Here is a 53,772-nt window from a genome sequence, read left to right as displayed (position 1 = left end):
GACCCGGATGGTGGCGCCGCGCACCGCCCCCAGCGCGACGCCGAGCACGGCGCCCGCCGCGATCCAGCCGTAGTCCGACACCCGGAGGCCGGGCCGCTGGGCGACCGTCCACCCGCCGAGCCCGGTGAGCACCACCGGCGCGCCGAAGAGGTCCCGCGCGTTGAGCGGTTCGCCGCGCAGCCGCCGGATCACCACCACCACGACCACGACGGCGACCAGCCCCGCGTACACCCAGCCGTTCATCCACTCCCCCGGTTTTTATGGCTCGACCGTGCTAAATCAGCAATTTAGCTCGCCCGTGCTATAACGGCAACATGCCGAAGATCGTCGACCCCGCCGAACGCCGCCAGGCCGTCGCCGACGCCGTGCTGCGCGTCGCGGCCCGGGAGGGCCTGGAGCACGCCTCGCTGCGCAACGTCGCCGAGGAGGCCGGACTGGCCGTCGGCTCGGTGCGGCACTACTTCGCCGGCGGCTCGGAGCTGATGATCTTCGCGATGCGCGAGCTGGCCCGGCGGATCGAGGCCCGCGTCCGGGTCCACGCCGCCGCCCTGCTCGACCCGGCCCCCGGCGCCGACCGGCGCGAGCTGGTCGCCGGGCTGCTCGCCGAGACCCTCCCGCTGGACGCCGAGCGCCGGGAGGAGTCCGCGCTCTGGCTGTCCTTCGTCACCGCCGCCCGCACCCGGCCCGAGCTGCGGCCCCGCGCCGCCGAGCTGCAGGCCGGCCTCGACGACCTGGTCCGGCGCGTCCTCGTCGAGTCCGAGCGCTCCGGCCGCCTGGCCCCCGGGCTCGACCTCGCCGTCGAGACCCGCCGGCTCTCCGCCCTGCTGGACGGACTCACCCTCCAGGCCGTCCAGCACCCCGACCTGGTCGGGCCGGACGAGCTGCGCGCGGTGCTGCGCCGCCACCTCGACGCCCTGGCCGCGCCGGCCTGCTGACACCGCGCCGACACGCCCGGCACAATGGCGCGATGACCCTCACCACCGCCGCGGCGGACCAGGTCCTCGCCGACCACTTCGCGCCCTGGGTGCAGGCCCTGGGCCTGTCGACCGTCGAGGCCGGCGAGCGCCACGCCGTCCTGCGGCTGCCCTGGTCCGACCGGCTCGCCCGCGAGGGCGGCGCCCTGTCCGGCCAGGCGCTGATGGCCGCCGCCGACACGGCCTGCGTGATCGCCGTCGCATCGGCCCGCGGCGGCTTCGGCCCGATGACCACCGTCCAGCAGTCCACCAGCTTCCAGCGCGCGGTCCTCGACCGGGACGTCCTGGTGCACGCCCGGATCACCAAGCTCGGCCGCCGGATCGCCTTCCTCGACGTCGCCCTCGCCCCCGAGGGCGACGAGGACCCCGCCGCCCACGCCACCGCCGTCTACGCCCTGGGGTGAGCCGGCCGGCCCCCGGCCTCCTCGTCCCGCCCCGGCCGACCGGCGCGGCCGCAGCCCCCGCCCGGTGCGGTGCCGGGGGCGGGGGCCGCGTGGGTACGGCGGGTTCAGCCCTGGGCCGCCCCCGCGGGCGCCTCCTCCGCACAGACCGCCGAGACGAACTCGGCGACCCGCGCCTGCGGCAGGCCGCGCGCGATGTCCGCCTCGCTGATCATGCCGACCAGCTTGTGCTCCGGGTGGTTGATCACCGGCAGCCGGCGCACCTGGTACTGCTCCATCACCCGCAGCACCTGCTCGCAGTCCTCGTCCGCCTCCACCGTCATCGGCCGCCCCTGCGCCAGGTCGCCCGCCGTCACCGACGCCGGGTCACGGCCCTCGGCGACGCAGCGCAGCACGATGTCGCGGTCGGTCACGATGCCCACCAGCTTGTCGCCCGGCCCGCAGATGGGCAGCGCGCCCACATGCCGTTCCCGCATGATCCGGGCTGCGGCCGCGAGCGTCTCGTGCTCGCGGACGCACTCCGCGCCCGGGTGCATGATGTCGCTGGCTCTGGTCATGGTCCGCCTCCTGACCTGGCTTCCCTTCCCCTCGTCCATCCTGGTCCGGGCGGGTGGCCGACGCCACCGGGGCCCGGTCCGCTCACTCCTCCCCGGCCGTCGCTTCCCGGCCGTCGCGCCCGGGCCGGCCGTCCGGCGGCTCCGGACGGTCCACCGGCAAGTGCTCCAACACCTCTTCCAGGGGCGGCAGTTCGTGCTTGGTATGGTCCGGTTCCAGCTCCTCCTCCGGGACCTCGCCGCTCTCCACCGCCTCCTCCGCGGCCTTCGCCCCGGCCGCGGCCGCCGCGGCCGTCAGCAGGTTCCGCTGCTGGACCTCCGTCGCGCTGTCCAGGAAGCGCAGCAGCTCCACCGGGAAGGGCAGCACCAGCGTCGAGTTCTTCTCCGCGGCCACCTCCACCACGGTCTGCAGCAGCCGCAGTTGGAGCGCGGCCGGGGTCGCGCTCATCACCGCCGCGGCCTCCGACAGCCGCTCCGAGGCCTGGTACTCGCCGTCCGCCGTGATGATCCGGGCCCGCCGCTCCCGCTCGGCCTCCGCCTGCCGGGCGATCGAGCGCTTCATCGACTCCGGCAGCGCGACGTCCTTGATCTCCACCCGGTCGATCTCGATGCCCCAGCCCAGCGCCGGGCTGTCGATCATCAACTCCAGCCCCTGGTTGATCGGTTCCCGGTTGGCCAGCAGGTCGTCCAGCTCGCTCTTGCCGATGATCGAGCGCAGCGAGGTCTGCGCGACCTGGGAGATCGCGAAGTTGTAGTCCTGGACGTTGACGGTGGCCTTCACCGGGTCCAGCACCCGGAAGTAGACCACCGCGTCCACCCGCACGGTCACGTTGTCCCGGGTGATGCCCTCCTGCGCCGGGATCGGCATCGTCACGATCTGCACGTTCACCTTGCGCAGCCGGTCCGCGATCGGCAGCAGCGCCACCAGCCCGGGATCGCGCACCTCGTCGCGCACCTTCCCGAAGCGGAACACCACGCCCTTCTGGAACTGCTGGACGACCCTGATGCTCATGCCCGCCCAGATCGCCCCCAGGCCGACGAGCCCTCCGACGGCACCCAGCACCGCATCGACGATCATCGCGGCCTCCTCGCGGCCTGCGCGCACACCGGCGCGTCCGGCCGCCGCCGACCCGGACCGGCCGGGGACCGCCGGAGCAACTGGTTCCACGCTACGCCTGCCCGGCCCGCCCCGGAACGTCCCCCGGCCCCCCGGGGCCCCGGCTGGTTAGGATCGGGGCCATGCCGACCGTGGCCGTGCCCTCCCCCTCCGACGAGCCCGCCGACGAACCTGCGGACGCACCCGCGGACGCAGCCGCGGACGGGCCCGCCGACGACCCCGACGACCCCCGCCACCCCGCCGCGGCCGCCGCCCGGGCCGGCGGAACCGCCGCGCTGGACCGCGTCGTCACCGGCTGCCGCGCCTGCCCCCGCCTGGTCGAGTGGCGCGAGGAGACCGCCCGGACCAAGCGCCGCGCCTACCTGGACTGGGACTACTGGGCCCGCCCCATCCCCGGCTTCGGCCCGCCGGACGCCCCGCTCGTCCTGGTCGGCCTCGCCCCCGCCGCCCACGGCGCCAACCGCACCGGCCGGATCTTCACCGGCGACCCCTCCGGCGACCTGCTCTACGCCTCCCTGTACGAGCTCGGGCTCGCCAACCGCCCCGAGTCCGTCCGCCACGGCGACGGCCTGGAGCTGTTCGGCGTGCGGATCACCGACCCGGTCCGCTGCGCCCCGCCCGACAACCGGCCCAGCACCGCCGAGCGCGACACCTGCCGGCCCTGGATCACCCGGGAACTGGAGCTGATGCGCCCCACGGTGCGCACCGTCGTCGCCCTCGGCGGCTTCGCCTGGCAGGCGATGCTGCCGGTGATCGCGGACGCCGGCTGGCAGGTCCCCCGTCCCCGCCCCGCCTTCGGCCACGCCGCCCTGGCCGCCTTCCCGGCCCGCGACGGCGGCCCGGAGCTGCGGATGTACGGCTGCTACCACGTGAGCCCGCGCAACACGAACACCGGCCGGCTGACCACCGCGATGCTCCGGGAGCTGCTGCGCGAGGCGGCCCGCTCGGCGGGGCTCGACCCCCGCTGAGGCCCCGGTCAGTCGAACCGGGCGAGCTTCCGTCCGGCCGCCCGCCGCCAGACGTCCGGCAGCCGTCGCCGGGCGGCCTCCGCGACGGCCAGCCGGCCGCCGTACAGGACGCCGTAGCCGAACGGCTCGCCGCCGTCGGCCGCGTGGGCGGCGAGGGTGCCCGCGGCGACCACGGCGTCCTGGTGTTCGCCCAGCGCCTCCTGGACGGCCTTCATCCGCCGGACGTAGCGCTCGGCCCGGGCGCCGACCGCCGGGACGGCGGTCTCACCGGCGTAGCGGGCGCGCTTGGCCGCCTTGCGGGCCTGGTGGAGGGCGTGGTCCCGCTGCTCGGGGCCGGCGGCGAGGGCGGTGCGGACGCGTTCGGCGGTGCGGCGCTGCTCGCGGGCGGCGATCCGGGAGAGCTCCGGGCCGGCGTCGCGGGCGGCGCGCGGGCGCAGCGGCGGGTCGGCGAGCAGGACGGCAAGGGCCTCGCCGAGCGCCCGGCGGCGGGGGCTGTCGACGGCGGCGACCACCTCGGACCGGACCTCCCGGTACTCGGCCCGGCCCCACCGCTCCAGCGCGGCGGCGACCCGCCCCGGCTCGCAGGCGGCGGGCAGCCGGCGGGCCTCGGCGGCCAGCCGCTCGGCCAGCACCTCGTGGTCGCGGGCCCTGCCGAGCGCGCCGGCGAGCCAGCGCAGCTCGACCACCAGGTCCTCGGTGGCGCCGGGCACGAACAGCCGCCGGAAGGACCGCAGGGCGCTGCGCAGCCGCCGGCAGGCGACCCGCATCCGGTGCACGGCGTCCGGCTCGTCCGCCCGGACGGCGTCGTCCAGGCCGGCCAGCAGCACGGCCTGCGCCTCGATGCGGGCCATCAGCACCTGCCCGACCGTGGTCCCGGCTTTCGCCATCGGCGCTCGCTCCCCTCGTCGGGTCAGCGGGAACGCCTTCCAGGCTAGTCCGCGCACCGCCGCTGCCGCCCCCGCAGCGCTCGTCGGAAGCGGCCGGGCCGGCGGGCTCGCGGGCGACCTCGCAGGCTACTGAACGCGCGTCAGCCGGGCCAGGGACCTACGGGCCCTCGTGCCGGATGCGGGCGCCATGGCATACTCCGGAGCGTGACGACCTCCTCCAGTGCGACCAGGGCCCTGCGGGCCGCGGTGTTCACCGCGCTCGCCGTGCCGATGGCCGCGTTGGGCCAGGTGGTCATCACCGGCCGCCCGCTGCCGCTGTCGCTGGTGGCCACGGCCGGTGCCGTCGTCTTCCTGGTCGCGGCCGTGCTGGCCGGCGGGGAGCGGCGGCTGCTGCACATCTCCGGCGTGATGGTGCCGGTCGAGCTGCTGCTCAACACCACCTTCAACCTGGGCCAGGCCGGCTGTTCGCCGGTGCTGACCGGTCAGGTGCCCGCCCGCGGCGTGAACCTGCTGGTCTGTGGCGGCGGTTCGGTGGACGGCTCGCTGCTGAGCGGCCCGTTGGGCCACGCCGGGCAGTTGGCCCCCGCCGCGACCCAGCTGCTGCTCCTGCTGGTGCACCTGGTGATCGCCCTGGCCGCGTCGGCCTGGCTGCGGATGGGCGACGCCGCCCTGTCCTCCCTGGCCCGGGCGCTGCGCGCGCTGCGCGAGTCGCTGGCCGGCCCGCTGCGCGCCCTGGTCGTCCTGCTGCTCCCGGCTCCGGTGCGCCCGGTGCTGCGGGTGCCGCTGCCGGTGTCGGACCGTCCGCGGCCGCGCCGCGAGGACGTGGTGCTGAGCCCGGCGCCCCGGCGCGGCCCGCCCGCCCTCGCGCCTGCCTGCTGATCGCCCCTCCCGCTCGATCCTCCCGCGTGCCCGGCCGGACGGCCCGGTGCGCCCGCAGGCAGTGCGCACGACTCCCGCGTTCCCCGAACCCGCCGCACCAGGTGCGGCTTCCCGCGCGCACCCGCGCGCCGCGTACAGGAGTTGACTTCCCCATGGCTCAGGCCCCCAGCAAGCAGCAGGCCAAGCGCATCAGTGCCCGTGAGCGGATCCAGGAGGCGCAGCGCCGCGAGCAGCAGGCCGCCAAGCGCCGGCAGCGGATCGTGGTGACGGTCTCGGCCGTCGTCGTCCTGGCCCTCGCGGGCGGCGTCGCCCTCGCGGTCAACTCGGCCTCGGGCAAGGACGACAAGGCCTCCTCCGCCGCCGCCTCGGCGCCGCTGGTCGTGCCGGCCAACGCCTCCGGCCCGGACGGCACGGTGGTCACCTACGGCAAGGCCGACGCGCCGCACACCATGGCGATCTACGAGGACTTCCGCTGCCCGGTCTGCAAGCACTTCGAGGCGGCGAACGGCGAGACCGTCAGGAAGCTCACCGAGGACGGCCGGATCAAGGTGGAATTCCACCTGGCGGCGTTCCTGGACAAGAACCTCGGCGGCAAGGGTTCGCGCACCGCGCTGGCCGCCGTCGGCGCCGCGCTGAACGAGGGCGTGGACAAGTTCAAGGCGTTCCACGACGTGCTGTACGCCAACCAGCCGGACGAGCGCGAGGACGGCTTCGGCGACGTCGACCACCTCCTGGACCTGGCCGGCCAGGTGCCCGGTCTGAAGACGGACGCCTTCGTGAAGGCGGTGACCGACCGGACCTACGCCCCGTGGGCGGCCAAGGTCTCCGACGCGTTCAACGACAGCGGGGTGACCGGCACTCCGACCGTCAAGGTGGACGGCAAGCAGATCACCCTGTTCGCCGGCAACGCCGTGGTCCCGCCGGAGCAGTTCACCGCGCAGGTGAAGCAGGCGGCCGGCCTCCAGTAAGCCGCGTCCCGCACCCGTACCGGCACCACCCGGCCCGGCCGATCCCCGGCCGGGCCGGCTCCTCCAAGCCAGCCACCGGAGTGTGCTGCCATGACCGCCGCTACCCCCGTGCACCTGTCCCGCTCCGCCCCCGACGACGACGCCCCCGGCGACGGCACCGGCCGGGCCCCGGTCGGCGCGAGCCGCGCCCTCGCCCTCCTGCTGTTCCTCGGCGGGCTGGTCGGGCTGGCCGCCTCGGCCGTCCTGACCTTCGACAAGCTCCGCATCCTGGAGAACCCCTCCTACGTCCCCAGCTGCAACATCAACCCGGTGATCAGCTGCGGCTCGGTGATGCGCACCGAGCAGGCCGAGGTCTTCGGCTTCCCGAACCCGCTGCTCGGGCTGGCCGCCTTCGGCGCGCTGACGGCGATCGGCGCGGGGCTGCTCGCCGGGGCCGCCTACCGGCGCTGGTTCTGGCTGGGGCTGAACGCGGGCACCGCGCTGGGCGTGGTGTTCGCGCACTGGCTGGTCTACCAGGCGCTGTACGACATCGGCGCGCTCTGCCCGTACTGCATGGTGGTGTGGGCGACGGTGGTCTCGCTGTTCTGGTACACCACGCTGCACAACCTGCGCTCGGGCGTCGTCCCGGTGGGCCCGCGGCTGCGGGTGGTCGTCCGGGAGGTGGCGCGGTACCACTGGGCGCTGCCGGTGCTGTGGGCCGCGGTGATCGCGCTGATGGTCCTCAACCGGTTCTGGTACTACTGGAGCACCCTCCTCTGACCTCCCGTCATCCGACGTACCCGGGCGAGTGCAGCAGTGCGGCGGCGCCGGTCCGCCGGGCCTCCAGGGCCCCGGTGAGCCGGCGCGCCGCACCCGGCTGCAGCAGGACGGCCGCCTGGGCCGGGGTGAAGTACCCGTGGTCGGCGACCTCCTCGGCCTGCGCCCGGACCACCGCCCCGGCCGCGACCGTCCCGCCGTCGAACATGAACTGCACGGCGGGGTGGGCGTGTTCGCCCTGGTCGGGGATCGCGTCGCGCCACTCCACCACCAGCAGCCGCAGCGGCCCGGCCGACAGGCCGGTCTCCTCGTACAGTTCGCGGGCCGCGCACTCGGCGGGCCCCTCCCCCGGGTCCATCCCGCCGCCGGGGAACTGCCACTGGTCGCGGTAACTGGCCTTCAGCAGCAGGATCCTGCCCGCCTCGTCGGTCAGCAGCACGCTGCACCCGACGTAGGCGCGCACCATGCCGGCGAGCCACTCCTCCTCCGAGAGTGCCCAGGTGTCCGTCATCGCGCCTCCTCCGCCGACCGCCGCCTCGGGGACAATCTGCCGCGGTCGCGGCCCGCGAAACGGCGGTTCGCGCCGAATCCACCCGAAGGAGTGCCGGGGGCCTATCCGAAGACGGCCCGCCGGAAGGCGTTGCGCAGCTCGGTCAGCCGCTGGACGCCCCGGTCGTAGTGCACCTTGTTGGTGAGCAGCAGCGCCCAGCGGCCGAGCCGCCGGGAGACCCAGAAGCCGGTGCCGGTGAAGCCGTAGTGGACGAAGGTGCCCTCGGCCGGGTCGGTGCCGGGGGCGCACAGCCAGGACAGGCCGCGGGCGGGGGCGAGGCCGCCGGTCTGCTCGCGCAGCGACTCCCCGATCCACGCGCCGCCCCAGGGCAGTGCGGGCGGCGGGGCGAGCAGCGCGGTGAGGAAGCGGGCGAGGTCGCGGGCGGTGGAGAAGGCCCCGGCGTTGCCGGAGACGCCGCCGAGCAGCCGGGCGGACGGGTCGTGGACGACGCCGCGCAGGTGGCCGCCGACGCCCTCGTCGTACTCGGTGGGCGCGGCCCGGCCGGCGGACGCGGCGTCGAGCGGGCCGTACCGGGTGTCGGCCATGCCGAGCGGCCGCCAGGCCCAGCGCGCGGCGAGCTCGTCCAGCGGGGCGCCGCCGAGGTCCTCGACCAGGTGGGTGAGCAGCACGGCGGCCCGGTCGGTGTACTCGACGGCCGTGCCCGGCGGGCGGTGCAGCGGGGCGGCGAGGACCCCGGCCCGGATCGCCGCGGGGTCGCGCCCGTAGAGCTCCTCGAAGCGGGTGTACGGGAGCATCCCGGCGGTGTGGGCGAGGAGTTGACGGGCCGTCACCTCGCCGGCGGGGAGGCCTGCGGCCGGCCGCCACCAGCGGCCGAGCGGCTCGTCCAGGGGCAGTCGGCCGGTCTGCCGCAGCACCCCGGCGCAGGGCCAGAGCGCGACGACCTTGGTGAGGCTGGCGAGGTCGTACAGGGTGTCCGGCCCGGGCCGCAGCCGCGCGTACGGCCCCTGCCCGAGCACGCCGTGGCTGCCGCCGCCGAGCGTGCCGTCGGCCTCGCCGACGGCCCAGACGGCGCCCGCCCCGAGGGTGCGCGCGCCGTCCCCGACGAGCCGGTCCAACTCCCCGCCGGGCGCGGCCAGGGTGGGGAGCCGGTCGGCTCCGGGTGCGCCGGGTCCGGCTTGCCGGTGACTCATCCGTCTCCCCCTTCGGGCCGACGGGAGCCTTCCCCGCGCGAGCGCGGGTCAGACCGCCGGAGCCAGTTCCTTGCCGAGGCAGATGCTCTGCGGGTGGTCCTTGTAGATGCCGAACTTCCGGATCGGGGCGTAGCCCTCGGACCGGTACAGCGCGACGGCCTCGGGCTGCTCGGTGCCGGTCTCCAGGACGACGCGGGTGCGCCCGGCCTCGGCCGCGGTCCGCTCCAGGCGGCCCAGCACCGCCCGGGCCAGGCCGCGGCCCCGGGCCTCGGGGACCACGAACATCCGCTTCAGCTCGACGTCACCGTCGCGCAGGTCGTCCGGGCCGGCCTGCTTGGCCCGCCAGCCGCCGCAGGCGACCGGCCGGCCGTCCAGGTAGGCGATCATGAACAGGCCGGCCGGCGCCTCGAAGTCCTCCGGGTGCATGACGGTCTCGTCCGGGTCGCCGTAGCGGCGCACGTACTCCTGCTGGACCTCCGCCGAGAGCGCCTGGGCGTCGGGGTGGGCGTAGCCGGTGATGCGGAACTCGACGGTGCCGGTTTCCTGGGCGGTGCTGGTGCTCATGTCGGAAGAGCCTACGGTCCCCGTTCAGCGGGCCTCGAACCGGGCGACCAGGTCGTCCTTGCCGAACATCCGGGCGGTGTCCACGGCGCTCGGGGCGCCGGCCCGCGGGTCGGCGCCGCCGGCCAGCAGCACGTCGAGCACGTCCGTGGCGCCCTTGAAGACGGCGCCGGCCAGCGGGGTCTGGCCGTGGTCGTTGACGAGGTTCGGGTCGGCGCCGTGCCGGAGCAGCTCCGCGACGGTGGCGGCGTGGCCGTGGTAGGCGGCGAGCATGATCAGGGTGTCGCCGCGGCCGTTGGTGAGGTCGGCCGGGGCGCCGGCGTCCAGGTAGCCGGACAGGGTGTCGGTCTCCCCGGCCCGGGCGGCGTCGAAGAGCTTCCCGGCGAGCGCGACCACCTCGGCGTCGGGGGCGTCGGCGGGCTGCTGGCTGGCGGCGTCGGTCATGGTGGGCGGCCTTTCCGGTCGGTCGTCGGGCGGTCTCGGGGCTGCGCCAGGGCACGGTAGCGGCCGGTGCCGGAACGGGCCAGCCGGCCTCCGGAATCCGGATGACGGCCCGCGCCCGCGACGACACGCGGCCGCGCGCGCCGCGCAGCCATTCGAGGGAACTTCCCGGACCCCCCGGAAACTTCCCGCCCGCCGAGCGGGAATGCCTCGGCCCACCGAATCCCGCGACGCCAGGCCCCACCCCGGCCGGCGCGCCGACGCCACCCGGCCGACGGAACGGTCTCGAACGGCAGAACCACCCATTTGCGCCGTTCCATCATCTATTACTTTTTGTCACGATTAATGCGCTTACCGTAACACCCCTGCTTGTCCCCACCTTCCTGAGGAGCGGAACATGATCCTCTCGATTTCCGGCATCGTCCTGTTCGGCACCATCGCCTTCCTCTTCTTCCGCCGGGACGGACTGAAGGTCTCCCACGCCATCGTCTGCGCCCTGCTGGGCTTCTACATCGCCGGCTCCTCGATCGCACCGAGCATCACCGCGGGCGGCGCCAGCCTCGCCAGCCTGCTCAGCGGCATCAGGTTCTAGGTCCTGACTCCCACCCCCACCCCTCCCCGTACCGGCCCGGGCGCGGATCCCACCGCCCCCGGGCCCCGTCGTACCCCACCTCCGCCCCCTCCCGTCCCACCGCCCGGGGAGTCAAGGAATGCCGCTCCACCGCCACCTCAGCAAGGGCCGCGCGATCGCCCGGACCGCCGGGGACCACGCCTCCGACATGTTCGCCCCGCTCTCCGTCATCGGCCGCGGCCTGCGCCACCACGTCGACTGGGCCAGGTCCCGCTGGCAGGACACCCCGAAGGAGCGCCGCGGCCCGACGCTGTTCCTCACCGCCGCCCTGCTGATCGGCGTCTACCTGCTGCCGCACGGGCTGCTCTTCGCTCTGATCGCCCTGATGGCCAGCGCCGCCTGGGCCGGCCGGGCCCCCCGGGCGGCGCCCGCGCAGCCCGCCCCGGACGTCGCCGACGTCAAGCTCGGCGCCCTCTACGCGGCGCTCACCCCGTACCTGTGCGGGCCCGAGGACGCCAACCCGCTGTACCACTTCGAGGGCGGCTACAAGAACGCCTTCAGCGACTGGGAGTTCGACGGCGAGGGCCGGCTGTCCCGGCTGGAACTGACCTACCCCGCCTACTTCACCGACACCGAGCCGGCCGCCCGGGCCCGGATCGAGCAGGTGGTGCAGGGCAAGGCCGGCCGGGCCCGCGAGTACCGCTTCGACTGGGACGAGGAGTCCAACCGGCTGCGGATCGCCGCGCTCGCCCCGCTGCCCACCGACATCGTCGCCCAGCGCTTCGTGGCGGCCCCCGGCGAGGTCGTGCTGGGCTTCACCGACGAGGGCGGCACCGCCCGGACCATCCCGGTCACCCGGGGCGGCACGACCGTCCAGCAGCCGCCGGTGGTCTGGCGCACCGGCCCGCGCTCCGCCGAGCCGCACCTGCTGGTGCTCGGCGTCACCGGCTACGGCACCTCCAGCCTGCTGCGCTCGATCGCGCTCCAGGCCCTGCCGTACGGCGACCTGGTGGTGGTCGACGGCGCGGGCACCGGGGAGCACGCCTGCCTGGTCAACCGGCCCGGCGTGCACACCGTGGAGACCAGCCTGCACGGCGCGCTGGCCGCGCTGGAGTGGGCCGTCGGCGAGACCGAGCGCCGGCTCGCCGCGCTCAACGCCGCCCGGCACGCGGGCGGCGCCCCGCCGGAGGACGTCACCCGGCCGCTGTGGCTGCTGCTGGACCACCCGACCGAGCTGAGCGAGCTCGCCCAGGCCGAGGGCCGCCCGGACCCGCAGGACCTGCTGGAGCTCCCGCTGCGGCACGGCCGGGCCGCCCGGGTCACCGTGGTGGTCGCCGACGACCTGCAGGCCCGGCACCGGCTCACCGCCACCGTCCGCGCCACCACCCGGGCCCGCGTGGTGCTCGGCCCGGCCGGCCCGGACGAGGGGCACGACGCGCTCGGCGCGCCGCTGGACATCGTGCCCGCCGTCCACGCCCCGGTCGGCCGCGGCTACGCCCGGATCGGCAACGGCACCCCGGTGCGGCTCCAGGTGCCCACCACCGTCGACCCGCTCGACGACGAGGCCCCGGCCCCGCTGCGGGACGCGGTGATCGCCCTGCTGCCGCACCGGGACACCCGCACCGAGGCGGCCGCCCCCGCCGTGCCGCCCCGCCCGGACTGCCCGCCGGCCGTGCCCGCGGCCGATCCGGCCGCGCCGGCCCGCCCGGTCGACCTGGCCAAGGACGAGCCGATGATCCGCTCGCGTCCGATCTCCTGACGGCCGGACCGGCCCCGGTCGAGGGCCGGTTCCGCCGCCCTCGGCCGGGGTCGGCACCCGCTCCGGAATCCCGTCCCGGTACGCTCGTCACAGAAAGCCCGCACGATCACCAGATGTGAAATAGGTGACACCTGGGGTGATATCACCGGCCAGATGTGACAAATCGGGCGCAGGTGGGTACAAACAGGGGCGGCACTACAGACGACGCATGTCCCGGGACGGGAATCTTCGTCGGAAGCCGAGCGTTGACCGAACGACGAAGAACAGCGACCACTAGTCCTGTGGGCCATAAGCCCGGGAGGCACGATTCATGAGCGAGCGAGCTCTCCGCGGCACGCGACTCGGGGCCACTAGCTACGAGACCGACCGTGGTATCGATCTGGCTCCCCGCCAGACCGTCGAGTACGCATGTCAGAACGGACACCGTTTCGAGGTTCCTTTCTCGGTCGAGGCGGAGATCCCCGCGACCTGGGAATGCCGCTTCTGCGGCCAGGAGGCGGCACTTCTCGACGGCGACGAGCCGGAGGAGAAGAAGATCAAGCCGACGCGCACCCATTGGGACATGCTGATGGAGCGCCGGACGCGCGAGGAGCTGGAGGAGGTGCTGGCCGAGCGGCTGGCCGTGCTCCGCTCCGGTGGGATGAACCTCGCGGTGCACCCGCGGGACACCCGTAAGAGCGCCTGACACCTCGCTCCCGCCACGAGCGGGAGGACGCGAAAAGGGACCCTGGTCACCAGGGTCCCTTTCGCGTTCTCCGAGCTGTCCGTCGAAACCGCCCCGGTACGCCGGACCGCCCGGGACGGATGTGCCCCGGGCGGCCGGTGGAACGGTCGGGTCAGCCCCCGATCGGCGGCCGGTGGGTGGTGTCCGGCCCCTGCGGGCCGCGCGGGCCGGACTCCGGGTCCAGGACCTCGCCCTGGATCACCTTGCCGTCCGGGCGGTGGATGCGCAGCTGCTCCTGGAGCCGCATCGCGTCCGCGAGCGGATCGGTGCCGGCCACGGTGGCGCTGCGCAGCGCCTTGTCCGCGACCCGGCGCCCGACCGCCCGCCACAGCGCCCGGGTGGGCGGGAATAGCAGGGTCAGGGCGACCAGGTCCGACAGGAAGCCGGGGACGATCAGCAGCAGGCCGGCCAGCACCGTCATGCTGGTGCCGGTCTGGGGCTGCTCGGACTGCGGGTTCCTGCTCTGCTCGATCGCCGCCGACAGGGCCTTCGCCCCGGCCCGCTTGATCAGCGAGCCGCCGATCAGGCCGCCCGCGACGAGCAGCAGCACGACGGTGAGACCGCCCAGCCACGAGCCGACCTGGACCAGCAGCCAGATCTCCAGCACCAGCCAGGCGGTCATCAGCAGCGGCAGCACCCGGCGGAGCCTGCTACGCGGGGCCGGACGGGTGGGGGTAGCTTGCTGGGTCACGGTACGAATCCACTCCAAGCGGTGCTCTGCGCGCCGCACGGGAGGTCCGGGCCGGCTACGGCACCACCTGGTCCAACGATTCCGGCCCGGCCGGTGTTCCGGCCGGTGCCTTCCGGCGGCGTCCGACCAGCACCGCCGCGCCGCAGGCCAGCAGGCCGCCGACGGCCAGCGTCCACTCCGGGGCGGCGCCGACCCGGTCGGCCACCGTGGTGCCGTCGCGCAGCGGGACGGTGGCCGACAGCTCGGCCGCGGTCAGCTCCTCGGTGCGCTGCTGGACGCCGCCGTCCGGGCCGATCACCGCGCTGATGCCGCTGGTGGCGGCGATCAGCACCGCCCGGCCGTGCTCGACGGCCCGCAGCCGGCTCATCGCCAGCTGCTGCTCGGGCTGGCCGGTCCGGGCGTAGGTCGCGTTGTTGGTCTGGACGACCAGGACCCTCGCGCCGCTGTCCACGGTGTCGCGGACGATCTCGTCGTACGCGACCTCGAAGCAGATCACGTCGCCGATCCTGGCCGGGCCGAGCTGCATCACGCCGTTGTGGTCGCCGGGGTAGAAGTCCCGGGCGACCCTCTGCAGGCGGGTGATCACCTTCATCAGCTGGGCGCGGAAGGGGACGTACTCGCCGAACGGGACGGGGTGCTGCTTGGTGTAGGAGGCGCCGGGGCCGGTGGCCGGGTCCCAGACGATGCCCTCGTTCTGGACGTGCTGCGCGTCCGGGCCGTCCACCAGGGTGCCGACCAGGGTGGGCACGCCGATCGCCTTGACCGCCTGGTCGATCCGCCGGCGGGCCAGTGGGTCGCTGAACGGGTCCAGGTCGGAGGAGTTCTCCGGCCAGATCACGATGTCGGGGCGCTCGGCCCTGCCCGCCCCGATGTCGGCGGCGAGCCGCTCGGTGGCCGAGGCGTGGTTGTTGAGGACCATCATCGGACGGCCCAGGAAGTCCATGCCCGGGTTGGGCACGTTGCCCTGGACGATGGCGACCTTGACGGTGTCGGCGGCGGCCGTGGGCACCGGGACGAGGTAGCCCGCCAGCAGGGCGGCCACCGCGCCGAGCGCCGCCAGCGCGGCCGCGACCGGGGCCCTGCCGGGCCCGCGCAGCCGCAGCGCGGCCCAGGCCAGCAGGGTGCCGGAGAGGGCGACCGCGAAGGTCACCAGCGGCGCGCCGCCGAGCGCGGCCAGCGGGGTGTACGGGGTGGCGGTGTTGGCGAAGGCGAGCCGGCCCCAGGGGAAGCCGCCGAGCGGCAGCCGGTCGCGGGCCCACTCCTGGGTGATCCACAGGCAGGCCGCCCAGAGCGGCCAGCCGGGCAGCCGGGAGGTGACGGCCAGGGCGCCGCCGAGCACGGCCAGGAACAGCGCCTCCACGACGGACAGGCCGATCGTGGCGTCCCAGCCGACCACCCGCAGCCAGCTGAGCAGCATCAGGAAGAACGGCAGGCCGAAGGCGAAGCCCGTCCACAGGCCCTGGCGGAAGGTGCGGCCCCGGGTGAGCAGCGAGAGCGCGGCGACGCCGAGCAGCGACAGCGGCCACAGGTCGTACGGCGGGAAGGCGAGGGCGAGCAGCAGGCCGGCCAGGGCGGCGAGGCCGGTGCGGGGAAGCCCGGCGCGGACCTTGGCGAGCGCCCGGGCTCCGCGGCTCGGTCGGGGCGCCGGCTCCGGCGGCTCGGGGACGGCCTCGGGCCGTTCCTGGGTGACGGGAGTGGCCACCGGCGCACCATCTTCCTGGGGCTTGCTGTTCGGACGCTGTGCGAAGAAGGTACCCCGGAACGTCGGCGGCCCGTGAGGTCAGGGTGGTAGCGGGTCAGCGCGGGGCGTAGCGGACCTCCCGCAGGGGCCAGTGCCGGGCGAGCCAGTCGGAGACGGCGCGGTACAGCGGGGCGTCAAGGTGGGCCCGGTCGGCCCGGACCCAGGAGCTGACCGAGACCGCGGACGGGTCCTCGCGGTCCGGATAGATGTAGACGCAGCCGATCACCTCGTCGCGGTCCGGCTCCAGGACGGTGTAGGTGAAGCCGGTACGGGCCTCGAAGTCGGCGGCGTGGCGGCGCAGGTCGTCGCGGTTGCGCTCCAGGGGCATCCCGTCGAGGGGCGGCCAGTGGCGGCCGGCCCAGCCGGGGGTGGAGCGGATGTGGGCGATGCTGCGGGGGTTTCCGGTGGGGACCGCCGGATCAGGGTGCGGCGTTGGGGTGCGTGCATCGCAAGGCGGAGGAGGGAGCCACTGCGGTGGGGGCACCTCCCGGCCGGAGGCTGGGGGCCATTGGCGACCGACGACAACGCGGCGAGGTGCGTGCCCCGGCGTCGCGCCCCCGGTGCTCCCCGCCGGAGACCCCCATGTCCAGGCGGCGTGGTCGGAGGTGTTGTGCTGCTCGCCCAGGGGTTCGAGGCGGAACTCCGGGGCGAGCAGTTCGCGCGGGACGGTGAAGTCGGCGGGCACCAGTTCGGTCATGGTGGAGACCCTAGGGTCCGGCGGCCCGCCGTTCCACGGGGTTTCAGCGCTGGTAGACGGTGCGGCCGCGGACCACGGTGCGCAGGCAGGTCGGCAGCGGGTGGCCGGGGGTGAGGTCGGGCAGCCCGGGGGTGCCGGAGCGCGGGTCGGTGGACCAGCCGGCCACCCGGGAGTCGGGGGCCTGGACGACCAGGTCGCCGGCCGCCCAGATCGCGTAGCTGGCGACCGCGCCGGGGACCAGCACGCCGTCCTGGTCCCGGCCGACGGCGCGCCAGCCGCCGCGGGTGTGGGCGGTGAAGGCGGCCCGCACCGAGATCCGGTGGTCCAGGGTCCGGTGGAAGGCGGCCGCGCGGACGGTGCCCCAGGGGTCGAGCGGGGTGACCGGGGCGTCCGAGCCGAAGGCCAGCGGGACGCCGGCCCGCAGCAGCGCGGCGAAGGGGTTGAGGGCGGCCGCCCGCTCGGCGCCCAGGCGCTGGACGTACATGCCGTCCGGGCCGCCCCAGGCGGCGTCGAAGGCGGGCTGGACGGAGGCGGTCAGGCCGAGTTCGGCGAAGGCGGCGACCGCCTTGTCGTCCAGGGCCTCGGCGTGTTCGACGCGGTGGCGCAGGGCCTTGACCCGGTCGGCGCCGACCCGGGCGCCGGCCGCCCGGACACCGTCGAGGACCGCTGCGACGGCCGCGTCGCCGATGGCGTGGAACCCGGCCTGGAGCCCGGCCTCGGTGCAGGCGGCGACGTGGTCGGCGACCTGCTCGGCGGTCAGGTAGGCGGTGCCGGTGTGCTCGGCGTCGTCGTACGGGGCGTGCAGGCAGGCGGTGCGCGAGCCGAGCGCGCCGTCCACGAAGAGGTCCCCGCCGGCGCCCACCGCGCCGAGCCTGCGGGCGGTCTCGACACCGCCCAACTCGCCCCAGTAGCCGAAGACTTCGGGCCCCTCGCCGTCGGCGGCCAGGGCCAGCAGGGCGGCCAGGTCGGCCTCCGAGGAGATCTCCGGGCCGGCGCACTCGTGCAGGGCGCCGATGCCGAGCTCGGCGGCGCGGGCGAGGGTGGCGCGCTGGGCGCGGCGGCGCTGCTCGGGGGTGAGCCGGGCCAGCGCGGTCTGCCGGACGGCGTGGTGGGCGTCCTTGGTGAGCGGGCCCTCGGGGTCGAAGCCGGGCGCCTCGGCCAGGCCCTCGGTGAGGGCGCGCAGCGCGGTGGTGGCGAGCGCGGAGTGCACGTCGGTGCGGGAGAGGTAGAGCGCGGCGCCGCGGGCGGCGGCGTCGAGTTCGGCGAGCGTGGGCGGGCGGCCCTCGGGCCAGCCGGTCTCGTCCCAGCCGTGGCCGATCAGCACCCCGCCGGGCTCGGGCCGGGCGTCGACGAAGGCGGTGACGGCGGCCAGGGCGGCGGCCAGCGAGGGGCTGCCGGTGAGGTCGAGGCCGGTGAGCGCCAGGCCGGTGGCGGTGGCGTGCACGTGGGCGTCCACGAAGGCGGGGGTGACCAGGGCGCCGTCCAGCTCGACGACCTCGTCGGCGGTCGCGGCGTACGCCTCGGCGGCGCCGTCGCTGCCGACCCAGGCGACGTGCCCGCCTTCCACGAGCATCGCGGTGGCGAAGGGGTCGGCGGGGCTGTAGACGGCGCCGCCGCGCAGCAGGACGGTCCGGGGGGTGCGTTCGGTCATGCCGCCAAGTCTGCACGTCACCGGTCGCCCCGCGGCGACCGGCCCGCGGTTCAGAGCTTCGGGGGGCGCGCCTCGTAGGGGGTGGACAGGACGACGGTGGTGCGGGTGGAGACGCCGGCGGCGCTGCGGATGCGGGCGAGCAGGTCCTCCAGGTCGCCGGGGGCGCCGACCCGGACCTTGAGTATGTAGTTCTCGTCGCCGGCGACGCTGTGGCAGGCCTCGATCTCGGGCAGGCCGGCCAGCCGCTCCGGGGTGTCGTCCGGGGCGCTCGGGTCGAAGGGTTTGACCGAGATGAACGCGGTCAGCGCCAGGTCGACGGCGTCGGGGTCGATGATCGCGGTGTAGCCGCGGATCACCCCGCGCTGTTCGAGGCGGCGCACCCGCTGGTGCACCGCCGAGGTGGACAGGCCGGTGGCCTTGCCCAGGTCCGTGTAGCTCATCCGGCCGTCCTCGAGGAGCAGCTGGACGATGCGTTGGTCGAGATCCTCCACAGTGCGCAAACCTACCCGGTCGGGAGCACGGGGGGCGCACGCGGTGTCACGGCGAGGGACCGCAGGTGCCGGGCGGGCACATGCCGGGTGAATGTGGCATCCGGTGTGGCCAAGGACACACCCGGTGCATCACGGTGCACGTGACCGCAGGATTATGAGTCCGGATCGCAGGGAAGTGCTGGTTGTGGCCCTGGACGACCACGCCGGGCCCGATCCTAGGGGGATCCTCATGCCTGCTACTGACCAGCGTGTGCTGGGCTCCGACGAGACCGACGATCCGACCGGCCGCGAGGGCCTCGCGGTCGACCTCGTGCCGGGCAGCGACCCCGGCGAGGCGGAGAACTGGGACGTCTTCCGGGTCAACTGCCCCGAGTGCCGCCGTCCGATCGCCCTGGTGGCGGACGAGGACCGGCTGCCGCAGCACGCGCTGCTGCCGACCGCCTGGAACCCCTTCGCCCCCGCGCTCTGCCCGGGTTCGGGCGCGCCGACGGACGACCTGGCCGAGGTCGAGGCCCCGGAGGACGCCGAACCGGCCGGGTTCGCCACGCTGTTCAAGCTCCCGAGCGGGCTGGACTGGCGCACCCAGCCGTTCTCGCACGCCGTCGCGCACCGGCCGGTGCGGCTCGCCGCGGTCGCCGGGGCCGCCCCGGTGGCGCCCGCCGTACCGACGGTCACCGCGCTGCGGGCCGCCATCCCGGAGCAGCGCCGCCGTCGTGCGGCGCTGGCCACGCGTACCGCCAAGGCGAGCTGACAGCCCGCCGGGAACGCCTCCGGCCGTCACTCCGCACCCTGGAGTGACGGCCGGAGGCCGTGTGGGAGGAAGGCGTCAGGCCTTCGTGAGGTGGCGGCCGATCACCAGCCGCTGGATCTGGTTGGTGCCCTCGACGATCTGCAGGACCTTCGCCTCGCGCATGAAGCGCTCGGCCGGGAAGTCCTGGGTGTAGCCGTAGCCGCCGAGCACCTGGACGGCGTCGGTGGCCACCCGCATCACCGTGTCGGTGCAGAACAGCTTGGCCATCGCCGCCTCCTTGGAGAACGGCCGGCCGGCGTCCTTCAGGCGCGCGGCGGAGAGGTAGAGCGCGCGGCCGGCCTCGATCTGGGTGGCCATGTCGGCGAGCATGAAGGACAGGCCCTGGAACTCGGCGATCGGGCGGCCGAACTGGCGCCGGGTGCGCGCGTAGTCGACCGCGAGGTCGAGCGCGGCCTGGGCGACGCCGATCGCGCAGGCGGCGATCCCGAGGCGGCCGGAGTCCAGCGCGGCGAGCGCGATCTGGAAGCCCTGCCCCTCCTCGCCGATCAGCCGCTCGCGGGGCACCCGGGCGCCGTCGAAGTGCAGCTGGGCGGTCGGCGAGGAGCGCATGCCCATCTTGTGCTCCGGCGGGGCCGCGGACAGGCCCTGCTGGGTGCCGGGGACCAGCAGGCAGCTGATGCCCTTGGGGCCGTCGACGCCGGTGCGCACCAGGGCGCTGTAGAAGTCGGCCTGGCCGCCGTGGGTGATCCAGGCCTTGGTGCCGTTCACCACGTACGCCTCGCCGTCGAGGTCGGCGCGGGTGCGCAGCGCGGCCGCGTCGGAGCCGGACTGCGGCTCGGACAGGCAGTAGGCGCCGAGCTGCTCGCCGGAGAGCATGGCGGGCAGCCACTTCGCGCGCTGCTCGTCGGTGCCGAAGGTGGCCAGCGCGTGGCAGGACAGGGTGTGCACGCTGACGCCGAGGCCGACGGCCAGCCAGCCCGCCGCGAGCTCCTCCAGGACCTGGAGGTACACCTCGTAGGGCTGTTCGCCGCCGCCGTACTTCTCGTCGTACGGGAGGGAGAGCAGGCCGGCCTCGCCGAGGGTGCGGAAGACCTCCCGCGGGAAGCGGTCGGCGGCCTCGTCCTCCGCCGCCCTCGGCTGGAGCTCGCGCTGCACCAGGTCGCGGGTGAGGCTCAGCAGCTCGCGGGCCTCCTCGCTGGGCAACTGGCGCTCCACGGCTTTCACAGGGGAGGGGGTCATGGCGGTGGTCGCCTCCTCGATCGGGCGCCGGGCCGAGGTGTCGGCCGGTCCGGCGGGGTGTGGCTGGTCGGACCGACCGGCACCGGGTTGCGGTGAACGGCCGTTCACAGTCGTGGCGAAGGCGAGTATGCCCGAAACCCGGGCTGCCGTCACGACCTGCACAGATGAACTGTCCGCAGTGGCGGGCTACGGCACCGTAGGGTTGACGTTGTGGCTGCATCCGAACCCTTCCCACCCCCGTTCCGGCCCGATCCGGACAACCGGTTGACCGCGCTCGCGGCGGAGCTGCGCGCGCTGCCGCCGTCCTGCGGGCCGGTGCGGCTGGTCGCGGTGGACGGGCACGCCGGCTCCGGCAAGACCACCTTCGCCGGACGGCTGGCGGCGGCGCTCGGCGGCGCCCCGGTGGTCCACCTCGACGACCTGGCCACCCACCGCGAGCCGTTCGGCTGGACCGGACGGCTGCGCGAGCAGGTGCTGGAGCCGCTGGCGGCCGGCCGGGACGCCGAGTACCGGGTGTACGACTGGACGCTGCGCCGCTTCGCGGGGACGGCCGCGGTGCCGGCCGCCCCGGTGGTGCTGGTGGAGGGGGTCGGCTCCGGCCGGCGGGCGGTGCGGCCGTGGCTGGCCCGGGTGATCTGGATGGAGCTGGACGCCGCCTCGGCCCGGCGGCGCGGGGAGGAGCGGGACGGTCCGGAACTGGCCGAGTTCTGGGCGGGCTGGGCCCGGGCCGAATCGGCGCATTTCGCCGCCGATCCGAGCCGTCCGCATGCCGCGACGCTGGTCGACGGAGTGACCGGACGGATCGCCCCGGGCACCGTGGGTGAACTTTCAACCACCGCCTTGACCTGCGACATTGCCAGGATCTAGGTTCTCCTCAGCCGCCGGAACGAAAGGCTCCGGTCGCCTCGGACCCGGCGCCCCCGGCTTGTTCCCCCGTGAGCCGGGGGCGCCGCCCGGTCCCCTTCCGAAAGTCGCTCCCCCGCCGCCCGTTTCGTCCGCCCGGACGCTCAACGGCCGCTCGCGCGATCGCATTTGACCCCGTACGGCACCCTTCCGGATCAGCTCCGCGCCGGTACGATTCCTGGCAGGCGCAGACGCGCCGCAGGGGGTCGACGACCACAGGCCCTAGGCGCAGGCGACTCGCCGGCCGAGTCCCGGGCCGCACCGCGGGGGGCGTGAGTGACGACGGTGGACAGTTCCGACAGCACGGCGGGCGGGCCGGACCGGCACGCCGACCGCGCCTGGCTGCGCGCCATGGACGCCTACACGGCCGGTGCGTACAGCCGGGCCGAGGAGGAGTTCCGGGCCGCCGTCCGGCTGGATCCCGGCATGGCCGACGCCTGGCTCGGACTGCACGCGCTGCGCAGCGACACCTCGGCCGCGCTGCTCGCCATGTACCGCCACCAGAAGCGGTTCGGCGAGCAGCGGCGGCTGCACCGACGCCCGCTCAGTTCCTGGTACTGGCTGGGCTGGTGGGTGCAGCCGGTGCTGGAGGACGCCCGCGACCTCGCGCTGGCGCACGCCTCGCACTGGCTGGACGGCCGGCACCTGGCCGAGCTGGACCGGGCGTTGGAGCAGTGCCCGGCGCCCAGCGAGGACCCGTCCGCCCGCTTCCTGTACGCCTGCCGGTCCTACCTGCTCAAGGACTGGGAGCAGCTGATCCGGGACACCGACCGGCTGCTGGACGACCCGCTGCTCGGCATCGAGGCCGGGCTGTTCGCCGGCATGGCGCGGGTGCGCCTCGACATGTGCGCCCAGGCGCAGGCACCGCTGGCCGCCTCACTGGCCCGCTGCCGCTCCGAACAGCCCCAGCGCAAGGAGCTGCGGTACTGGCTGGCCCGGGCGTACGACGGGGCCGGGCGCAGCGCCGCGGCGCTGCCGCTCTACCGGGCGGTGCACCGGGCGGACCCGGCGTTCATGGACACCGCGGCCCGGCTGGCGGCCATCTCGGCCGAGGACGCTCTCGCGGACGGGCTCTCGGACGGACTCTCGGACGGACTCGCGGACGGGCTCTCGGACGGACTGCTGCCGGCGGGCGGGCGCCCGGGGGCGGCCGACGCCGCCGCACCGGGCGGGCCCGGTGTCGACGACGGCTACCCGGACGAGGCCGGGTTCACCGGAGTGCCCGGGTACGGCGAGGAGTTCGGGGACGCGGGCGGGCCCGGCGGCGCGACCGTCGCCGGTGACGGGGTCGCCGGCGGCGGGCTGCTCAGCGGCGGGCAGCTGCCCGGCGGGGCACCGAACGGCGGGCTGCTCAACGGCGGGGTGCCCCCGGGCGGCGGGCCCTCGGTGGACGCCGGGCTGGTGGACGGCCCCCCGGCGGACGGCGCCCTGACCGGCGGCTCCCTCCTGGACGGAACCGCGGCCGGCGGCGCCCTGCTGGACGGCGTCCGGCCCGACGGCGCACCGCAGGCCGCCGGGGAGCGCTCCGGCTCGGGCGCCCCGCCCGGCCCCGCCGTGCCGCCGCCGCTGCCCGCCCTCGGCCGGGCCCAGCCCCGGACCGCCGCCGGGCCCGAGCCCCGCTCCGGCGGCGACGAGCGGGAGCTGGACGCGGCCCTGGCCGAACTGTCGCTGATGGTCGGCCTGGAGCCGGTCAAGCGCCAGGTGCGGGCGCTGTCCGCCCAGTTGAGGATGTCACGGCTGCGGGCCGCCCAGGGCCTGCCCGTCCAGCCGCCGAAGCGCCACTTCGTCTTCTCCGGCCCCTCGGGCACCGGCAAGACCACCGTGGCCCGCATCCTCGGCCGGGTCTTCCACGCCCTCGGCCTGCTCTCCGGCGACCACCTGGTGGAGGCCCAACGCGCCGATCTGGTGGGCGAGTTCCTGGGCCAGACCGCCGTGAAGGCGAACGAGCTGATCGACTCCGCGCTGGACGGCGTGCTGTTCATCGACGAGGCGTACAGCCTCTCCAACTCCGGCTACACCAAGGGCGACGCGTACGGCGACGAGGCGCTGCAGGTGCTGCTCAAGCGCGCCGAGGACAACCGGGACCGGCTGGTGGTCATCCTGGCCGGCTACCCCGAGGGCATGAACCGGCTGCTCGCCACCAACCCCGGCCTCAACTCGCGCTTCACCACCAGGGTCGACTTCCCGAGCTACCGCCCCGGCGAGCTGACCGCGATCGGCGCCGCGCTGGCCGGCCGGGACGGCGACGGCTGGGACGAGGACGCCGCCGAGGAACTGGCCAGCATCTGCACCCACGTGGTGCGCGAGGGCTGGATCGACGAGCTGGGCAACGGCCGGTTCATCCGCACCCTGTACGAGAAGTCCTGCGCCTACCGGGACCTGCGGCTGTCACTGCTGCGCGAGCCGCCGGGCCGGGAGGACCTGGCCACCCTGCGGCTGCCGGACCTCGTGCAGGCGTACGGGGAGCTGATCGACGGCCGGGGCTGACCCCCGTGCAGCCCCGCGACCAGCTCTCCCGGTCCGTTCCGGCCGCCGACCGGGTCAGCCGTTCAGGACCGCGGTCTCCCGCTCCCGGTCCAGCCCGACGGTGACCCGGTCGGCCCGCTGGGGCGCGCTGCCGCCGATCGACCGCAGCCAGGCCCAGGTGTCCTCGACGGTCTCGGCGACCGGGCGGCAGCGCAGCCCGGCGCCGAGCGCGCGCTCGACCAGGCCGGTGTGCAGGAAGTCGTAGAGGTCGCCGGGCGCCAGCCAGATCGGCAGCTCGGTCCACGGCTCGATGCCCGCCGCGAGGATCCGCTCCGGGGCCGTCCAGCGCAGCTCGGCGTCCGAGCCGGTGGCCCGTACGCAGGCCTCCAGCAGCTCGCCCATGGTGGTGTGGCCGGACGGGCTGACCAGGTTGTACGGGCCGCCGAGGCGGGCCACCACGGCGTCCAGGGTCCAGGCCGCGAGGTCGCGCGCGTCGATGTACTGCAGCGGCAGGTCGCGGGGCCCGGGGGCGAGCACCGGGCCGCCCTCCGCGATCCGGTTGAGCCACCAGGGCAGTCGGCCGATGTTCTCGTGCGGGCCGATGATCAGCCCGGCGCGGGCCAGCAGCGCCTGCCCGCCGTACTCGGCCTCCAGCGCCAGTTCCGCACCGCGCTTGGCCTCGGCGTAGGGCACCTCGCCGGTGAGGTCCGGGGAGGAGTCGACCACCGGCGCGCTCTCGCCGGCCCCGGCCTCCAGCGGGTAGTCGTACACCGACCGGCTGGAGACGTACGCGTAGTGGCCGACCCGGCCGTTGAGGAACCGAGCGCTGTCGCGCACCGCCGCGGGGGCCCAGGACCAGGTGTCCACCACCGCGTCCCACTCCCCCGGACCGAGCGCCGCCAGGCCGTCCTGGGCGGTGCGGTCGCCCTTCAGCACCCGGACGCCCTCGGGCGCGGGCTGCGTGCCGCGGTTGAGGGCGGTCACCTCCCATCCCCTGGCCAGCGCCTCCTCGGCGACGACCCGTCCGACGAACTTGGTACCACCCAGCACGAGAAGTCTCATGCCGACCACCCTGCTCCCCCGGGTGGCCGGCACGGAACAGCCGCATGCTCTGGGCAGAATCGCCGGCAGCGAACACACCGTCAGCGGAAGCCGGAGCTCTCCGGACGGACCCGGACAAACCGGCGCCGACGAACCGGCGCCGGTTTGTCCGGGGTCAGGCCGTGGCCGGGTGGACCGGCGTCAGGCCGTGGCGCGGTGGTCCGGGTCGTGCATCTCGCCGACCAGCTCCTCCAGCACGTCCTCCAGCATGACCACGCCGAGCGTGCGCCCGTCCTGGTCCAGTACGGCGGCCAGGTGACAGGTCGCCCGGCGCATCGCCCCGAGCGCGTCGTCCAGCGGGAGGCCGCCGCGCAGCACCGTGATCGGCCGCCACAGGCGGGCCGGGACGGGCGCCGACGGGTCCTCCACGTCGAGGATGTCCTTGAGGTGGACGTAGCCGAGGTAGCCGTGGCCGGCCGGGTCGCCGTCGGTGACCGGGAAGCGCGAGAAGCCGGTGCGCAGCGCCAGCTCCTCGACCTCGGCGGCGGTCGCCTTGGTGTCCACGGTGACCAGCTGCTCGGGTTCCAGCAGCACCTCGGTGATCGGCCGGCGGCCGAGCTCCAGGGCGTCCTCCAGACGCTCCTGGCGGCTCTCGTCGAGTAGCCCGGCGTCCCGGGAGTCCGCCAGCAGGTACATCAGCTGCTCGGTGGTGAAGACCGACTCCACCTCGTCCTTGGCGTCCACCCGGAACAGCTTCAGCACGCCGTTGGCGAAGGCGTTCAGCACCCGGATCACCGGGGCGAGCCAGCGGGCCAGCCGGTCCAGCGGCGGGCCGAGCCAGAGCGCGGCCCGCTCGGGGCCCGCCATGGCCATGTTCTTCGGCACCATCTCGCCCATCACCATGTGCAGGAAGACCACGACGGCGAGCGAGATCCCGTACGAGAGCGGGTGCATCAGGCCGGACGGGACGCCGATCGCGTGGAACGGGCCCTCCAGCAGGGAGGCGATGGTCGGCTCGGCGAGGGCACCGAGGCCCAGCGAGCAGACGGTGATGCCGAGCTGGGCGGCGGCGAGCATCGCGGAGACGTTGGACAGCGCGTGCAGCACGGTGCGGGCGCGCTTGTGCCCGGCCTCGGCGAGCGGCTCGATCTGGCTGCGGCGCACCGACACCACGGCGAACTCGGCGCCGACGAAGAAGGCGTTGCCGAGCAGGAGCAGCAGCGCGACGGCCAGTTGCAGGGCGGTCATCGGCCGTCCTCCCGGTCCTCGTCGAACTGCGCGGGCGCGGTGGTGCGCTCCACCCGGACCCCGGTGGTGCGGTGGCGGTCGACACCGGTCACGGTGAAGCGCCAGCCGGGCAGCTCGGCCTGCTCCCCCACCTCGGGGAGCTTGCCGAGCAGGTCGGAGACCAGCCCGGCGAGGGTCTCGTACGGGCCGTCCGGGGCGTTCAGGCCGATCCGCTCCAGCTGGTCGATCCGGGCGCGGCCGTCGGCCTCCCAGACCGGCAGGCCGTCGACCGGCGGCAGCGGGAGCAGCTCGGGGTGGTCGTCGGGGTCGTGCTCGTCCTGCACCTCGCCGACGATCTCCTCGACGATGTCCTCGACGGTGACGACGCCGGCGGTGCCGCCGTACTCGTCGACCACGATGGCCATCGGCTGGAGGCGGCGCAGCCGGTCGAGCAGCCGCTCGGCGGGCAGCGTCTCGGGCACCAGCAGCGGCGGCGAGGCCAGCTCGCCGACCCGCACCAGGCCGCGCCGGACGGCCGGGACGGCCAGGGCGTCCTTGAGCGTGACGATGCCGGTGACCTCGTCCAGGCTGTCGGTGTAGACCGGGAAGCGGGACAGGCCGGTGGCCCGGGTCAGGTTGATCACGTCGGAGGCGGTGGCGTCGCGCTGGAGCGCGGCCACGTCTATCCGCGGGGTCATCACGGACTCGGCGGTCAGCTCGCTCAGGCCCAGGGTGCGGACGAACAGGGTCGCCGACTCCTCGTCTATCGCGCCGGCCCGGGCCGAGTGGCGGGCCAGCGAGACCAGCTCGTCCGGGGTGCGGGCGTGGCCCAGCTCCTCCTGCGGCTCGATGCCGAAGGCCCGGACGGTCCGGTCGGCGGCGCCGTTCAGGAAGCTGATCAGCGGGCGGCAGGCGAAGGAGAACGCCATGTGCGGCGCGGCGACCGCGCGGGCCACCTGGAGCGGGCGGGAGATCGCCCAGTTCTTCGGCACCAGCTCGCCGATCACCATCTGGACGACGGTGGCCAGCACCATGCCGACGATCACGGCGACGCCGCGGGCGGCCGAGTCGGGCACGCCGATGCCGGACATGACGGGCGCGAGCAGCGTGGACAGGGCCGGCTCGGCGAGCATGCCGACCACCAGCGAGGTGACGGTGATGCCGAGCTGGGCGCCGGACAGCTCGAAGGAGAGGTGCCGCAGGGCCCCGGCGACGCGGCGGGACTTGGCGTCGCCCGCCTCGGCGGCGCGCTCCACCTCCCCGCGCTCGACGGTCACGAAGGCGAACTCGGCGGCCACGAACAGGCCGTTGGCGAGGATCAGGAGAACGGCCGCGAACAACAGCAGCCAGGCGGTGATCACAGTGCCGCCTGCCTTCCGGGGGTCGGAAGCGAGGCGGCGCAGGTACTACCGGACGGATCGTCCATCGAGGGGGAGTGTCACTCCTCAGGTCGTTCGGGCACTCGATCGGGGGCAGGGCGGACTTTGCCCCGCTTTTACCAGCGTAGACCATACCGGGACGGCGGTACGAGGCCCGGTCGGCCCGCCGGGAGCGGGGAACCCCAGGTGGGAGCGGGTCCGGGCTCAGGCCCGGGCGTGCTGCTCGACCAGGTCGCGCAGCGCGCGGGCGTCCGCGATCGCCCGGTCCTTGCCGACGCCGGACTGGATGCCGACCGCGGCGAGCGAGGTGCCGTCGGCGAGGTCCAGGGTGGCCCACGGGTCGCCCTGGCGGAAGTTGACCCGGACGATCTCGGCCCAGGCGAGCCGGCGACGGCGGACGAAGTTGACCACCGTCACGCCCTCCGCGTCGGCGCTCACCCGGGGGCGGGCCAGCATCAGGCCGACGGCGGCGAACAGGACCCCGCTGGCGACCATCATGATCCGGTCGTTGAGCTGCCAGTTCTCCGGGAGCAGCACCGCCATCGCGGAGAACAGCGCCACCAGCAGCACGCAGACCGGCAGGAGCACGGCGCGGGTGCGGCGCGGCGCCCAGGTGACGGGGAACTGGACGGGCGGCGTGGACACGTGGGGTCTCCGGGGTGGTTCTGGTGGCGGCAGCACGACGGGGCGGGGACGCGGTCGGCGTCCCCGCCCCATTGAACCGTTCCTTACTCGTGGACCGGTGCGCAGGTCACCCGGGCGCGCCGGTCGTCCGGGCGTCCGGGCGTCCGGGCCGACCGGGCCGACCGGGCGTCCGAGTCGTCCGGCCGGTCGCACGGGTCAGAGGCGGCAGGCGTGGATGTTGGTGACCAGGATGGCCCGGGCGCCGATGCCCCACAGGTCGTCCATGATCTGCTGGGCCTCCTTGCGGAGCACCATCGAACGCACCGCGACCCAGCCCTCGGTGTGCAGCGGCGAGACGGTCGGCGACTCCAGGCCCGGGGTGAGCGCGACGGCCGCGCCGACCTTCTCGGCGCGGATGTCGTAGTCCATCAGCACGTAGCGGCGGGCCACCAGCACGCCCTGGAGGCGGCGCAGGAACTGCTCCACCCGCGCGTCCTCGCCCGAACCCTTCGGCCGGATCACCACGGCGTCGGAGACCAGGATCGGCTCGCCGAACACCTCCAGGCCGGCGTTGCGCAGGCTGGTGCCGGTCTCCACCACGTCGGCGATCACATCGGCGACGCCCAGCTGCACCGCGGTCTCGACCGCGCCGTCCAGCTTGGTGACCGTCGCCTTCACACCGTGGTCGGCCAGGTGCTGCTCGACCAGGCCGGTGTACGAGGTGGCGATCCGCAGGCCCTCCAGGCCCTTGACGTCCTCGACGTCCACGCCCTCGGGGCGGGCGAAGCGGAAGGTCGACCCGGCGAAGCCGAGGGCGAGCACCTCCTCGGCGTTGGAGTGCGAGTCCAGCAGCAGGTCGCGGCCGGTGATGCCGACGTCGAGGCGGCCGGAGCCGACGTACACGGCGATGTCCCGCGGGCGGAGGAAGAAGAACTCCACCTCGTTGTTCGGGTCGACGAGGACGAGCTCCTTGGGGTCCTTCCGCTGGCGGTAGCCGGCCTCATGGAGCATCTCCGCCGCGGGACCCGAGAGAGAACCCTTGTTGGGGACGGCGATGCGCAGCATGGGAGGTTGCTTCCTTACCTGTTGGGAGGATGGGTGTGCTCGGCGGAGCGGGGGGTCTAGAGGTACTTGTAGACGTCGTCGAGCGTCAGTCCACGGGCGATCATCATCACCTGAAGGTGGTAGAGGAGCTGCGAGATCTCCTCCGCCGTCTGCTCGTCCGACTGGAACTCGGCGGCCATCCAGACCTCGGCGGCCTCCTCGACGACCTTCTTGCCGATCGCATGGACGCCCTGCTGGACGAGCTGCGCGGTACGGGAGGACGAGGGGTCGCCGGTGGCGGCCTTCTGCTGGAGCTCGGCGTAGAGCTCCTCGAATGTCTTCGAAGCCATGATGGGCCCACCTTACGGCGTACCGGCGAACGGACGGTAAACGGTCCCGGAGCGTGGACAGTCCGGTGGACGTCCGCGCTCCGGGACCGGGCGGGCCGTGCTCAGAGCGCGGCGCGCAGCACCGCGGCGGTGGCGACGGCCGCGGTGACGGCCTCGTGGCCCTTGTCCTCGGCGGAGCCGGGAAGGCCCGCGCGGTCGAGCGCCTGCTCCTCGTTGTCGCAGGTCAGCACGCCGAAGCCGACCGGGACGCCGGTGTCGACGCTGACCTGGGTGAGGCCGGCGGTGGCGGCCTGGCAGACGTAGTCGAAGTGCGGGGTGCCGCCGCGGATCACCACGCCGAGCGCCACCACGGCGTCGTAGCCGCGCTCGGCGAGGCGCTTGGCGGCGACCGGCAGCTCGAAGGTGCCGGGCACCCGCAGCACGGTCGGCTCGGTGACGCCCAGCTCCGTGAGCGCGCGGTGGGCGCCGTCCAGCAGGCCGTTCATCACCTGGTCGTGCCACTGGGCGGCGACGACGGCGACCTTGAGGTCGGCGGCGCCGTCGATGGTCAGCTCGGGGGCTCCGTGGCCGCTCATGTTCGTTCTCTTCCGTTCGCTGGGGCGGGACGTGCGGGGGTCGCGCGGGGGTCGCGCGGGTTCAGGAGCCGAGGCCGGGCAGGTGGTGGCCCATCCGGTCGCGCTTGGTGCGCAGGTAGCCCAGGTTGTGCTCGCCGGGCGCGATCTCGACCGCTTCGCGCCCCTTGACCTTGAGCCCGTGCTCGGTGAGCGCGGTCAGCTTCTGCGGGTTGTTGGTGAGCAGGGTGAGCGAGCGGACGCCGAGGTCCACCAGCATCTGGGCCGCGATGCTGTAGTCGCGCGCGTCGGCGGGCAGGCCGAGGTCCAGATTGGCGTCGACGGTGTCCCGCCCCCGCTCCTGGAGCTCGTACGCGCGCAGCTTGTGGGCCAGGCCGATCCCGCGCCCCTCGTGGCCGCGCAGGTACAGCACCACACCGCGCCCGGCCTCGGCGACCCGCCGCAGCGAGGCCTCCAGCTGCGGGCCGCAGTCGCAGCGCAGCGAGCCGAAGACGTCACCGGTCAGGCACTCGGAGTGGACCCGCACCAGGACGTCCTCGCTGTCCGGCAGCCGGCCCTCCGCGTCGAGGCCGCCGGCCACCAGCGCGAGGTGCTCGACCCCGTCGATGGTGCCCCGGTAGCCGACGGCGGTGAACTCCCCGTGCGCGGTGGGCAGGGCGGTGACGGCGGCCCGGTCGACGTGCAGCTCGGTGCGGCGGCGATAGGCGATCAGGTCCTCGATGGAGATGATCGCCAGGCCGTGCTGGCGGGCGAAGGCGACCAGCTCGGGCAGCCGGGCCATGCTGCCGTCGTCGTTGACCACCTCGGCGATCGCGCCGGCCGGCGGCAGCCCGGCCAGCCGGGCCAGGTCGACGGCGGCCTCGGTGTGGCCGGGGCGGACCAGCACGCCGCCCTCGACGGCGCGCAGCGGGAAGACGTGCCCGGGGCGGGTGAGGTCGCCGGGTTCGGTGCCGGGCGAGGAGAGCAGCCGTACGGTGCGGGCGCGGTCGGCGGCGGAGATGCCGGTGTCGACCCCCTCCCGGGCGTCCACCGAGACGGTGTACGCGGTGCCCTTGCGGTCCTCGTTGACCTGGGTCATCGGCGGGAGCTTGAGGCGGTCCAGCTCCTCGCCGGTCATCGGGGCGCAGATCACGCCGGAGCTGTAGCGGATGGTGAAGGCCATCAGCTCGGGGGTCGCGGCGGACGCCGCGAAGACGATGTCGCCCTCGTTCTCGCGGTCCTCGTCGTCGACCACGACCACGGCGCGGCCGAGGGCGATGTCGGCGATCGCCCGCTCGACCGGGTCGAGGACGAGCTCGGGCCCGGGTGCGGACCCGGTGGCGCCGGTGCTGGACTGGTTCTCGCTCATCTCGGTCATGCCGTGGCTCCCTGCGGGACGGTGGCGGACGTGGCGCGCGGCTCACGGGTGCTCAGCCACCAGGACCGCAGGCCGAGCAGCACCAGGACGAAGTAGACGGAGTAGGTGAGACCGGAGAAGGTGTAGCCGCTGTTGAAGGCGAACGGCACGCCGACCGCGTCGACCGCGATCCAGGCGAACCAGAACTCCACCCAGCCGCGGGCCTGGGCGATCATCGCGGCCAGCGTGCCGACGAAGATGTAGGCGTCCGACCAGGGGCTCCAGGACAGGCTGGGGAAGGACGTGAACAGCAGGGCGAGCGCCACGGTGACGGCCGCGGTGCCCGCCGCCAGCACGAGCCGCTCGGGCCAGCTGGCGAACCGGACGGCGATCGCGCCGCCGTCGCGGCGGCCCCGCCGCCACTGCGCCCAGCCCCAGGAGGCGGTGGCGATCACGATCAGCTGCTTGCCGATCAGCCCGGGGACGTGACCGCCCAGGTAGGCGGCGATCAGCACCGCGCCGGACAGCAGCTGGACCGGCCAGCTCCAGACCGAGCGGCGCCAGCCGAGCGCGAGCCCGCCGAAGCCGAGGATGTTGCCGATCATGTCGGCCCACTTGACGTGTTCGCCGAGGACGGTGAACGCCTCGCCGCTGAGCCAGCTCACTTGGACTCCCCCGGGGTTCCGTCGACCGGCAGGTCGGACGGGTCGGAAACGTTGGAAAGGTTGGAAAGGCCGGAAGGGCTGGAAGGATCCGACAGGCCCGGGAGGTTCGGGAGGGTGCGGGATTCCAGGAGCCGCTCGACGTACTTCGCCAGCACGTCCACCTCCAGGTTGACGCCCTCCCCGACGGACTTGGCGCCCAGCGTGGTCAGCGCGAGGGTGGTCGGGATGAGGCTGACGGTGAAGCTGTCCCGGGCGGCCTCCACCACGGTGAGGCTGACGCCGTCGACCGTGATCGAGCCCTTCTCCACCAGGTAGCGGGAGATGGTGTCGGGCAGCGAGAACCGCAGCACCTCCCAGCGCAGCTCGCCGGCCGCGTCGCGCTCGCCGGGCTCGCGGCTCAACAGCCGCCCGGTGGCGTCGACATGACCCTGGACGAGGTGGCCGCCCAGACGGGCGCCGAGCGCCATGGCGCGCTCCAGGTTGACCCGGGAGCCGGGCTTCAACTCGCCGAGGCTGGACCGGTGCAGCGTCTCGGCCATCACGTCGGCGCTGAACTCACCGGTGCCGGCGGCCAGTTCCGCCGGGCTGTCGACGACGGTCAGGCACACGCCGTTGACCGCGATGGAGTCGCCGTGCCGGGCACCCGTACAGACCACCGGGCCGCGCAGGCGGATCCGCGAGGAGTCGCCGATCTCCTCGATCGACACGACCTCGCCGAGCTCTTCGATGATGCCGGTGAACACCCGGGTTCTCCTCGCGCTTGGGGCGCGGACTCCGGGGCGGCATGGGAGATGACACGGACGGGCACCGGTGCACGGGCCCGGGGCAGACCCTTCTCCGGGGTTGCCGAGGCCACCGGGAGATCACTCGCCCGGCCCGGGAGACACCGCTCCCGTCGTTCACCTGACCGGGGTCCGGAGGCCGGCTGTCGCCTGCCGATGGACCACGGGCACTGCTCTTCGTCCGCCCGCGCACGCCTCCCATCCGGACTTTAACCGTCGGTCCAGGAATTTCACCTGGTCAACCGGCCGCTGGCTGCGGACGGGTCGCGGACTGTAACCGCCGGTTCGGATTTTCACCGACCCCGGAGTGCGCTGAACGTCACTGCTTTGATGCCGTCATTGTGCCACGGACGGCGCAACGGCAGGGAGACCCCTGCGCTGTGGTCTGTTTCACGGGCTTGCGGGGAATGCGCGGTGCGGTGGCGTCCCGGTGGCGACCCGGTGGCATCCCGCTGCGGGCACGGTGGCGGAGCCGGGCGGCGGGGGCGAGGCTGGTAGACGGGGCCCTGCCGGTGACGCACCGAAGCTACGGAGGCGAGGGCGATGGCGAAGTTCATGGACGTCCACCACGGGATGGCCGGGATCACGGTCGAACAGCTCAGGCAGGCCCACGCGGCCGACCTGGCGATCGAGGGCGAGGAGGGCGTCCACTTCGAGCAGGCGTGGGCGGACCCGGAGTCGGGCACGGTGTACTGCCTCTCCGACGCGCCGTCCAGGGAGGCCGTGCAGCGGGTCCACAGCCGCACCGGGCACCCGGCGGACGAGATCCACCCGGTGCCGCTGTCGGTCTGAGCGCCGTAGTCGGTCCGCGGGCCGTCGTCGGCCTGATGCCGTCGTCGGCCCTCGGACCGTCGTCGGCCTGACGGCCGCTGCCGGTGCGAGGCCGGCGGTTCAGAGCGTGGCGGGGGCGCTGACCTGCAGGAAGTGGGTGACCTCCGGAGGGTGGGCGAGGTAGCTCAGCTCGCCCTCCGACCAGACCGGCCGGATCCGCCACATCGGCCCCGCGTAGCCGCGCAGGGCCTCCTCGTCGCGCCAGCGGCTCAGCACCAGCACCCGGTGCCCGTCCTCGGACACCGAGCGCAGCAGCTCGCCGCCGAGGCAGCCGTCGGTCCGCCCGAGTTCCGGGATCACCTGGGCGGCCAGGTGCGCGCAGAACTCCTCGCAGCGACCGGCCAGGACCTGCCCGGCCCAGATTCTGACGATCACGACCACCACCTCCGGCTGGAGTCCCTGGCCCCATTATCAGCGGAAAACCGCTGGTCGCCAGGGGTACGGCCGGTCCGGTACCGGGGGCTCCGAGACCATCGGCCGGGGGTGCGCCGAGCGGCCTCGGCTACATTCCCGGTATGACGACCACACCGGAAACTGTCGCTTCGTCAACCGCCGCGCCCAACCGGCCGGGCAGTCTGTTCGACGCCCTCCGCGCGGGCGCGCTCAGCGACCCCGCCCAGCTGCGCGAGGTCTACGAGCAGCCCGGCGACCACGCCCGCCGCAAGCAGGTCGACCACCTGCACGAGGTCGCCCAGCGCCTGATCGCCTGCTCCCCGCTGGTGTTCGTGGCCAGCGCGGACGCCGCCGGGCGCTGCGACGTCTCCCCGCGCGGCGGGCCGGCCGGGCTGGTCTCGGTGCTCGACGAGCACACCCTGGCCGTTCCGGACGCCACCGGCAACAAGCGCCTGGACACCCTGCACAACATCCTGGAGACCGGCCGGGTCGGGCTGCTCTTCGTCGTCCCGGGCCGGGAAACCACGCTGCGGGTCAACGGGCGGGCCTGCGTCTCGACCGACCCGGAGTTGCTGCGGCAGCTGACCGCCGTCGGCAAGCCGCCGCGCAGCGCGATCGTGGTCGCCGTCGAGGAGGTGTACGGGCACTGCCCGAAGGCCTTCCTGCGCTCCTCGGCGTGGAAGCCGGAGAACTGGCTCGCCGCGGACGCGCAGCCGAGCTCCGCGGAGGTCACGCTCTCGCACCTGCGGGACGAGTCGCTGACGGTGGAGGTCATCGAGCAGCACGAGCGGGAGTCGCTGCTGTACCGGTACGAGTGAGGGGGCGGGCCCGGATGCCCGGCACCCGGGCCGCCGCACCCGGACGGCGGCCGGTCGGGTGACGGCGGGTCCGCCGGGGGTGCCGGGGCGGCCGCCGGTGGTTTGAATGGACGGATGGACTGCGTCTTCTGTGCGGTGGCGGCGGGCGAGGAGCCGGCGCACCGGGTGCTGGACGACGAGGTGGCGGTGGCCTTCCTGGACCGTCGGCCGCTGTTCCCCGGGCACGTGCTGGTCGTGCCGCGCGCCCACCACCCGACGCTGGCCGACCTGCCGGCCGGCGCGGTGGGGCCGTTCTTCCTGCGGGTGCAGCGGGTGGCGAAGGCCGTCGAGCGCGGGATGGGCGCGGCGGGCAGCTTCGTGGCGGCGAACAACCGGATCAGCCAGTCGGTGCCGCACCTGCACGTCCACGTGGTGCCGCGCAATCCGAGGGACGGGCTGCGCGGGTTCTTCTGGCCGCGGCGGCGGTACCCGGACGAGGCGGAGGCGGCGCAGGTCGCGGTCCGGCTGCGGGAGGCGCTGGAGGGCTGAGCGAGGCGCCCACTGCTCCGCGCTCGCCGGGTACCGCTCAGGGCGCAGCGGGCCGTACCCCCGTGGGAGCATCGGCGGGGGTCGATCTCCTTTTCCGGGGGGACGATCACGTCGGCGGGGGCGCCTAGGCTCGCGAGCATGAACGAACTCGCCTGCCTCGTGCAGCAGACGGCCGACCGGCTCGCGGGCCGACACGTCGGCGCGGTGGTCGCCGGGCTGGCCGGCGGCGCCGTGGAGATCCGCGGTGCCGGGCGGACCGGTCCGGGCGGCGGGGTGCCCGGGCCCCGCACCCTGTTCGACATAGGCTCCGTCACCAAGGTGTTCACCTCGCTCGCGCTCGCGCGGCTGGCCCTCGGCGGCACGGTCCGGCTGGACGATCCGCTCGCCGAGGTGCTCACCGGGGCCTCGGGCGGTCGCGCGACCGTCCCGGCCAGGGGTCCGGAGCCGGTCACCCTGCGGCACCTCGCCACCCACACCTCGGGGCTCCCCCGGCTGCCCCGGGGCATGGCCGTGCAGGCGCTGCTGTCCCCCAACAAGCCCGATCCGTACGCCGACTGCACCGCCGAGCGGGTGCTCGACGGGCTCGCCCGGACGCGGCTGCGGGCCGTGCCCGGGCGGAGCTTCCGCTACTCCAACCTGGGCGCGGGGCTGCTCGGTCTGGCCCTCGCGCAGCGGTCCGGCGTCGGGTACGAGGAGTTGGTGGCGCGCGAGGTCTGCGCGCCGCTGGGGCTGGTGGACACCTGTGTGCGGCCGGACGAGGAGCAGGCCGCGCGGCTGGCGCACGGGCACACGCCGGGCGGCCGGCCGGTGCCGTACTGGAGCTTCGCGGCGCTGCCCGGGATGGGCGGGCTCCGGTCGACCGCCGCCGACCTGGTGGTGTTCCTGCGGGCCCAACTGGCCGCCGGGCGGGAGCCGGACGCGGCGCTGTCGCCGGCGATCGCCCTCACCCGGGAGACCCGGCACCGGGTCAATCCGTTCGCCTGGGTGCACCTGGGCTGGCTCGGGCACCGGCTGCACACCCAGCAGGGCGGGCACCTCCAGATCTGGCACAACGGGGGCACCGGCGGGTTCAGCTCCTTCGTGGCCTTCGACCCGGAGAAGCAGGTGGGCGTGGTGGTGCTGGCCAACACCCGCCGGTCGGCCGATCCGGCGGGCACGGCGCTGCTGCGCGGCCTGCAGAACGGGTTCGCGACGGTGGCGTGAGGGCGGGCACCGTCCGGCCCGGGAGGCGGCAGTCCGGTTCGTACCCACCCCCGGTGCGGGCGGCCCCGGCCGGGGCGCGATGATGGCGAGGGCGTTTCGGGCCAAATGGTGCCGATTGGCACTGTCGCCGGGAGCGGCGAGCAGATGATGCTGGGGATCGAGCGGTCGCGGTTCCGATGGGGAAGTCCGCCGAGTGGAAGGGGGCCGACATGGCGGTGACGTGGTCGCCGACCCGGGTGCGGTCGACCGGTTCTACCGGTTCTACCGGCTCGGCCGGTTCGGTCGGTTCGGTCGGTTCGGTCGGTTCGGTGGGTCCGGCCGGTGCGGCCGGGACGGCCTGCCCGGCCGGCCGGCTCGGCGCGGTGGTGCGGGTGTACCGGCGGTACCGGCCGCTGTCCTGGTCGGCGCGGGTGTGGTTGCACCTCTGCGGGGTGGCCGTCTCCGTGGCGGTCTGCGTGGTGCTCGGCGGGTGGTGGCCGGCACCCGTGCTGGCGGCCGCCGCGGTGGTGGCGGTGAGCGGGTACGAGCGGCTGCGGTCGGCGCCCGGGCTGCGGTCCGTACGCGTCCACGAGGGCGGGCTGGTGCTGGTCGCGGCGGACGGTCGCGAGGAGCCGCTGCCCTGGAGCGCCGTGGAGGCCACCGAGTACTCCCCCGGCGGGCCGCGCGGGGAGCACGAGCACGGGCGAATATGGCCGGCGGGCGCGGACGAGCCGCTGGTGCTGGCGCACCTGCGCGGGCTGGGCGGGCTGTTCCGGGAGCTGGAGGAGCGCCTCTCCCCCGGGCTCCGGGCCGCGCTGCACGAGACGCTGCGCACCGAGGGGAGCGTCCGCTTCGCGCGGGGGCGACTCACGGTGACGGCCTGCGGGCTGGTGCACCGGCCGGCGCACCCGCTCGCCGCGACGGAGGCCCACCGCTGGACGGAGGTGCTCTCGGCCCGGGCGTCCGCCCTCGGCGAGTTGGAGATCCGGACGCACTCGGCCGGCCTCCCGCTCACCTTCCCGGTGCCCAACGCCCGGGCGGCCGCGGGCTTCCTGGAGGACCTCCGGACGGCTGCCGCCGGGTGATCAGCGCCGGGCGGCCGCCCGGCGTGCGGGCCCGGGGCCGACCCCTAAGGGGCGGCGCGGGCTCTTCCCGGAAGGGATCAGTACGCCGCTGAGTGGACGTCAGCCCCCGTGCCCGCGGCCTACGGTCGCTCGCATGAGCCGACTCCGCACGACCGCCGCCACGGCAGCCCTGCTGCTGGCGCTCCCGCTGTCCGTCGCCGCTGCCGCACCGGCCCTGGCCGCGCCGCCCGGCCCCGCCGCCGCCACGGGCGGCCCGACCACCCGGGCCGCCACCCCGGCCACCCGGGTCGAACTCCCCCGACCGACCGGGCCGTACGCGGTCGGGCAGGAGGTCCTGCACCTGGTGGACGGCGACCGTCCGGACCCGTGGGTGCCCGCCGACGGTCCGCGTCAGCTGATGGTCTCGATGTACTACCCCGCCCACGCGGGGACGGGCACCCCCGCCCCGTACCTGACCTCCGCCGCCGCCCGGGCGCTGCTGGACGGGAAGCTGCCGGGCAACACCGTCCCGACCGAGGCGGTGTCCGGCACCCGGACCTGGGCGGAGTCCGGAGCGCGTCCGCGGGGCGGCCACTACCCGCTGGTGGTCCTGTCCCCCGGCTTCACCATGCCGCGTGCGATGCTCAGCGGCCTCGCCGAGGACCTGACCAGCCACGGCTACGTCGTCGCGGTCGTCGACCACACCTACGAGAACACCGGGACCACCCTCCCGGACGGACGGACGCTCCCCTGCGCCGCGTGCGGCTCGGTCGACAGCGAAGAGGCGGCGGCGCGCCTGGAGGCGGGCCGGGCGAAGGACGTGTCCTTCGTCATCGACCGGCTGACCGACCGCCCGCACCCGGCCTGGCGCCACGCCCGGCTGATCGACCGCGACCGGATCGGCATGGCCGGGCACTCCGCCGGTGGCGCCTCCACCGTCCCGGCCCTGCTCACCGACGACCGGATCCGCGCCGGGGTGAACCTGGACGGCACCATGCACTACCGGGTGCCCGAGTCCGGCCTCCGGGGCAAGCCGTACCTGATGTTCGGCCACCCGCTCCCCGGCGGCGCCCAGGACCCGACCTGGGTCACCAGCTGGGCCCGGCTGGACGGCTGGAAGCGCCTGCTGACCCTCGACGGCTCCGACCACGGCAGTTTCACCGACCTCCCGCTCTTCATCGACGGGCTCGGCGTCCCCAGGGGCCCGTACACCACCATCGGGAGCCTGCGCGCCGCCGCCCTCACCCGGCAGTACGTCGGGGCCTTCTTCGACCTCCACCTGAAGGGCGTCCCGCAACCGCTGCTCGACGGACCGAGCGCCGCCAACCCGGAGGTGCGCTTCACCCCCTGAAACCCGCCTGAGGCCCGCCCCCCGGGTCGGGCCGTCGGCAGGCCGACCCGGGGCGGAACGGGCGGCCCGACCGGGCTGAGCGGGGCGGCTGCGCCGGGTGGGGGTGCGTGCGAAGATGGCAGGGCTGGTGGGAACGATCTCCGGACGGTTTCTGGGACGGTTCTCTGGCCATGGTGGACGAATACGCGCAGCGCCCGGGGCAGCCGCGGCAGGACGCCCTGCTGATGGTGCCGATCGCCACGGCGCTGATCGACGCCGACGGGCGGATCCTGCACTGGAGCAGTGACGCGGAGGCGTTGCTCGGACACCCCGCGCGGGAGGCGCTGGGCGCGCGGGCCGCGACGCTGCTGACCTCCGACGAACTCCGGCCGGAGGTGCTCCAGCTGTTCCGGCAGATCCTGGCGGGCCGGTCCTGGTCCGGGGTGTTCCCGGTCCGGCACCGGGACGGGCACCTGGTGGACCTGGAGTTCCGCACCCACCCGGTCCGCGGCCCCGGCGGCGCCCCGATGGTGCTGGCGGTGGCCTCCGAGGTGACCACGCTGCACCGGCTCCAGGCGGACCTGGCCCTCCTCGACGGGTTCTTCACCCAGTCCCCGGTCGGCATGGCGGTCTTCGACACCGACCTGCGCTTCGTCCGGCTGAACGAGGCGCTGGCGAACGCGAACGGCCTGGCCGTCGGGGATCCGCTGGGCCGGCGGCTCACCGAGGTGCTGCCCAGGATCAACAGCGCCGAGGTGGAGGCGGTGATGCGCCGGGTGCTGGCGAGCGGCGAACCGGTGGTGGACGACCTCGCGCACGGCCGCACCCCGGGCGACCCGAACCACGACCACGCCTGGTCGACCTCCTACTTCCGGCTGACGGACCGCGGCGGCCGGGTGCTCGGGGTGTGCGCCACGGTCATCGACGTCACCGAACGGTTCCACGCCGACGCCCGGGCGGCGCGCGCCCAGGAGCGGCTGTCCCTGCTGGTCGACGCGACCGCCTCGATCGGCACCACGCTGGACCTGCGACAGACCGCCCGGGAGCTGGTCGACGCGATGGTGCCCAGGGTCGCCGACATCAGCGCGGTGTTCGGGCTGGAGGAGCTGGTGGCCGGCCGGAACGTGGAACCGCCCGCGCCGGACGCCCCGCTGCTGGTGCGCCGCCTCGCGATCTCCACGACGGACTCGCTCTACCCGGCCGAGGCGCTGCCGGTGGACGCCGTGCACGAGCTGCCGCCGGACTCCCCCTACGCCCGGGCGCTGACCAGCGGGCGCACCATGGTGGTGCCGTCCTGGGAGCTGCCGATGCTGAGCGAGGGCATCAACGAGAGCCGCCGCCAGGCCTACCTCGGCGACCGGCCGCGCTCGGTGCGGATCACCCCGCTGGTGGCGCGCGGCACGACGCTCGGCATGGTGGTGTACTCGCGGCGCGGTGCCCGGGAGTCCTTCGCGGCGGCCGACATCACGCTCGGCGACGAGCTGGCCTCGCGGGCGGCCGTCGCGCTCGACAACGCCCGGCTGTACCTGCGCCAGCACCAGACCGTGCTGGCGCGGCAGCAGGCGCTGCGCGAGGCGAAGGCCGCGCAGGAGCGTCTCGCGCTGGTCAACGCGGCCTCCGCCCGGATCGGCACCACGCTCGATCTGGCCCAGACTGCCCAGGAGTTGGCCGAGGTGGCGACGCCCCGGCTGGCCGACACGGTGGTGGTGGAGGTGCTGGAGGAGCTGGTCCGCGGCGAGCGCGCGGCGACCGCCCCGGTGGACGGCTCGGCGCTGCTGCGGCGGATGGCCTTCCACTCAGTGCGCGGCTCGACCCTGGCCCCGATCTCCCGCACCGGCAACGTGCACCGCTTCGTGCCCGGTTCGCCGTACGCGTGGAGCCTGGCGCACCGCGAGCCGGTGCTGGTGCCGCGGATGGACGAGGAGGGCATGGCCTGGTTCGCCGACGACCCGGTGCGCCAGGCCGCCGTACGGGAGCAGCACGTGCTGTCGTTCATGGTGGTGCCGCTGATCGCGCGCGGCACCCCGATCGGTGTGGCGGGCTTCTACCGCACCCTGGTCGAGCGCCCGTACGACGAGGACGACGTGGCGCTGGCCGGGGAGCTGGCGGTGCGGGCCGCCGTCTCGATCGACAACGCGCTGCTGTTCACCCGCGAGCGCGACGCGGCCGCCGCCCGGCAGCGGGCGCTGGACGAGGCCTGGGCCGCCCAGCAGCGGCTGTCGCTGCTGAACGAGGCCAGCAACCGGATCGGCACCACGCTCGATCTGCACCGCACGGCACGGGAGTTGGTGGAGGTGGTGATCCCGCGGTTCGCCGACTTCGTCACCGTGGACCTGCGCGAGGCGGTGCTCAGCGGCGAGGAGCCCGGGGCGGTCCCGCCGGAGGGCCCGGTGCTGATGCGGGCGGTGGCGGTGGGCGAGGCCGGCCCGGACGGCCGCATGCACGAGGCGGCCGACCAGGTGGGCGAGACCTCGCAGTCGGCCAGGCTGTACGCGCAGAGCCTGCGCACCCGGCGCTCGATCCTGGTCGCCGAGGTGACCGAGGAGGAGCTGCGCCGGATCGTCGCCTCGCCCGACCGGGTGCAGCCCAGCCTGGACGCCGGGGTGCACTCGTACCTGATGGTGCCGCTGATGGCGCGCGGGCACGTGCTGGGCGGCGCGGAGTTCGTCCGCACCGGCAACCCGGCGCCGTTCGGCCCGGCGGACCGTTCGCTGGCCGAGGAGCTGGCCGCCCGCACCGCGCTGGCGATCGACAACGGCCGGCTCTACCGCCGCGAGCGGGACACCGCGCTCACCCTCCAGCGCAGTCTGCTCCCCCAGGAGGTGCACCGCGCCCTCGGCCTGGACCTCGCCTACCGCTACCTGCCCAGCAGCGTGGTCAGCGAGGTCGGCGGCGACTGGTTCGACGTGGTGCCGCTGTCCTCCGGGCGGGTCGCGCTGATCGTCGGCGACGTGATGGGCCACGGCATCCGGGCCGCCGCGACCATGGGGCAACTCCGCACGGTCGCCCGGACGTTGATCACCCTTGAGCTGGATCCGGCGCGGGTGCTGTACCGGCTGGACGAGGCGACCGCGACGGTCGGCGAGGGCCAGTTCGCCACCTGCGTCTGCGTGGTGTACGACCCGGTGGGCCGCCGCTGCACCGCGGCCAGCGCCGGGCACCTGCCGCCGGTGGTCGCCGACGCCGAGGGGCGGGCGCACCTGGTCGAGCTGCCGTCCGGCACCCCGCTGGGCGTCGGCGGAGTCGCCTTCGAGAGCGCCGAGTTCACCCTCCCCGAGGAGGGCATCCTGACGCTCTACACGGACGGGCTGGTCGAGCGCCGGGGCCAGGACCTGGACGAGGGGCTGCAGTTGCTGTGCCGGACCGTCGCCGACCGGCGCGGCTCGCTGGAGCAGACCTGCGACGCCGTGCTGAACCGGCTCACCGAGCGCACCAGCGAGGACGACATCGCCGTCATCATGGCGCAGGTCCGCCCCCGGGGCACGGACCGGATCGCCACCCTGCCGCTCACCGGCGACCGCGCGATGGTCGCCCACTCACGCCGCTTCACCCGCGAGACGCTGGCCGCCTGGGGGCTCGGCGCGCTCGCCGACTGGGCCGAGCTGCTCACCAGCGAGCTGATCACCAACGCCCTGGTGCACGCCGGTTCGCCCACCCAGCTGCGGCTGTACTGCGACCGGGTGCTCACCGTCGAGGTCGCCGACCGGGAGCCCGAGGTGCCGCGGATCCGCCGCGCCCGCGGAGAGGACGAGGGCGGCCGGGGCATCCACCTGGTCAACGAGCTCGCGCACCGCTGGGGCAGCCGCCGCACCCAGGACGGCAAGGTGGTCTGGTTCGAGCTGGAGCTGCCCCCGGGGGCCTCGCCGCCTGCGTGAACAACGGACGGTTGTCGGTCCGGCGCCGCGGTTGTCGGCCCGGCGGCCCGCCGCGGCGGTTGTCTGGTGCCACGGCGGGACGGCCCCGCCCGGACGGACCCCAGGAGCCCACCGTGCAGCACCCCGACGCCCGCACCGTCGTCACCGACTACGTCACCCTCATCGCGGCGGGCGAACGCGAGGCCGCGATCGCCCTGTTCGCCGAGGACGCCACCTGGAGCTATCCGGGCAGCCTCGCGCTCTCCCGCACCTGGCGGGGCAGGCAGGAGATCTTCGGCGACTTCCTCGGCCAGGTCGGCACCCTCTTCGCCCCCGACGGCCTGCCGGCCATCACCCTCACCCACGTCCTCGCCGACGGCCCGCGGGCGGTGGCCGAGTGGACCACCGTCGGCACCGCCGCCAACGGCGCCGCGTACGAGAACCACTGCCTGGGGGTGTTCACGGTGACGGACGGCCTGATCACCTCCGTCCGCGAGTACCTGGACACCGACCACGTGGCGCGGACCCTGCTGGCCTGAACGGCGCCCGCGAGGAGCGCCGGCCGCCCGCCGCCGACCGGCCGGGGTCAGTCCGGCAGCAGCAGGTTGACGTCGCCGAACTCGTGCCACAGGTAGCGGTGCCGCACCGCCTCCCGGTAGCAGGCCGCCAGCAGCGGACGGCCCGCGACGGCGGCGAGCATCAGCAGGTGGGAGGCCCGGGGCTCGTGCCAGCCGGTGAGCAGCCCGTCCACGGCCCGCACCCCGCGCTCCGGGGTGACGACCAGCTCCGTCCAGCCGTCGGCCTCCTGGACGGTGCCGTCCGCAGCGGCCGACTCCAGAGCCCGGACCACGGTGGTGCCGACGGCGATCACCCGGCCGCCCCCGGCCCGGACGTGGCCGACCAGCCGGGCGGTGGCGGCCGGGACGTGGAAGCGCTCGGCGTACGGGGCCTCGTGGACCTCGGGCGACGCCACCCCGGTGTGCAGGGTGACCGGCGCGAGGAGCACCCCGCGACCGGCCAGCCGCGCCACCACCTCGGGGCTGAACGGACGGGCCGCGCTGGGCATCTCGCTGCTGCCGGGGACGGTCGCGAAGACCGTCCGGTAGGCCTCGATCGGCCAGTCGCGGTCCACGTAGCCGTACCGGATCGCCCGGCCGTGCCGCTCCAGGTACGGCAACAGCGGCTCCGGCAGAGCGAGTTCGGCGTACCAGAGGCGGGCGGTCAGCGGCCGGGTCAGCACCGCCGCGCCGGCCGCGGGCAGCGAGACGCGCAGGCCCGGGCGGGCCGGGGACTCCTCCGGCGGGTAGTGGGCCGCCGCCCGGCCCGGCACCACCCGGCGCAACTCGACCAGGTGGGCGCCCGATCCGTCCGGCTGGGCGGAGGAGAGGTGCAGCGCGACCGGGGTGCCGTCCGGCAGCCGGCCGGGCAGCGCGGCGGGGACGGTGGCCGAGTTGTTGACCACCAGCAGGTCCCCCGGGCGCAGCACCTCGGGCAGGTCGGTGAAGCGGCGGTGCTCGACCGCGCCCGTGGCGCGCCGGCCGACCAGCATCCGGACGCCGTCCCGGGCCGTGCCGCGCGCCTCCGCCGGTGCGCGGGCGGAGAGTTCGGGCGGGACGGTGACGTCGAGGCCGAGGGGTCCGAGGCCGAGGGGCGCCGCACCGGCGGGGTCGGGGCCGGTGAGGGGGGAGGCGGTGAGGCGGGAGGCGGTGCGGTCGGGGCCGGTCGGATCGGGGCCGGTGAGATCGGGGCCGGTGGATGCCGTCATCGCCCGCCCCGGTCGGCGGCCGCGGCGGCCATGTCCTCGGCGCGGTAGCGCCCGGAGGGCCGGCGGTCGCGGAGCAGGCCGAGCAGGACCGGCGCCACCTGCTCGGGCAGCGGCTCGCCGGAGATGTCCTCGCCGGGGCTGGCCTCCTGGAGCATCCGGGTGCGCATGCTGCCCGGGTCCACCGCCCAGACCCGCAACCGCGGCTCCTCCCGGGCGAGTACGCCGCTGGCGAGGTCCAGGGCGGCCTTGCTGGCGCCGTAGCCACCCCAGCCGTGGTACGGCACCACAGCGGCGTCGGAGCTCACGTTGAGGACGGCGCCGGCGTGGGCGCGCAGCTGGGGCAGCACGAGCTGGGTGAGGGCGATCGGGGCGAGCACGTTGACCTCGAAGGTCTCCAGCAGGTCCGGCAGCGGGAAGTCGGCCAGCCGGGGCAGCGGCTCCCCGCCGGGGCCGGGCGCGCCGTTGAGCGTTCCGGCGTTGTTGACCAGCAGGCTCGCGCCGCCGAGGCGCTCGGCGGCCTCGGCCAGGTGGGCGCGGTGGTCGTCGTCGACGACGGAGCCGGCCAGGGCGACGACCCGGGTGACGGCGGCCAGGTCGGCCGCGGCGGCGGCGAGTTCGGCCGCGCCCCGGGCGGTGACGACCAGGTGCCAGCCCTCGGCGGCGAGGGCGTGCGCGATGGCCAGGCCGAGGCCGCGGGAGGCTCCGGTGACCAGCGCGACGGGTGCGGGGTGCGGGCCGCCGGTCGGCGATGCGGCGGTGTGCTGCGTGGCGGTGTGCTGCGCCGCGTCGTCGCCCGCGTCCATGCCCGCGTCCATGCCCGCGCCGGTGCCCGCGTCGCTGCCTGCGTTGTTGTCTGCGTTGTTGTCTGCATCGATGCCTGCGTTCATGCCGCAACCATCCCGCCGGCGGTCCCGGCGGCGGATCGGCCGCCGGGACCGGGACCGGCCGGACGTTGGCCCTAGACCGTCCGGAGGGCCGTCCTAGGACCTGCTCCCGACTCCGTCGGACCAGCCCCGCGGGTCGGTCCAGGCGGCCAGCGTGCGGCGGGTCTCGAAGCGGCGCTCGTGGCCGGACAGCGGATCGGTGAACTCGACCGTCGAGGCGAGCAGCTGCAGCGGGCGGCGGAAGTCGTCCGGGGCCGGTTCGGGCAGCACCACCGGGTAGACCGGGTCCCCGAGGATCGGCAGTCCGAGGCCGCTCATGTGCAGCCGCAGCTGGTGGGTGCGCCCGCTCAGCGGCCGCAGCCGGTAGCGCGCCAGGCCGTCGCGGCGTTCCAGCAGGTCGATCCGGCTCTCGCTGTTCGGCGGCGCGTCGATCTCCTGGGCGGCGATCACCCCGCGCTCCTTGACGATGTGACTGCGCACGGTGCGCGGCAGGCTCAGCTCCGGGTCGTACCCGGCGACCGCCTGGTACTCCTTGCGCACCAGGCGGTCCCGGAACAGCGTCTGGTAGGCGCCGCGGTCCTCCGGGCGGACGACGAACATGGCCAGGCCGGCGGTGAGCCGGTCCAGGCGGTGCGCGGGGCTGAGCGCGGGCAGGTCGAGGGTGTGCCGCAGCCGGGACAGCGCGGTCTCGGTGACGTGCCGGCCGCGCGGCGTGGTGGCCAGGAAGTGCGGCTTGTCGACCACCACCAGGTGCTCGTCGCGGTGCAGCACGACCAGCTCGAACGGGACGGGCACCTCCTCCGGCAGGTCCCGGTAGAACCACAGGTGCGCGCCGGGGCGGAACGGTTCCGCCGGGGCGACCGGGCCGTGCTCGCCGACGATCTCGCCGTCCCGCAGCGCCGCGTCGATCCGTTCGGCCGGGACGGCGGGCAGCCGGTCCACCAGGTGGTCCCGCACCGTCGGCCAGGGGCCTTCGAGCGGCAGCCGGAGGTGCACCGGGTCCACGCCGCGGCGCTGCGGGAGGGGGGAGGTCGGGCGGCGGCTCTTGCGTCTCATCTCCCGGCCCAGCGTAGTGCGCGCCGGCGCACGACCCGCCGCCGAGGTGCTGACCCGGGGCCGGGCAGGGAGAGTGGACCGGAGGCCCTCGTTCCGCCGGGGGCCTCCCGGCCGTCCGCCGGGCGGCCCGGCGGGCCGGTGTCCGGCCCACCGGCCGGGCCGACGGGCCGGGACTGCCGACCGGGCCGACCCGCCGACCGACAACCGACAACCGATCGACCCGCCGGACCGCCCGGCAGCACTGGAGGACGCGTGACCGCCGACGGCCCGGACGGGGTGCCGCCGCTGCACCTGCCGAGGCGGACCCGGCTGCTGCTCTACGGCGCGCTCCTGCTGCTGGTCGCCGCCGTGGTGGCCGCGCTGGCGATCGGCCCCGGAACCACCCTGGCCCCGCTGCTGGCGGTGGCCCCGGTGCTGGCCGGCGCGACCACTCGGCAGGCCCGGGTGCCGCTGCTGGTCGGCGCGGCGGCGCTGCTCGCCGTCGGGATGCTGGAGTCGGCCAACGCGCAGCTGCCGCTCTCGGTGCGGATCAGCGTGCCGGTCACCGTCCTGGCCTCGACCCTGGCCAGCGCCGCCAGCGTCGTCCTGGTGGCGGCCCGCGAGCGGGAGCTGTTCCAGGTCCGGACGGTCGCCGAGGCGGCCCAGCGGGCCCTGCTGCGGCCGCCGCCGGAGCGGATCGGACCGCTGCGCGTGGCGGTGCGGTACGTGGCGGCGGCCGCCGAGGCCCGGATCGGCGGCGACCTGTACGCCGTGGTGGAGACCCGCTTCGGGGTGCGGATCCTGCTCGGGGACGTCCAGGGGCACGGCCTTCCGGCGGTGGAGACGGCGGCGGACGTCCTCGGGGTGTTCCGGGAGGCCGCGCGGACCGAGCCCGACCCCGGGCGGCTCGCCGAACGGCTGGACGCGGCGCTCGCCGCCCGGCAGTCGGACGAGGGCCGGTTCGCCACCGCGCTGCTGCTCGACGTGGCGCCGGACCGGGGGCCGGTGCGGCTGGTGAACTGCGGCCACCCGCCGCCGCTGCTGCGCCGGGCGGGCCGGGTGAGCGAGCTGGAGCCGCCGTCCCCGGCGCCGCCGCTGGGGCTGCTCGGGCTCACCGGCGACTCGTACCGGGACCGGCGGTTCGACCCGGAGCCGGGCGACGTGCTGCTCCTGCACACCGACGGCGTGTCGGAGGCCCGGGACGCCGAGGGCCGGTTCTACCCGATCGCGGAGCGGCTGCCCGGCCTGCACGGCGGCACCCCGGCGGACCTGCTGGACGACGTGCTGACGGACGTCGGCGGCTGGGTCGGGGACGCCGGGCTGGCCGACGACGCGGCGGTGCTGGCGATCCGCTGGGAGCCGTGACCGGACCGCGGGCGGCCGGCTCGGACGCGGTTGTCAGGGGTGTGTGCAAGGCTCGGTTCGCGGTCGGCGGGGAGCCGGCCGCCGGGTGGTCGACGATCGACCGACGAGGGGACGGTGCCATGGGGAGCAGGGCAGGCGGGTCGTTCGAGCTCACCGCGTTCGAACCGGTGGAGACGGAGGAGCTGGCGGGCGCGGCCTTCGGGCGGGTCCGGATCGCCAAGACCTTCACGGGCGGGCTGAGCGGGGCGAGCGAGGTGCGGATGCTCTCCGTCGGGGGCCCCGACGGCGGCCCGGCCTCGTACGTCGCGGTGGAGCACGTCACGGGCGAGCTGGACGGGCGCAGGGGCTCGTTCGTGCTCCAGCACGCGGCCTGGGACACCAGCGGCACGACGATACGCGTGGTGCCGGGCACCGGGACGGGCGAGCTGGCCGGGATCACCGGGGAGTTCCAGCTGACCGTCGACGCGTCCGGCACCCACACCTACGTGCTGGAGTACGAGCTGGGCTGACGCCGGCCGCGGCGCGCGCAGTCGGCCGCCCGAGCGGTCAGTGGACGGTCGGCCCGGCCTCCGGCCGCTCGACCGCCGTCCGGACGGCGGTCGGGTAGCTCCGGAACGGCGGCAGGGTGTCGGTCGCCCGCTCGGCCCGGGCGTTCCTGCCGGGGCCGAGGCACCCGTTCGAGATCACCTGCCGTGCACCCCGTCACCGGTCTCCGCGGCAAGGGCACCGGGCCGGGCCGGCGGCAGCAGGCCGCTGCGAGCGGCGATGACGCCGGCCTGGAAGCGGCTGCGCGCGCCGAGCCGCTCCAGCAGCTCGGCGATGTGCTGGCGGCAGGATCGGACGGAGAGCCCGGCACGCTTGGCGATCACATCGTCCTTGAGGCCGGCCCCGAGCAGGGTGGTGATCAGCCGCTTGATGTCCTCGGCGCTCTCGTGGGCCGCCAGCGGACCGGTGCGGTACTCCGAGGCAGTGGCCCAGGCCTGCTCGAAGCTCTGGCAGAGGTGGGCCACGATCGACTCCTCGCGGACGATCACCGCACCGCCGGGCTGGCGGAGATGAGGCAGGAAGGCCACCTGACGGTCGAAGATGAGCATCCGGCCGGGGAGTTCGACGAGTGTGCGGATCTCCGACCCGGCTTCGACGACCGCCTCCACATAGGCTTGGGTGGGGGCGTGGAAGCGCGCGGTGTGCTGGTAGAGGCTGCGGATCCGGACCCCGCGTTCGAGCATCGCCAGGTCCCTGGGCAGTGCGTCCGCCAGGGCGGCGGGCGGACGGCCGCCGCCGGGCTGACACGCCATCAGTTCGACACGACAGTTGGCGCCGAGCTCGGCGAGCAGGGTCCGGACCGCGAACTTGTCGGCGAGGCTGTCCACCGCCTCGTCGTGGTTGCGCTGCCGACGGGCCTCGAAGTAGACGGCGGAGAGCGCGGACAGCGCACTGCGGACCTGTTCGGTGTTGCGCCGCCGTCGACTCAACTCCGTTTCGGCCCTGCGTAATTCGTCTTCGGTGGGGCCGAGCAGTGCCGCTATCGCCGCGTCGGGGCCGTTCGGCAGCAGCACGGAGCTGCCGGCCATCGGAGTCAGCAGGTGGAGTGCGTTCAGAGTGTCGACGGCTGCGGTCAACTCAGCGGCTGTCACGCCGAGTTCATCGGCGCAGCGGTCCGGGTCAGCGGCGTCCAGTCCGCCGTTCCGCACCGCCCACTGGTAGGCGGCGACCCCGATCTCGTCGAGAACAGGCGAGTCCGCAGCGCCGATGTGCGCGGATTTGTCCATGAGTGTCATCCCTCATTTCGTTCCCGCGGAGCAGATGAGCCATCCAACACATGTCATGTGCCGGGTGTCCACCGGCACTCTGGAGTCAGCCGAGGGGGCGGCCCCCGCGGCGGAGAGAAGTCCCGACCACAAGGGGGATGGCTCGATGCGAAGGAAGCTCCTGAAGTCCTGTCTGGGCGTCGCCTCGGCAGCCGCGGTGTTCGCGGCGGTGCCGGCGGTGGCCGAGACCGTGGCGAGCCGGCAGCCGGTCACCGTGCTGCGGGCGGACAGCGGGTGGGGCGACGGTCCCCACACGGGGAGTCACATCGGTCCGTCCTCCAGGCCGCCCGGTCAGGCCGGGTGAGGTGAGACGGCAGCCGCCTGCTGCCGCCGGGTGGGAGGCGGGACCTTTCACCCGAACCGACCGGAAGGCGGTCGAACCGCCTGCGCGTGCGTCCATCGGCACACCTTGGAGAACAGTCACCACCGGAGAAGAAGGAGATCGAGATGTTCAGGAAGCTTGAGCGACTCGGCGGAAGCCTGCTGGAGCGTTTCGTGCCCAAGGCCGATGCCCAGGCCTGCGGCTGGTACAGCTGGTCGCAGTGCTGGCAGTGCGCCGGCTCGCCGTGCAGCGTCAACACCTGCACTGGCCAGCTGGTCTGCAAGTAGCCCTTCCCGGCCGGCGTCCGAGGTCTATGCGAGCAGGGCGGGGGGGGGGGGGGGGGGGGGGGGGCCCCCCCCCCCCGCCGCCCCCCCCCCCCCCCCCCCCCCCCCCCCCCCCCCCCCCCCCGCGCCCGGATCAGGTACACCCGCCGCGCTGCGCGCCGGTCGCACCCCGCGCCGGTCACACCTCAGAACCCCAGGAGGGTGTGATGCACTGTCTCGTCGTCTGCGTCCGGGCACTGCTCGGCGCGGTCTTCCTGGCCTCGTCCATCGGCAAGCTCGTCGGCCGCAACCGGCTCACCTCCTTCGCGCAGTCGGTCGAGGGCCTGGGGCTGCTGCCCGCGTGGCTGGTCCGTCCGGTCGCCCTGGCCGTTCCCGTGGTCGAACTGGCCGATGCGGCCCTGCTCGCGATGCCGGTCCGCGTCCTCTGGTCGGCCGGGCTGTTGGTGGCGACCGGGCTGCTGCTGGTCTTCGCGATCGGCATCGTGCCGGCCCTGCGGCACGGTGCCCGGGTGCCCTGCCGCTGCTTCGGCGGGTCCACCGCCCCGCTCGGGGCCCGACAGCTGGCCCGCAACCTGCTGCTGGCGGCGGCCGCGCTGGCGGCCGCCGCCGTGTCCGGCCCCGGGGCGTCGACCACGGGCACCGTCGGGACCGCTCTCGCGGTGGCCGCCGGCCTGCTGCTCGGTGTGCTGGTCGTCGTGCTCGACGACCTGATCGAACTCTTCCGAACCACCCGACCCGAGGAGGTCGTCGATGTCCGTCCTGATTCCGCTCCTGCTCCTCGTCGGGGCGCTCTGCGTCCTGGACCTGCTGCTCACTCTCGGAGTGATCAGGCGGCTGCGTGAGCACTCCGACCTGCTCGCAGCCCCCGGCGGTCCGGGCGCGGTGCCCGTGGCACCCGAAGTGGGGACGCCGATCGGCGAGTTCAGCGTCGAGACGACCACCGGCGAGCGGTTGACGGACGCGGATCTGGCGGAGGGCACCCTGGTGGCCTTCTTCTCACCGACCTGCGGTCCGTGCCGGACGAAGCTGCCGAAGTTCGTCGAGCACGTCGCCGCGCTGCCGCGAGGGAGGAACGGCGCACTGGCCGTGGTGGTCGGCGAGCCCGAGGAGTCCGCGGACTTCGTCCGCCGGCTCTCGGCGGTGACCCGTACGCTCCGCGAGAGCAGCGGCGGCGCGCTGGCAGGGGCCTTCCAGGCGCGGGCCTTCCCCACCCTGCTCACGGTGGGCCGTCCCGCGGGCCGACTGGCGGTCACCGCCAACGACGTGGCGCTGGCCCCCTCGGTTCCGGTGGCGGCGTGAACGGCGCCGGATCCGGCCCGGCGCGGCGCCCGGCCCGGGGCGGTCCGGCGAAGCACCCGGCCGGCGACGGTTGCGTCCAGGCCTCCCCTGTGGCGGGCCGGCTGGACGGGAAGCAGGAGGCGCCGACCGGGAAACAGGACCACCTGAACGCGGAACCGGACCGGCTGGACGGGAAGCAGGAGGCGCCGACCGGGAAGCACGACCGGCTGAGCTGGAGGCTCGTACGCTCCTGCCTGCGGCTCGCCGCCGAAGCGGCGCCCGGCGCCCTCGCGGGCTACGCCGCCTGCTCGCTGGCCGCGGCCGCACTGCCGGTCGTTCTCGCCTGGCTCACCAGGTCACTGCTGGACGCCCTGACCGGTCACGGCGGCCCCGCCATGCCGGCCGTCCTCGGCGGCGGGCTGGTCGCCGCCGGTGTGGTCACCACCCTGCTGCCGCAACTCACCCGCTATCTCGCGGCGCAGGTCCAGCGCCGCACCGGCCTGCTGGCACAGGAGCAGCTGTTCACCGCCGTCGACGGCTTCACCGGCCTGGCCCGGTTCGAGGATCCGCGCTTCCTGGACCGGCTCAGGCTCGCCCAGCAGGCCGGCCGGACCGCCGTCGGCCAGGCGCTGGAGGGGCTGCTGGGCACCGCGCGGTCCGTGCTGGTCGTGGTCGGCTTCCTGGGCTCCCTGCTGGTGGTCGGTCCCGCGCTGGCCGCTGTGGTGCTGCTCGCCGGAGCTCCCGTGCTGGCGGCCGAGTTGACGCTCGGACGGCGCCGGGTCCGGCTGCTCTGGGACATCGGACCGACGGAGCGGCGCGAGTTGTTCTACAGCGAGCTGCTGACCAGCGTCGCGGCGGCCAAGGAGGTCCGGTTGTTCGGCACCGGCGCCTTCCTGCGCGGCCGGATGCTGGCCGAGCGACGGACGGCCGACACCGCCCGCCGGCTGCTGGACCGGCGCGAGGTGAGGGTGCAGTCCGCGCTGGGAGTACTCGCGGCCCTGGTCTCCGGCTGCGGCCTGCTCTGGGCGGTGGAGCTGGCCCGTACCGGTGTCATCACCCCGGGCGGGGTCACCATGTTCGTCGCCGCGGTGGCGGGCGTGCAGGGCGCGCTCGCCGGGCTGGCGGCCACGACGGCCGTCGCCCAGCAGGCCCTGCTGCTCTTCGCCCACCACCTGGCCGTACTGGACTCCGGACCGGACGTGCGGCTCCCGCGGACGTTCCGCACCCTGCCGCCACTGCGCGAGGGCATCGAGCTGCGGGACGTCTGGTTCCGCTACTCTCCCGACCACCCCTGGGTGCTGCGGGGTGTCGACCTCTTCATCCCCTGCGGTGCTTCGGTGGCCCTGGTGGGGCTGAACGGTGCCGGGAAGTCCACCCTGGTGAAGCTGCTCTGCCGGTTGTACGACCCGACCTGCGGGGTCATCCTCTGGGACGGGGTGGACCTGCGGGAGATCGACCCGGCCCAGCTGCGGGCCAGGATCGGCGCGGTCTTCCAGGACTTCATGCACTACGACCTGACGGCCGCCGAGAACATCGCCCTGGGGGACCTGGCGGCACTGGACGACCGGCCGAGGATCGAGGCCGCCGCCGAACGCGCCGGGGTGCACCGGGCCCTCGCCGCGCTGCCCGGCGGCTACGACACCCTGCTCTCCCGGACGTTCCTGCCGCCCGGTGCCCGGGCGGACCGGACCACCGGCCTCGTGCTCTCCGGGGGGCAGTGGCAGCGCCTGGCCCTGGCGCGGGCACTGCTGCGCGAGCGGCGGGACCTGATGATCCTCGACGAACCCTCGGCCGGTCTGGACGCCGAGGCCGAGTACGAGGTGCACCAGTCGCTGCGGCAGGCCCGGTCCGGGCGGACCAGTCTGCTGATCTCGCACCGGCTCGGCGCGGTCCGGGAGGCGGACCGGATCGTGGTGCTGCGCGAGGGCCGGGTGGTCGAGTCCGGCGGACACGACCAGCTGATGGCCGCGGCCGGCGCCTACCAGCGGCTGTTCGCGCTGCAGAGCCGGGGCTACCGGACGGCGGAGGCGGCCTCGTGAAGCTGCCGTGGATCGCAGCGGTCCCGGCGGTGGTGACGGCGCTGGTGGCCGTCCGACTGGTGCGCCTGGCGCTGGTGG

At 75.0% G+C, this 53,772-nt stretch carries 58 protein-coding genes and 1 riboswitch (2 of these 59 only partly in view); of the genes, 28 read left to right on the top strand and 30 right to left on the bottom strand.

Features of this window, described 5'->3' with window-relative positions:
- Window positions 1-243 carry the 5' portion of a DUF1453 domain-containing protein gene (locus ACFY0X_RS10770; protein WP_387751847.1) on the bottom strand. Its footprint begins 261 nt before the window's first position, so only the first 243 of its 504 coding nucleotides appear in the window; it begins with the start codon at window positions 241-243; the stop codon falls past the left edge of the window.
- A gap of 71 nt (window positions 244-314) precedes the next feature.
- On the opposite strand from ACFY0X_RS10770, the gene ACFY0X_RS10765 reads away from it, so the two are divergent.
- Together ACFY0X_RS10765 and ACFY0X_RS10760 are read left to right on the top strand one after the other, a co-directional pair.
- A complete protein-coding gene (locus ACFY0X_RS10765) occupies window positions 315-935 on the top strand; it encodes a TetR/AcrR family transcriptional regulator (protein WP_387751844.1) in 621 nt (206 codons plus the stop codon).
- Window positions 936-967: 32 nt separating this feature from the next.
- Window positions 968-1,378: a PaaI family thioesterase gene (locus tag ACFY0X_RS10760; RefSeq protein WP_387751841.1), complete on the top strand. Its 411-nt coding sequence runs from the start codon at window positions 968-970 to the stop codon at window positions 1,376-1,378.
- Between the two features lie 104 nt (window positions 1,379-1,482).
- On the opposite strand, the gene ACFY0X_RS10755 is transcribed toward ACFY0X_RS10760, so the two are convergent.
- Together ACFY0X_RS10755 and ACFY0X_RS10750 are read right to left on the bottom strand one after the other, a co-directional pair.
- Complete coding sequence (locus ACFY0X_RS10755) at window positions 1,483-1,932, bottom strand: CBS domain-containing protein (protein WP_387751838.1); 450 nt, start codon at window positions 1,930-1,932, stop codon at window positions 1,483-1,485.
- 82 nt (window positions 1,933-2,014) lie between these two features.
- Window positions 2,015-3,007, bottom strand: a complete 993-nt coding sequence (locus tag ACFY0X_RS10750; RefSeq protein ID WP_387751836.1) for a slipin family protein — start codon at window positions 3,005-3,007, stop codon at window positions 2,015-2,017.
- Between the two features lie 161 nt (window positions 3,008-3,168).
- Between ACFY0X_RS10750 and ACFY0X_RS10745 the strand changes: the two genes are divergently transcribed.
- Window positions 3,169-4,014, top strand: coding sequence for a uracil-DNA glycosylase (locus ACFY0X_RS10745; protein ID WP_387751833.1), 846 nt, complete (start codon window positions 3,169-3,171; stop codon window positions 4,012-4,014).
- Window positions 4,015-4,022: 8 nt separating this feature from the next.
- Here ACFY0X_RS10745 and ACFY0X_RS10740 read toward each other — a convergent pair whose 3' ends face one another.
- Entirely contained in the window at window positions 4,023-4,901 is an 879-nt protein-coding gene (locus ACFY0X_RS10740; RefSeq protein ID WP_387751832.1) for a CHAD domain-containing protein, read from the bottom strand.
- A gap of 204 nt (window positions 4,902-5,105) precedes the next feature.
- Here ACFY0X_RS10740 and ACFY0X_RS10735 point away from each other — a divergent pair, with 204 nt between their 5' ends.
- From ACFY0X_RS10735 to ACFY0X_RS10725, 3 genes are all read left to right on the top strand, one after another.
- Complete coding sequence (locus tag ACFY0X_RS10735) at window positions 5,106-5,780, top strand: hypothetical protein (protein ID WP_387751830.1); 675 nt, start codon at window positions 5,106-5,108, stop codon at window positions 5,778-5,780.
- 152 nt (window positions 5,781-5,932) lie between these two features.
- Window positions 5,933-6,748, top strand: a complete 816-nt coding sequence (locus ACFY0X_RS10730; protein ID WP_387751828.1) for a DsbA family protein — start codon at window positions 5,933-5,935, stop codon at window positions 6,746-6,748.
- Window positions 6,749-6,838: 90 nt separating this feature from the next.
- Entirely contained in the window at window positions 6,839-7,507 is a 669-nt protein-coding gene (locus ACFY0X_RS10725) for a vitamin K epoxide reductase family protein (protein WP_387751827.1), read from the top strand.
- Between the two features lie 7 nt (window positions 7,508-7,514).
- Here ACFY0X_RS10725 and ACFY0X_RS10720 read toward each other — a convergent pair whose 3' ends face one another.
- The 4 genes from ACFY0X_RS10720 to ACFY0X_RS10705 all read right to left on the bottom strand — a co-directional run bounded on the left by ACFY0X_RS10720 (window position 7,515) and on the right by ACFY0X_RS10705 (window position 10,210).
- On the bottom strand, window positions 7,515-8,015 hold the full coding sequence (locus ACFY0X_RS10720) for an NUDIX domain-containing protein (RefSeq protein ID WP_387751825.1): 501 nt from the start codon (window positions 8,013-8,015) through the stop codon (window positions 7,515-7,517).
- 101 nt (window positions 8,016-8,116) lie between these two features.
- Complete coding sequence (locus tag ACFY0X_RS10715) at window positions 8,117-9,205, bottom strand: serine hydrolase domain-containing protein (protein WP_387751823.1); 1,089 nt, start codon at window positions 9,203-9,205, stop codon at window positions 8,117-8,119.
- A 48-nt stretch (window positions 9,206-9,253) separates the two neighbouring features.
- Window positions 9,254-9,769, bottom strand: a complete 516-nt coding sequence (locus ACFY0X_RS10710; protein ID WP_387751821.1) for a GNAT family N-acetyltransferase — start codon at window positions 9,767-9,769, stop codon at window positions 9,254-9,256.
- Window positions 9,770-9,793: 24 nt separating this feature from the next.
- Complete coding sequence (locus ACFY0X_RS10705; RefSeq protein WP_387751819.1) at window positions 9,794-10,210, bottom strand: ankyrin repeat domain-containing protein; 417 nt, start codon at window positions 10,208-10,210, stop codon at window positions 9,794-9,796.
- A 394-nt stretch (window positions 10,211-10,604) separates the two neighbouring features.
- Here ACFY0X_RS10705 and ACFY0X_RS10700 point away from each other — a divergent pair, with 394 nt between their 5' ends.
- From ACFY0X_RS10700 to ACFY0X_RS10690, 3 genes are all read left to right on the top strand, one after another.
- Complete coding sequence (locus tag ACFY0X_RS10700; protein WP_188300502.1) at window positions 10,605-10,799, top strand: hypothetical protein; 195 nt, start codon at window positions 10,605-10,607, stop codon at window positions 10,797-10,799.
- Between the two features lie 118 nt (window positions 10,800-10,917).
- Window positions 10,918-12,537 (top strand): hypothetical protein, encoded by a 1,620-nt coding sequence (locus tag ACFY0X_RS10695; RefSeq protein WP_387751816.1) that lies wholly within the window; start codon window positions 10,918-10,920, stop codon window positions 12,535-12,537.
- A gap of 310 nt (window positions 12,538-12,847) precedes the next feature.
- Window positions 12,848-13,222, top strand: coding sequence for an RNA polymerase-binding protein RbpA (locus tag ACFY0X_RS10690; RefSeq protein ID WP_049655293.1), 375 nt, complete (start codon window positions 12,848-12,850; stop codon window positions 13,220-13,222).
- Between the two features lie 151 nt (window positions 13,223-13,373).
- Here the strand turns inward: ACFY0X_RS10690 and fxsA are convergent, their stop codons facing one another.
- The 5 genes from fxsA to ACFY0X_RS10665 form a co-directional block, all read right to left on the bottom strand.
- Window positions 13,374-13,952: an FxsA family membrane protein gene (gene fxsA, locus ACFY0X_RS10685; protein WP_387751813.1), complete on the bottom strand. Its 579-nt coding sequence runs from the start codon at window positions 13,950-13,952 to the stop codon at window positions 13,374-13,376.
- A gap of 55 nt (window positions 13,953-14,007) precedes the next feature.
- The gene (gene lnt, locus ACFY0X_RS10680; RefSeq protein ID WP_387751811.1) at window positions 14,008-15,654 is read right to left on the bottom strand and encodes an apolipoprotein N-acyltransferase; all 1,647 of its coding nucleotides are present in this window, start codon (window positions 15,652-15,654) and stop codon (window positions 14,008-14,010) included.
- A 94-nt stretch (window positions 15,655-15,748) separates the two neighbouring features.
- Window positions 15,749-16,021 carry a hypothetical protein gene (locus ACFY0X_RS10675; protein WP_387751808.1) on the bottom strand — a complete coding sequence of 91 codons (273 nt, stop codon included), beginning with the start codon at window positions 16,019-16,021 and terminating at the stop codon, window positions 15,749-15,751.
- A gap of 412 nt (window positions 16,022-16,433) precedes the next feature.
- Entirely contained in the window at window positions 16,434-18,041 is a 1,608-nt protein-coding gene (locus ACFY0X_RS10670; RefSeq protein ID WP_387751806.1) for an amidohydrolase, read from the bottom strand.
- 50 nt (window positions 18,042-18,091) lie between these two features.
- Window positions 18,092-18,532 (bottom strand): Lrp/AsnC family transcriptional regulator, encoded by a 441-nt coding sequence (locus ACFY0X_RS10665; RefSeq protein WP_045694655.1) that lies wholly within the window; start codon window positions 18,530-18,532, stop codon window positions 18,092-18,094.
- A gap of 229 nt (window positions 18,533-18,761) precedes the next feature.
- Between ACFY0X_RS10665 and ACFY0X_RS10660 the strand changes: the two genes are divergently transcribed.
- Window positions 18,762-19,283: a hypothetical protein gene (locus ACFY0X_RS10660; RefSeq protein WP_387751803.1), complete on the top strand. Its 522-nt coding sequence runs from the start codon at window positions 18,762-18,764 to the stop codon at window positions 19,281-19,283.
- 75 nt (window positions 19,284-19,358) lie between these two features.
- Here ACFY0X_RS10660 and ACFY0X_RS10655 read toward each other — a convergent pair whose 3' ends face one another.
- Entirely contained in the window at window positions 19,359-20,522 is a 1,164-nt protein-coding gene (locus ACFY0X_RS10655) for an acyl-CoA dehydrogenase family protein (protein WP_387751800.1), read from the bottom strand.
- Window positions 20,523-20,732: 210 nt separating this feature from the next.
- On the opposite strand from ACFY0X_RS10655, the gene ACFY0X_RS10650 reads away from it, so the two are divergent.
- Both ACFY0X_RS10650 and ACFY0X_RS10645 read left to right on the top strand, forming a co-directional pair.
- Window positions 20,733-21,389, top strand: coding sequence for a uridine kinase (locus ACFY0X_RS10650; RefSeq protein WP_387751797.1), 657 nt, complete (start codon window positions 20,733-20,735; stop codon window positions 21,387-21,389).
- Between the two features lie 387 nt (window positions 21,390-21,776).
- Window positions 21,777-23,912, top strand: a complete 2,136-nt coding sequence (locus ACFY0X_RS10645; RefSeq protein ID WP_387751935.1) for an AAA family ATPase — start codon at window positions 21,777-21,779, stop codon at window positions 23,910-23,912.
- Window positions 23,913-23,966: 54 nt separating this feature from the next.
- On the opposite strand, the gene ACFY0X_RS10640 is transcribed toward ACFY0X_RS10645, so the two are convergent.
- From ACFY0X_RS10640 to ACFY0X_RS10595, 10 genes are all read right to left on the bottom strand, one after another.
- Complete coding sequence (locus tag ACFY0X_RS10640) at window positions 23,967-24,953, bottom strand: NAD-dependent epimerase/dehydratase family protein (RefSeq protein ID WP_387751794.1); 987 nt, start codon at window positions 24,951-24,953, stop codon at window positions 23,967-23,969.
- A 180-nt stretch (window positions 24,954-25,133) separates the two neighbouring features.
- Window positions 25,134-26,180: a hemolysin family protein gene (locus ACFY0X_RS10635; RefSeq protein WP_387751792.1), complete on the bottom strand. Its 1,047-nt coding sequence runs from the start codon at window positions 26,178-26,180 to the stop codon at window positions 25,134-25,136.
- Complete coding sequence (locus ACFY0X_RS10630; protein WP_387751789.1) at window positions 26,177-27,520, bottom strand: hemolysin family protein; 1,344 nt, start codon at window positions 27,518-27,520, stop codon at window positions 26,177-26,179. The genes ACFY0X_RS10635 and ACFY0X_RS10630 overlap by 4 nt, the downstream gene beginning before the upstream one ends.
- A 222-nt stretch (window positions 27,521-27,742) precedes the next feature.
- Window positions 27,743-28,183: a PH domain-containing protein gene (locus ACFY0X_RS10625; RefSeq protein ID WP_387751787.1), complete on the bottom strand. Its 441-nt coding sequence runs from the start codon at window positions 28,181-28,183 to the stop codon at window positions 27,743-27,745.
- Window positions 28,184-28,378: 195 nt separating this feature from the next.
- Window positions 28,379-29,227, bottom strand: a complete 849-nt coding sequence (gene hisG, locus ACFY0X_RS10620; protein WP_387751784.1) for an ATP phosphoribosyltransferase — start codon at window positions 29,225-29,227, stop codon at window positions 28,379-28,381.
- A 56-nt stretch (window positions 29,228-29,283) separates the two neighbouring features.
- Window positions 29,284-29,556 carry a phosphoribosyl-ATP diphosphatase gene (locus ACFY0X_RS10615; RefSeq protein ID WP_387751781.1) on the bottom strand — a complete coding sequence of 91 codons (273 nt, stop codon included), beginning with the start codon at window positions 29,554-29,556 and terminating at the stop codon, window positions 29,284-29,286.
- A 101-nt stretch (window positions 29,557-29,657) separates the two neighbouring features.
- Window positions 29,658-30,131 (bottom strand): 6,7-dimethyl-8-ribityllumazine synthase, encoded by a 474-nt coding sequence (gene ribH, locus ACFY0X_RS10610; protein WP_387751778.1) that lies wholly within the window; start codon window positions 30,129-30,131, stop codon window positions 29,658-29,660.
- 61 nt (window positions 30,132-30,192) lie between these two features.
- The gene (locus tag ACFY0X_RS10605; protein ID WP_387751932.1) at window positions 30,193-31,476 is read right to left on the bottom strand and encodes a bifunctional 3,4-dihydroxy-2-butanone-4-phosphate synthase/GTP cyclohydrolase II; all 1,284 of its coding nucleotides are present in this window, start codon (window positions 31,474-31,476) and stop codon (window positions 30,193-30,195) included.
- A 5-nt stretch (window positions 31,477-31,481) separates the two neighbouring features.
- The gene (locus ACFY0X_RS10600) at window positions 31,482-32,129 is read right to left on the bottom strand and encodes a nicotinamide riboside transporter PnuC (RefSeq protein ID WP_387751775.1); all 648 of its coding nucleotides are present in this window, start codon (window positions 32,127-32,129) and stop codon (window positions 31,482-31,484) included.
- Entirely contained in the window at window positions 32,126-32,872 is a 747-nt protein-coding gene (locus tag ACFY0X_RS10595) for a riboflavin synthase (RefSeq protein ID WP_387751772.1), read from the bottom strand. The genes ACFY0X_RS10600 and ACFY0X_RS10595 overlap by 4 nt, the downstream gene beginning before the upstream one ends.
- 225 nt (window positions 32,873-33,097) lie before the next feature.
- A riboswitch (FMN riboswitch) is annotated at window positions 33,098-33,225 on the bottom strand.
- Between the two features lie 229 nt (window positions 33,226-33,454).
- Between ACFY0X_RS10595 and ACFY0X_RS10590 the strand changes: the two genes are divergently transcribed.
- Window positions 33,455-33,703, top strand: a complete 249-nt coding sequence (locus tag ACFY0X_RS10590; protein WP_387751769.1) for an SCO4226 family nickel-binding protein — start codon at window positions 33,455-33,457, stop codon at window positions 33,701-33,703.
- A gap of 99 nt (window positions 33,704-33,802) precedes the next feature.
- Here ACFY0X_RS10590 and ACFY0X_RS10585 read toward each other — a convergent pair whose 3' ends face one another.
- On the bottom strand, window positions 33,803-34,117 hold the full coding sequence (locus tag ACFY0X_RS10585) for an antibiotic biosynthesis monooxygenase family protein (RefSeq protein ID WP_387751766.1): 315 nt from the start codon (window positions 34,115-34,117) through the stop codon (window positions 33,803-33,805).
- Window positions 34,118-34,257: 140 nt separating this feature from the next.
- Between ACFY0X_RS10585 and ACFY0X_RS10580 the strand changes: the two genes are divergently transcribed.
- From ACFY0X_RS10580 to ACFY0X_RS10550, 7 genes are all read left to right on the top strand, one after another.
- On the top strand, window positions 34,258-34,953 hold the full coding sequence (locus ACFY0X_RS10580; RefSeq protein WP_387751763.1) for an MSMEG_1061 family FMN-dependent PPOX-type flavoprotein: 696 nt from the start codon (window positions 34,258-34,260) through the stop codon (window positions 34,951-34,953).
- A 114-nt stretch (window positions 34,954-35,067) separates the two neighbouring features.
- Window positions 35,068-35,481, top strand: coding sequence for an HIT family protein (locus ACFY0X_RS10575; protein ID WP_387751761.1), 414 nt, complete (start codon window positions 35,068-35,070; stop codon window positions 35,479-35,481).
- A gap of 138 nt (window positions 35,482-35,619) precedes the next feature.
- Window positions 35,620-36,684, top strand: coding sequence for a serine hydrolase domain-containing protein (locus ACFY0X_RS10570; RefSeq protein WP_387751758.1), 1,065 nt, complete (start codon window positions 35,620-35,622; stop codon window positions 36,682-36,684).
- Between the two features lie 209 nt (window positions 36,685-36,893).
- A complete protein-coding gene (locus ACFY0X_RS10565) occupies window positions 36,894-37,748 on the top strand; it encodes a hypothetical protein (protein ID WP_387751756.1) in 855 nt (284 codons plus the stop codon).
- Window positions 37,749-37,881: 133 nt separating this feature from the next.
- Window positions 37,882-39,078, top strand: a complete 1,197-nt coding sequence (locus ACFY0X_RS10560; RefSeq protein WP_387751753.1) for an alpha/beta hydrolase family protein — start codon at window positions 37,882-37,884, stop codon at window positions 39,076-39,078.
- 170 nt (window positions 39,079-39,248) lie between these two features.
- A complete protein-coding gene (locus tag ACFY0X_RS10555; RefSeq protein WP_387751750.1) occupies window positions 39,249-42,932 on the top strand; it encodes a SpoIIE family protein phosphatase in 3,684 nt (1,227 codons plus the stop codon).
- Between the two features lie 113 nt (window positions 42,933-43,045).
- Window positions 43,046-43,450 (top strand): nuclear transport factor 2 family protein, encoded by a 405-nt coding sequence (locus tag ACFY0X_RS10550; protein WP_387751747.1) that lies wholly within the window; start codon window positions 43,046-43,048, stop codon window positions 43,448-43,450.
- A 47-nt stretch (window positions 43,451-43,497) separates the two neighbouring features.
- Here ACFY0X_RS10550 and ACFY0X_RS10545 read toward each other — a convergent pair whose 3' ends face one another.
- The 3 genes from ACFY0X_RS10545 to ACFY0X_RS10535 form a co-directional block, all read right to left on the bottom strand.
- Window positions 43,498-44,676: an S-adenosylmethionine:tRNA ribosyltransferase-isomerase gene (locus ACFY0X_RS10545; protein ID WP_387751744.1), complete on the bottom strand. Its 1,179-nt coding sequence runs from the start codon at window positions 44,674-44,676 to the stop codon at window positions 43,498-43,500.
- Window positions 44,673-45,563, bottom strand: a complete 891-nt coding sequence (locus tag ACFY0X_RS10540; protein WP_387751741.1) for an SDR family NAD(P)-dependent oxidoreductase — start codon at window positions 45,561-45,563, stop codon at window positions 44,673-44,675. The genes ACFY0X_RS10545 and ACFY0X_RS10540 overlap by 4 nt, the downstream gene beginning before the upstream one ends.
- A gap of 93 nt (window positions 45,564-45,656) precedes the next feature.
- Window positions 45,657-46,616, bottom strand: a complete 960-nt coding sequence (locus tag ACFY0X_RS10535; protein WP_387751738.1) for a pseudouridine synthase — start codon at window positions 46,614-46,616, stop codon at window positions 45,657-45,659.
- 252 nt (window positions 46,617-46,868) lie between these two features.
- Here ACFY0X_RS10535 and ACFY0X_RS10530 point away from each other — a divergent pair, with 252 nt between their 5' ends.
- Both ACFY0X_RS10530 and ACFY0X_RS10525 read left to right on the top strand, forming a co-directional pair.
- On the top strand, window positions 46,869-47,960 hold the full coding sequence (locus ACFY0X_RS10530) for a PP2C family protein-serine/threonine phosphatase (RefSeq protein ID WP_387751735.1): 1,092 nt from the start codon (window positions 46,869-46,871) through the stop codon (window positions 47,958-47,960).
- A gap of 119 nt (window positions 47,961-48,079) precedes the next feature.
- Entirely contained in the window at window positions 48,080-48,469 is a 390-nt protein-coding gene (locus ACFY0X_RS10525) for a DUF3224 domain-containing protein (RefSeq protein WP_387751732.1), read from the top strand.
- Between the two features lie 37 nt (window positions 48,470-48,506).
- Here ACFY0X_RS10525 and ACFY0X_RS10520 read toward each other — a convergent pair whose 3' ends face one another.
- Entirely contained in the window at window positions 48,507-48,647 is a 141-nt protein-coding gene (locus tag ACFY0X_RS10520; RefSeq protein ID WP_387751729.1) for a hypothetical protein, read from the bottom strand.
- Complete coding sequence (locus ACFY0X_RS10515; protein WP_387751726.1) at window positions 48,644-49,732, bottom strand: hypothetical protein; 1,089 nt, start codon at window positions 49,730-49,732, stop codon at window positions 48,644-48,646. Before ACFY0X_RS10515 ends, ACFY0X_RS10520 begins: the two co-directional genes overlap by 4 nt.
- A 145-nt stretch (window positions 49,733-49,877) precedes the next feature.
- Between ACFY0X_RS10515 and ACFY0X_RS10510 the strand changes: the two genes are divergently transcribed.
- The 6 genes from ACFY0X_RS10510 to ACFY0X_RS10485 all read left to right on the top strand — a co-directional run.
- On the top strand, window positions 49,878-50,075 hold the full coding sequence (locus tag ACFY0X_RS10510) for a hypothetical protein (protein ID WP_387751723.1): 198 nt from the start codon (window positions 49,878-49,880) through the stop codon (window positions 50,073-50,075).
- A gap of 143 nt (window positions 50,076-50,218) precedes the next feature.
- A complete protein-coding gene (locus ACFY0X_RS10505) occupies window positions 50,219-50,380 on the top strand; it encodes a hypothetical protein (protein WP_387751721.1) in 162 nt (53 codons plus the stop codon).
- 203 nt (window positions 50,381-50,583) lie between these two features.
- A complete protein-coding gene (locus ACFY0X_RS10500) occupies window positions 50,584-51,219 on the top strand; it encodes a MauE/DoxX family redox-associated membrane protein (RefSeq protein WP_387751718.1) in 636 nt (211 codons plus the stop codon).
- Window positions 51,128-51,676: a TlpA family protein disulfide reductase gene (locus ACFY0X_RS10495; protein ID WP_387751716.1), complete on the top strand. Its 549-nt coding sequence runs from the start codon at window positions 51,128-51,130 to the stop codon at window positions 51,674-51,676. The genes ACFY0X_RS10500 and ACFY0X_RS10495 overlap by 92 nt, the downstream gene beginning before the upstream one ends.
- Window positions 51,673-53,694 carry an ABC transporter ATP-binding protein gene (locus tag ACFY0X_RS10490; protein ID WP_387751713.1) on the top strand — a complete coding sequence of 674 codons (2,022 nt, stop codon included), beginning with the start codon at window positions 51,673-51,675 and terminating at the stop codon, window positions 53,692-53,694. Before ACFY0X_RS10495 ends, ACFY0X_RS10490 begins: the two co-directional genes overlap by 4 nt.
- On the top strand, window positions 53,691-53,772 hold the 5' end (the start) of the coding sequence (locus tag ACFY0X_RS10485) for a S26 family signal peptidase (protein WP_387751710.1). The gene runs 467 nt beyond the window's last position; the window shows 82 of its 549 coding nt (coding positions 1-82); it begins with the start codon at window positions 53,691-53,693; the stop codon falls past the right edge of the window. The genes ACFY0X_RS10490 and ACFY0X_RS10485 overlap by 4 nt, the downstream gene beginning before the upstream one ends.

Source organism: Kitasatospora sp. NPDC001547 (assembly GCF_042894165.1).
Classification (GTDB): Bacteria; Actinomycetota; Actinomycetes; order Streptomycetales; family Streptomycetaceae; genus Kitasatospora.
Note: the sequence above shows the minus strand (reverse complement) of the source record. Positions and strands in the feature narration are given on the sequence as shown.

Bases quoted from the DNA above. Each gene is read 5' to 3' on its own strand.
- ACFY0X_RS10765 (WP_387751844.1), top strand. From the start codon at position 315: ATGCCGAAGATCGTCGACCCCGCCGAACGCCGCCAGGCCGTCGCCGAC.
- ACFY0X_RS10760 (WP_387751841.1), top strand. From the start codon at position 968: ATGACCCTCACCACCGCCGCGGCGGACCAGGTCCTCGCCGACCACTTC.
- ACFY0X_RS10755 (WP_387751838.1), bottom strand. From the start codon at position 1,932: ATGACCAGAGCCAGCGACATCATGCACCCGGGCGCGGAGTGCGTCCGC.
- ACFY0X_RS10750 (WP_387751836.1), bottom strand. From the start codon at position 3,007: ATGATCGTCGATGCGGTGCTGGGTGCCGTCGGAGGGCTCGTCGGCCTG.
- ACFY0X_RS10745 (WP_387751833.1), top strand. From the start codon at position 3,169: ATGCCGACCGTGGCCGTGCCCTCCCCCTCCGACGAGCCCGCCGACGAA.
- ACFY0X_RS10740 (WP_387751832.1), bottom strand. From the start codon at position 4,901: ATGGCGAAAGCCGGGACCACGGTCGGGCAGGTGCTGATGGCCCGCATC.
- ACFY0X_RS10730 (WP_387751828.1), top strand. From the start codon at position 5,933: ATGGCTCAGGCCCCCAGCAAGCAGCAGGCCAAGCGCATCAGTGCCCGT.
- ACFY0X_RS10725 (WP_387751827.1), top strand. From the start codon at position 6,839: ATGACCGCCGCTACCCCCGTGCACCTGTCCCGCTCCGCCCCCGACGAC.
- ACFY0X_RS10720 (WP_387751825.1), bottom strand. From the start codon at position 8,015: ATGACGGACACCTGGGCACTCTCGGAGGAGGAGTGGCTCGCCGGCATG.
- ACFY0X_RS10715 (WP_387751823.1), bottom strand. From the start codon at position 9,205: ATGAGTCACCGGCAAGCCGGACCCGGCGCACCCGGAGCCGACCGGCTC.
- ACFY0X_RS10710 (WP_387751821.1), bottom strand. From the start codon at position 9,769: ATGAGCACCAGCACCGCCCAGGAAACCGGCACCGTCGAGTTCCGCATC.
- ACFY0X_RS10705 (WP_387751819.1), bottom strand. From the start codon at position 10,210: ATGACCGACGCCGCCAGCCAGCAGCCCGCCGACGCCCCCGACGCCGAG.
- ACFY0X_RS10700 (WP_188300502.1), top strand. From the start codon at position 10,605: ATGATCCTCTCGATTTCCGGCATCGTCCTGTTCGGCACCATCGCCTTC.
- ACFY0X_RS10695 (WP_387751816.1), top strand. From the start codon at position 10,918: ATGCCGCTCCACCGCCACCTCAGCAAGGGCCGCGCGATCGCCCGGACC.
- ACFY0X_RS10690 (WP_049655293.1), top strand. From the start codon at position 12,848: ATGAGCGAGCGAGCTCTCCGCGGCACGCGACTCGGGGCCACTAGCTAC.
- ACFY0X_RS10675 (WP_387751808.1), bottom strand. From the start codon at position 16,021: ATGCCCCTGGAGCGCAACCGCGACGACCTGCGCCGCCACGCCGCCGAC.
- ACFY0X_RS10670 (WP_387751806.1), bottom strand. From the start codon at position 18,041: ATGACCGAACGCACCCCCCGGACCGTCCTGCTGCGCGGCGGCGCCGTC.
- ACFY0X_RS10660 (WP_387751803.1), top strand. From the start codon at position 18,762: ATGCCTGCTACTGACCAGCGTGTGCTGGGCTCCGACGAGACCGACGAT.
- ACFY0X_RS10655 (WP_387751800.1), bottom strand. From the start codon at position 20,522: ATGACCCCCTCCCCTGTGAAAGCCGTGGAGCGCCAGTTGCCCAGCGAG.
- ACFY0X_RS10645 (WP_387751935.1), top strand. From the start codon at position 21,777: ATGGACGCCTACACGGCCGGTGCGTACAGCCGGGCCGAGGAGGAGTTC.
- ACFY0X_RS10640 (WP_387751794.1), bottom strand. From the start codon at position 24,953: ATGAGACTTCTCGTGCTGGGTGGTACCAAGTTCGTCGGACGGGTCGTC.
- ACFY0X_RS10635 (WP_387751792.1), bottom strand. From the start codon at position 26,180: ATGACCGCCCTGCAACTGGCCGTCGCGCTGCTGCTCCTGCTCGGCAAC.
- hisG (WP_387751784.1), bottom strand. From the start codon at position 29,227: ATGCTGCGCATCGCCGTCCCCAACAAGGGTTCTCTCTCGGGTCCCGCG.
- ACFY0X_RS10615 (WP_387751781.1), bottom strand. From the start codon at position 29,556: ATGGCTTCGAAGACATTCGAGGAGCTCTACGCCGAGCTCCAGCAGAAG.
- ribH (WP_387751778.1), bottom strand. From the start codon at position 30,131: ATGAGCGGCCACGGAGCCCCCGAGCTGACCATCGACGGCGCCGCCGAC.
- ACFY0X_RS10605 (WP_387751932.1), bottom strand. From the start codon at position 31,476: ATGAGCGAGAACCAGTCCAGCACCGGCGCCACCGGGTCCGCACCCGGG.
- ACFY0X_RS10590 (WP_387751769.1), top strand. From the start codon at position 33,455: ATGGCGAAGTTCATGGACGTCCACCACGGGATGGCCGGGATCACGGTC.
- ACFY0X_RS10580 (WP_387751763.1), top strand. From the start codon at position 34,258: ATGACGACCACACCGGAAACTGTCGCTTCGTCAACCGCCGCGCCCAAC.
- ACFY0X_RS10575 (WP_387751761.1), top strand. From the start codon at position 35,068: ATGGACTGCGTCTTCTGTGCGGTGGCGGCGGGCGAGGAGCCGGCGCAC.
- ACFY0X_RS10570 (WP_387751758.1), top strand. From the start codon at position 35,620: ATGAACGAACTCGCCTGCCTCGTGCAGCAGACGGCCGACCGGCTCGCG.
- ACFY0X_RS10565 (WP_387751756.1), top strand. From the start codon at position 36,894: ATGGCGGTGACGTGGTCGCCGACCCGGGTGCGGTCGACCGGTTCTACC.
- ACFY0X_RS10560 (WP_387751753.1), top strand. From the start codon at position 37,882: ATGAGCCGACTCCGCACGACCGCCGCCACGGCAGCCCTGCTGCTGGCG.
- ACFY0X_RS10555 (WP_387751750.1), top strand. From the start codon at position 39,249: ATGGTGGACGAATACGCGCAGCGCCCGGGGCAGCCGCGGCAGGACGCC.
- ACFY0X_RS10545 (WP_387751744.1), bottom strand. From the start codon at position 44,676: ATGACGGCATCCACCGGCCCCGATCTCACCGGCCCCGATCCGACCGGC.
- ACFY0X_RS10540 (WP_387751741.1), bottom strand. From the start codon at position 45,563: ATGAACGCAGGCATCGATGCAGACAACAACGCAGACAACAACGCAGGC.
- ACFY0X_RS10535 (WP_387751738.1), bottom strand. From the start codon at position 46,616: ATGAGACGCAAGAGCCGCCGCCCGACCTCCCCCCTCCCGCAGCGCCGC.
- ACFY0X_RS10525 (WP_387751732.1), top strand. From the start codon at position 48,080: ATGGGGAGCAGGGCAGGCGGGTCGTTCGAGCTCACCGCGTTCGAACCG.
- ACFY0X_RS10515 (WP_387751726.1), bottom strand. From the start codon at position 49,732: ATGGACAAATCCGCGCACATCGGCGCTGCGGACTCGCCTGTTCTCGAC.
- ACFY0X_RS10510 (WP_387751723.1), top strand. From the start codon at position 49,878: ATGCGAAGGAAGCTCCTGAAGTCCTGTCTGGGCGTCGCCTCGGCAGCC.
- ACFY0X_RS10505 (WP_387751721.1), top strand. From the start codon at position 50,219: ATGTTCAGGAAGCTTGAGCGACTCGGCGGAAGCCTGCTGGAGCGTTTC.
- ACFY0X_RS10500 (WP_387751718.1), top strand. From the start codon at position 50,584: ATGCACTGTCTCGTCGTCTGCGTCCGGGCACTGCTCGGCGCGGTCTTC.
- ACFY0X_RS10495 (WP_387751716.1), top strand. From the start codon at position 51,128: ATGTCCGTCCTGATTCCGCTCCTGCTCCTCGTCGGGGCGCTCTGCGTC.